This window comes from Kitasatospora sp. NPDC087271, from assembly GCF_044744605.1.
Lineage (GTDB): Bacteria > Actinomycetota > Actinomycetes > Streptomycetales > Streptomycetaceae > Kitasatospora.
This window is the reverse complement of record NZ_JBIUYQ010000034.1, coordinates 1-55,835: the sequence shown is the minus strand read 5'-3', so window position 1 is coordinate 55,835 and position 55,835 is coordinate 1. Positions and strand designations below refer to the sequence as shown.

The following is a 55,835-nucleotide window of genomic DNA, read 5'->3' as shown; positions in this document are numbered from 1 at the left end:
TGGTCGTTCGCCACCCGGGGCAGCGTGATGCCCACGCTGGCGTACGCGGCCTGGGTCAGGCCCGAGCAGTCGAACCGCCCGTTCTGCGAGGGCAGCCCCTCCCCGCCCCACAGGTACGGCGTCCCGAGCTTGCTCTGCGCGAAGTAGATCGCCCCGGCCGACTGCCCGGACACCTCCACCGGCGCCGTGGGCACCGAGAAGCTGCGGGCCATCGCCTGAATGTTCCTCACATAGCCCTGGGTCTCCTTGTACGGCGGCACCCCGTTGTACTTGGTCACCGCGTACGGGCCGGCGTTGTAGGCGGCCAGCAGGTTGGCCTGCCGGTCGCCCGGGACCTTGGCGACGTCCTTCGCGAGCGCGCAGTCGAAGGTGGCCGCCGAGGCGATCGCGTCCAGCGGGTCCCAGACGTCCTTCTTGCCGTCCCCATTGGCGTCCGTGCCGTACGCCGCCCAGGTATCGGGCATGAACTGCGCCATTCCCTGTGCCCCGACGCCCGATTGGGCCTTCGGATCGAAACCGCTTTCCTGGTAGAGCTGTGCCGCGAGCATCGGCGGCGAGATCTCCGGGCAGAGCGCGCCCCACTGCTGGATCGGCGCCTGGAACGCCGCCGGGACCGTCCCCGGCGAGAGTGCGGCGCGATTCGCCGACTGCTGCGGCGTCCCACTCGCCGCGAACGTCCCCACCGTCACCAAACCGAGCAACCCGAACGTCACAACTCCCGCAGCGGCGGCGGCCGTACCGGCCTTCCGGAGTACCATCAGCACCATCCCGACGAATCGTCAGTCGAAGTGTTCCGGAAGGCGTTGCTCACCGCAATCATCAGAGATACAAAGAGTGAGCGCTATCCTTCGTACGGTGGACATCCTCGCGTACGTGCCCGGTGCCTCACGACCAATCCGCGAGAAGTAGCCAAGTCGACATCAGATCTGGCCAAGAATAGGTACCGACCCTTCGCGCGGGCGGGGTCAGGGCCCTTGAATTTGCCTGATCGGGCGGTGAGATGGAAATGAACCTGAGCAGCGTGCACACGAACGCGATCGGCCACCTGGCCGAGGACCCTCCAAAGAAGCCGAATATCGACACCATCATCGGCGGGATCGCCCCGGACTGGGGCCCGTTCGCGACCCTCGGGTCGGAGGCCAGGGTGATGGTCGAGGTCATCATGGCCGTCGCCATCCTCATCTGCCTCGGCATCGCCGTCTGGGGGGCGGCCAAACAGCGGATCGGTGCGACCGCGATGCGCGACAGCTTCGGTGCCGAACAGGGCAAGGGGCTGATCGTCGCCGGCCTGACCGGCGTGTTCATCATTGGATCACTCGGCACTCTGTTCACCATTGTCTACGGCATGGCGATCTGACGATCGGACAGCAGTAGCCAGGCCCGCCCGCCCCGGGGCCAGGTCCCCGTCCGGACCGCCCCGAGCCCACCCCCGTTCCCACCCTCCGTCCGCGCCCGCCCCCGGCGGAGGGCCCCCGGAGCCCCCCGGCTCCCCGCACCAGGAGGGCCGCCGTGCCGTTGTCCGACGACCAGCCGCACACCCGTACGCGGCTGCCGGTCGGCGAACAGCCCTCCTCCCAGCCGACCCCGCGTCAGGCCCGATCGCTCCGCACCCTGCTGACCGTCCTCGTCGTCGCCACCCTGCTCGTCGTGGCCATCGCCATCGCCAACCGCGACAAACCCGACCCCGGCAGCACCGGCCGCTCCGCCGACCACGCAGCCCCCACCGCGCCCGCCGGCGCCGGCCCCGCCCCCAGCGGCGACCAGCCCGTCGGCACCACCACCAACGGCATCGGATCCGGCTACCCGCACACCGACCAGGGCGCCCAGTCCGCCGCCGCCAACTACGCGGTGGCGATCGGCTCCGCCGACATGTTCCGCGCCGACAGCCGCCACACCATCGTCGCCACCATCGCCGACCCGGGCGCGGTCTCCGGCCTGCAGAGCCGCCTGGACCAGGGGTTCTCTCCCGAGACGGCGGCCAGGTTCGGGGTCGATGCCCAGGGACAGCCGCCCAAGGGGATGGCGTTCGTCAGCCGGACCGTCCCGGTCGGGACCAAGAGCAGCAGTTACACCGCGGAGAGCGTCAAGGTCGACGTCTGGTGCACCGGGTTGTTCGGACTGGCCGGCGAGCGTTCCACCAGGCCGGTGTCCGAGGAGTGGTTCACCCTGACACTCAGCCTGCGGTGGACCGGGACGGACTGGAAACTCACCGACTTCAGCCGAGCAGCCGGTCCGGCGCCGGTTCCGCCGGACCAGCAGGCCGCAACCGCCGAGGAGATCACTGGTGCCGTCGAGCAGTTCGGAGGCTTCCGTTATGCCCGCTGACGGTTGTTCCGGTTTCGTGCGGCGGGGCATGGGCCGCTTGGCCGGCGGGGCGCTGTTCGGCGTCCTCACGGTGGTCCTGACGGCCCACCGCGCCATGGCTGAGCCGTCGCCGACCCCGACCTCAGGGGCGACCAATACGAGTTGCCCGGGTGTTCCCCTGCCCGGCAACGACGTCTACTGCGCTCCGGGCGGATCCGGCTCGCTCCCGGGCAGTGGGACCGTCGGGAGTGTGACCGATCCGTTGGGGTCGTTGGCCAAGGGGTGTGCTCAGGCGGCGGCTTGGGTGGTGCGGAAGCTGTCGAGCGCGATCGACGGGACGACGCAGGTGGACTTCACCAATGCGTCGTTCCTGCAGCAGTACGCGGTGGTGTTCGCCGTGTCGGCGGTGATCACGCTGGTGCTGTGGCTGCTGGCGGTGACGAAGCGGGCGGTGCGGGGGGCGCCGTTGGCGACGGCGTTCACGGAGGCGATCGGCTTCCTGTGGCTGACCGTCGTGGCGTCCGCGTTCACGCCGCTGATCCTCTACACCGTGGTGAGCGTGACGGACGGGCTGACCAAGGCGATCGCGGTGGGGACGAAGTCGGACACCGGGTCGTACCTGGGCGCGTTCGCCGACACCCTGGAGAAGGGTGACATGGGCGGCGGCCCGCTGATCCTGATCATCGTGTCGCTGGTGGCGGTGCTGGCGGCGGCGGTGCTCTGGATCGAGCTGCTGATCCGGGCGGCGATGCTGTACGTGGGCGCGCTGCTGGGTACGGCGGTGTACGCGGGGTTGGTGGACAAGCAGCTGTGGAAGCACGTGCGCCGGTGGGCGGGGGTGATGGTGGCGGTGGACCTGGCGAAGCCGATCATCGTGGTCATCCTGGGCCTGGCGGGTGCGGTGGCGACGGGTGCCGGGGCCAGCGACGACTTCGCGCGGGTGCTGTCGGGGCTGGCGATCCTGTTCCTGTCGATCTTCGCGAGTGCCGCGGTGTACCGCTTCGTGCCGGGCTTCGGCGACGAGATCATGAACATGCGCCATGCCCGGGCGAGCGCGGTGTCGGCCGGATCGGCGATGATCAACGGCACCGCGAACCTGATGAAGCAGGGCATCACCACCCACGGTGACCGCGGGCCGGTCGGTGCGGGTGGCGGCGGCGGGGGTGCGGGCGGCGGTTCCGTCGCGCCGGGCATCGCCGCGCACGCCGGGCGGACGCCGGCGCCACCACCGCAGGCCGGGCCGCCGCAGACCTCGGTTCCGATCCGCGACAGCAACTCAGCGAAGGGAGGGTGACGGGTAAGTGAGCAGTGAACCGCTCGGCCAGTACGGAGCCCAGTACGCCCAGCCGTACGTGCACCAGCGCCGCACCTACCTGATCGGCAAGGCCCGCCCGAACGCGCCGATCGGCCGCAACCGGGAGTCCGGCGAGATCGTCCTGATCATCTTCGGGGCGTTCCTCGGCATGCTCTGGGGCCTGCTGATGCCGATCCTGCCGCTGCGGATCGGCGGCCTGATCGGCCTGCCGATGGTGGCCATCGCGGCGGTGTACGTGCCGTACCGCAGGCGGACGTTCTACAAGTGGGCGGAGATCAACCGCACCTACCGCCGGACGGTGCGGAGCGGCCGGTCGGTGTGGCGCTCGGACGTGATGGACGCCGGGACCCGGATGGACGGCCGCGAGGTGGAGGTCGGCCCGCCGCCCGGGGTGGGGCGGCTGCGCTGGCTGACCGCGCCGTTCGGGCCGGACGAGGTCGGGGTGCTGATGCACCTGGAGCGGCGGACGGTGACGGCCGCGATCGAGATCGAGGGCCCGGGTGTCGGCCTGCGCGACTCGGAGGACCAGGAGGCGCTGGTCGACCGGTTCGGCACGCTGCTGAAGCACGTCGCCAACGGGGACGGCTTCGTGACCCGGTTGCAGATCCTGGCCCGGACGCTGCCGGCCGACCCGGACGCGCACGCCAAGGACGTCGAGCGGCGCGGGGACCACGACGCGCCGCGCTGGCTGCAGGACTCGTACGACCAGTTGCAGTCGATGGTGTCGACCTCCTCGGAGCAGCACCGGGCGTACCTGGTCGCGTGCATGCACTACACCCGCGACCTGGCGGCCGAGGCGCACGCGATGGGCCGTACGGCGACCGGCCGGCGGGCCCGGGACGACGAGGGGCTGGCTGCGGTGATGGCGCGCGAGCTGACCGACATCTGCGCCCGGCTGGCGGAGGCGGACATCCGGGTGCGCCAGCCGCTGGGGCAGGCCCGGCTCTCCTCGCTGCTGCACTCGATGTACGACCCGGACCACCCGATCGACCACATCCAGGCGATGTCCCGGCGCAACGCCTGGCCGGCCGAACTGGACGCGACCAACCCGCAGTACCTGGAGGCGAAGACCCGCGAGTCGGCGACCCGGGAGCCGTGGTGCCACGCCACCGCGTGGATCAAGGAGTGGCCGCTGACCCCGGTGGGGGTCAACTTCCTGGCGCCGCTGCTGGTGCACACCCCGGACGTGATCCGGACGGTCGCGGTGACGATGGACCTGGAGCCCACCGACGTCGCGATCGAGCGGATGCTGACCGAGAAGACCAACGACGAGGCGGAGGCCAGCCGCGCGGCCAAGATGAACCGGACGGTCGACCCGCGCGACCTGGCCCACACCGGCCGGGTGGACCAGCGCGGCGACGACCTGGCCTCCGGCGCGGCCGGCGTGAACCTGGTCGGCTACATCACGGTGTCCTCGCGCAACCCCGACGCGCTGGCCCGGGACAAGCGCACCATCCGGGCCTCGGCCGGCAAGAGCTACCTCAAGCTGGAGTGGTGCGACCGCGAGCACCACCGGGCCTTCGTCAACACCCTGCCGTTCGCGACCGGCATCCGCCGCTGACACCCGGTCCGCACCGCTCCACCACCGCCCGTCGACCAGACCAGGAGGCCGTACATGGCGCTCGGCAACCTCTCCGAGGCGTTCACCAGCCTGATGTTCGGCAAGGTGGAGACCACCCGGCTGCCGGTGCGCACCTCCACCGGCCAGGCGCAGGCGGTCTACCTGCCCACCGCCGCGCCGGGGCTGGGCGACTCGGGCGTGATCATCGGCCGTGAGGTGTACAGCGGCAAGGGGTACGTCTACGACCCCTTCCAGCTGTACGGACAGCAGCTGCCGGCCCCGCACTGGCTGGTGCTCGGCGAGTCCGGCAACGGCAAGTCGGCGCTGGAGAAGACGTACGTGCTGCGGCAGTTGAGGTTCCGCGACCGGCAGGTCGTGGTGCTCGACGCGCAGGGCGAGGACGGCGTCGGCGAGTGGAACCTGATCGCCAACGCGCTGGGCATAAAGTCGATCCGGCTCGACCCGATGGCCGCCCGGGACGGCGGGGTGAAGCTCAACCCGCTGGACCCGGCGATCACCCAGACCGGCCAGCTGTCGCTGCTGCGCACCATCGTCGAGGTGGCGATGGGGCGGGGCCTGGAGGAGCGGGCCGGGTTCGCGCTGAAGGCCGCGCACGCCCATGTGGTGGCGACGGTGAAGGACCGCCAGCCGGTGCTCGACGACATCATCGACACCCTGCGCAGCCCCGAGCTGTCCTCGGTGGAGTCGCTGGGCGTGGCGGTGGACGAGGTGCAGTCCTGGGGCCTGGACGTGGCGCTGGTGCTGGACCGGCTGGTCGACGGCGACCTGCGCGGCATGTTCGACGGGTCGACCACCGACGGCATCGACCTGGACGCGCCGCTGATCGTCTTCGACCTCTCGCACATCGACCGGAACTCGATCGCGATGCCGATCCTGATGGCGATCGTCGGCGTGTGGCTGGAGCACACCTGGATCCGGCCGGACCGGAAGAAGCGCATCTTCCTGGTCGAGGAGGCCTGGCACATCATCAACAGCCCGTTCGTGGCGCAGCTGTTCCAGCGGCTGCTGAAGTTCGGCCGCCGGCTCGGGCTCTCCTTCGTCGCGGTGGTGCACCACCTGTCGGACGTGGTGGACGGCGCGGCGGCCAAGGAGGCGTCGGCGATCCTGAAGATGGCCTCCACCCGGACGATCTACATGCAGAAGGCGGAGGAGGCGCGGGCCACCGGCCGGGTGCTGGGCCTGCCGCGCTGGGCGGTGGAGATCATCCCCACCCTGTCGCCGGGCATCGCGGTCTGGGACGTCAACGGCAACGTCCAGGTGGTCAAGCACATCATCACCGAGGCCGAGCGGCCGCTGGTGTACACCGACCGCGCGATGACCGAGGACGCGGTGGCCGAACGGGACCGGGCCGAGCGGCAGTTGGCGGCCGAACCGGGAGTCTGAGCGGCCGACGGGGGTCCCGGCGGCTCTGCCGGGCGGCGCCGGGAGGCTCTGCAGGGCGGCGCCGGGAGGCTCGGACGGGGGCAGCGGCCCTGGTCGGACGGCGACGGTTCGTCAGGAGGTAATCCTCTCGTTACGTCCGAGGTCCTGACAGCTACGCGCGTTGACTCTAGGCTTCACAGGCGCAACACATCGCCCAGACGCCCGGTCCAGTCCACAGCGGGCGCTCCTCCAAGGTGCAGGGGACCCTCATGCTCACCGTCAGATCCCGACGCGCGGCGCTCGCCGTCGTCGCCGCCGCAGGTCTGTTCGGCACGGTGGCCGTGCCGACGGCCGCGCAGGCCGCCGACGCCAACGCCAAGCGCCACAAGACCGTCAACCTCCAGCTGCTGGCGATCAACGACTTCCACGGCAACCTGGAACCCCCGGCCGGCTCGTCCGGCACCATCCGGGAGATCGACCCGGCCACCGGCAAGGAGGTCTCGACCCCGGCCGGTGGCATCGAGTACCTGGCCACCGAGCTGCGCAAGGCGCGGATCCCGGCCGACGACTCGATCACCGTCGCGGCCGGCGACATCATCGGCGCCAGCCCGCTCACCTCGGCGCTCTTCCACGACGAGCCGACCATCGAGGCGATGGACAAGCTCGGCCTGGACGTCACCTCGGTCGGCAACCACGAGTTCGACGAGGGCGCGCAGGAGCTGCGACGCATGCAGGACGGCGGCTGCCACCCGGTCGACGGCTGCTACGAGCCCGGCCGCACGTTCAAGGGCGCCAACTTCAACTACCTGTCGGCCAACGTCACCGACGAGAAGACCGGCAAGCCGCTGCTGGCCCCCTACTGGGTGACCAAGTCCCAGGGCGTGAAGGTCGGCTTCATCGGCGTCACCCTGGAGGGCACGCCGAACATCGTGACCGCCGAGGGCGTCAAGGGCCTGAAGTTCGCCAACGAGGTCACCACGATCAACAAGTACGCCGCCGAGCTCAAGGCCAAGGGCGTCAACTCGATCGTCGCGCTGATCCACGAGGGCGGCTACCCGGCCAGCAGCGTCTACAACTACGACTGCGGCCCGGCCGGCCAGGGCATCTCCGGTCCGATCGTCGACATCTCCAAGAAGCTCGACCCGTCGATCGGTGCCATCGTCACCGGCCACACCCACAACGCGTACGCCTGCACCATCCCCGACCCCAACGGCGTCCCGCGCTCGGTCACCAGCGCCGCCTCCTTCGGCCGGCTGTACACCGAGATCGACATGAAGCTGGACAAGACCACCGGCGAGATCGTGCGCCCGACGGTCAAGGCCGAGAACCACGTGGTGCGCCGCACCGTCGAGAAGGCGCCCGACATGACGGCGCTGGTCGACCACTACTCCAAGCTGGCCGCCCCGATCGCCAACCGGCCGATCGGCTACATCGCCTCGGACATCAACGGCCGCGGCAACAGCGACCTGGAGAAGCCGCTCGGCGACCTGATCGCCGACGCGCAGGTGGAGGGGCTCGCCCCGGCCGCCTTGGGCGGGGCGCAGATCGCCTTCATGAACCCCGGCGGCATCCGCGCCGACCTGGTCTACAAGGCCTCCGGCGCCGAGGGCGACGGCGTGGTGACCTACGGCGAGGCGTTCACCGTCCAGCCGTTCACCAACATGATGCAGGTCAAGACACTGACCGGCGCCCAGCTGGTGCAACTGCTCCAGCAGCAGGTCAGCGGCTCCAACGAGGCCGCGCCGAAGATCCTCCAGGCGTCCTCGGGCCTGCGCTACACCCTGGACATGCGCAAGACCGGCGCGGACCGGGTGGTCGTCGACTCGATCCGGCTGAACGGCGCTCCGATCGACCCGGCCGCCAAGTACCGGGTCGCGGCCAACGAGTTCCTGGCCGGCGGCGGCGACGGCTTCCCGGCCTTCGCGGCCGGCACCGACAAGCTCGTCGGCGCCTCCGACCTGGACGTCTTCGCGGCCTACCTGGGTGCCCACAGCTCGGCGGCCTCGCCGCTGAAGGCCCCGGCGCAGGACCGGATCAAGGTCATCGGCCCGGGCGTCGACATCGACTGACCGTGAGCCGGTACGGGACGGGCGGGGCGCTGTCGGGGCGCCCCGCCCGTCCTGCGTTGTCCGCCCGTCCCGCTCTATTCGGGAGTGGGGCCGCCGGGCAGCCGGACGGTCGCCAGCGCGCCCGGTCCGCCGTCCCCGGCCGGGCCCAGCGACACCTCGCCGCCCGCCTCCCGGACGCTCTGCGCGACGATCGACAGGCCCAGGCCGGAGCCGGGCAGCTGCCGCGAGGACGGCGAACGCCAGAACCGGTCGAACACGTACTGCAGTTCCTCCGGCGGAATGCCGGGGCCGTGGTCGCGGACGGTCAACACGCCCTGCTGGAGCCGGACTTCGATGGTGCCGCCGGGCGGGCTGTACTTGACCGCGTTGTCCAGCAGGTTGATCACCGCGCGTTCGAGCCCGGGGGCGTCGCCGTGCACGAACCAGGGGTCGGTCGCGGTCTCGAAGACCAGCCCCGGGCCGCGCAGTTTCGCCCGCTCGACCGCCCGTCCGGCGATCTCGTGCAGGGCCACCACGGTGGGGTTGTGGACCGGCTTGGGGGAGTCCGGGCGGGACAGCTGGAGCAGGTCCCCGATCAGGACGGTGAGCTCCTGCATCTGCGCCTTCATGTTGCCCAGCAGCTTGGTCTTGGTCGCGGCGGGCAGCGGGCGGCCCGTGTCGTTGCTGCGGATCAGCAGGTCGACGTTGGTGCGCAGCGAGGTGAGCGGGGTGCGCAGCTCGTGCCCGGCGTCGGCGATCAGACGGGTCTGCCGCTCGCGGGAGTTGGCGAGGGCGGTGCTCATCGAGTTGAAGGAGGTGGAGAGCCGGGCGATCTCGTCGTGGCCCTGGACCGGGATGGTGGTGCCGACCTCCTCGGTCCTGGCGATGTGCTCGACGGCGTCGGTGAGTTGGTCGACCGGCTTCAGGGCGGACCGGGCGACCAGTCGGCCAGCCACGGCGGCGAGCAGGATGCCGCCGACGGAGACGGAGCCGAGCAGGATGGCCAGGCCCTGGAGGGAGTCCTCGACGGGCTTGGTCGGCGCGGCGACCATGACCAGGACCGGCGGGTAGCCGGGGTTGATGTTCGGGTACCAGGCCAGCCGGACCATCGCGGGCTCACCGTTGGTGTACTGGCCGTCCCGGACGACCGACTGGCCCTTCTTCAGGCCGAGGACCTTGGCGTCACCGGGTTCGATGACGATGGCCCGCTTCGCGCCGATCGGCAGGCAGACGAGGGACAGGTCGGAGGAGACGTTCTGGGTGTCCCGCAGCGGGGGGCTGCCCATGTCGGTCGGCGGCCGGCTGGTGCGGGGGGTGGCCAGGGACTTGGCCAGGGCGTCCTGCGGGGTGTCGCCACAGGGGTAGTTCGCGCCGCGCAGCGGTTCCGGTTCGGCGCTGAGCAGGTCGGTGCGGACCTGGTTGTAGAGCTGCTTCTCCACGATGAACCAGCACGCCAGCGCGGACAGCGCGATGGCCACCGCCACCGCCGCCGCGCTCAGGATGGTGAGGCGGCTGCGCAGGGAGCGGGATCGCAGCCAGTGGACGAGGCGCTGCCGGCGGCCGGGGGTGCGGGGCGGGATCAGGGGCGGCGGCGGAACGGTGGCCCCGGTCGCGGTGCGCTCGCCCTGCTCGGTCACGTGGTGGTGCCGGCGGCCGGGCGCAGGGCGTAGCCGACGCCGCGTACGGTCTGGATGAGGCGGGGCATGCCGCCCTGCTCGGTCTTGCGGCGCAGGTACATCACGTAGACGTCCAGGGAGTTGGAGGAGGGTTCGAAGTCGAAGCCCCAGACGGCCTTGAGGATCTGTTCGCGGGTGAGGACCTGGCGGGGGTGGGAGAGGAACATCTCCAGCAGCATGAACTCGGTGCGGGTGAGTTCGACGGGCTTGCCGGTGCGGGTGACCTCGCGGGTGGCGGTGTTCATCCGCAGGTCGCCGAAGGCCAGCACCTCGCTCTCGTCCTCGGCGGCGGCGCGGGCGGCGGCCTCGGTGGCGAGGGCGTTGCGGCGCAGCAGGGCGCGGACGCGGGCGAGCAGTTCGTCGAGCTCGAAGGGCTTGGCGAGGTAGTCGTCGGCGCCGACGTCCAGGCCGGTGACGCGGTCGCCGACGGCGTCGCGGGCGGTGAGCATCAGGACGGGGACGGTGTCGCCGCGGGAGCGCATCCGGCGGACGGCGGTGAGGCCGTCCATCCGGGGCATCATGATGTCCAGCAGGACGAGGTCGGGCCGGTTGCGTTCGACGGATTCCAGGGCCTCGTAGCCGTCGGTGGCGGTGGCGACCTCGTAGCCCTCGAAGGCGAGGCTGCTCTCCAGGGCGTCCCGGAGGGCGGGTTCGTCGTCGACCACGAGGAGCCGGGCGGAGGGGTGGCCGGCCTCGGCGGGGGTGCGGTCGTCGGCGGACGGGGTCATGGGCTGCTGCCCTTTCTCGTCGGGTGGAGGGCCTGCTGGGAGTACCGGGGGTAATTGTCCGTCTTACAGGTTCTGGCCGGCCTCCAGTTTCGGCAGAACCTGCTTGATGTCGTTGATCGGGATGGCGAAGCCGAGCCCGACGCTGCCGGCGCTGCTGCCGCCGCCGCCGGCGGTGGAGCTGGCGCCGCTGGGGGCGTACATCGCCGAGTTGATGCCGATGACCTGGCCGTTGGCGTTGATGAGCGGGCCGCCGGAGTTGCCGGGGTTGAGGGCGGCGTCGGTCTGGAAGGCCTTGTAGGTGGTGGTGCTGCCGCTGTTCTGCTGCGGGAGGTTGCCGCGCGTTCCGGGCAGGTTGGGCAGGCCGGGCAGGCTGGGGAAGCCGAAGCCGCCGTTGCTGCTGGTGGTGCCCTCGTCGAGCTGGACGGTGACGTCGCGGTTCTCGGCGCTGATGATGCCGGAGGTGACGGTGCCGGTGAGGCCGTCGGGGTTGCCGATGGCGACGACGGGGTCGCCGACGGCCACGCCGGAGGAGTCGCCGAGGGTGGCGGGGGTGAGGTTCTTGCCGCCGCCGGCGGTGATCACGGCGACGTCGAGGGACTTGTCGGTGCCGGTGACGGTGGCCGCGGCGGTGGAGCCGTCCTTGAAGGTGACGGTGATCTGGCCGCCGTCGGCGGCGGTGTCGATCACGTGGTAGTTGGTGAGGATCCGTCCGCTGGTGTCGAGGATGACGCCGGTGCCGGTGGCGGTGCCGTTGCCGTTCTTGACGGTGATCTGGACGACGCTCGGCGAGACGGCGGCGGCGATGGCCGGCACGTCGGCGCCGCCGTCGGAGCGGGCGGAGACGGGGCTGGCGACGGTGCTGGTGCGGGTGGCGGAGCCGTGCTGCTCGGCGGCGACGAACCCGCCGGTGACGCCGCCGATGACGGCGGCGACCGCGGCGACGGCGGTGACCAGGGCGAGCCGCCCGCGCAGTAGGCCGCGCCGGGCGCGGTTGCCGTGGCCGCCGTGGCCTCCGGGCCGGCCGGCGGTGGGCGGCTCGGGGGGCATGGGCGGGGGCGGGGAGTCGAAGCCGCCGGCCGAGTGGTCCTCGCGGTACCCGTAGGCGGTCGTGGCGGCGCTGCTGCCGAGGACGGTGCCCTCGACCACGCGGGGCTCGTACGGGCCGTACTGCTCGTCGTGGTGCTGCTGCTGTTCGCTCATGCAGACCAAAGTCCGCCTGGTGGATGAGGATGGCATGAGAACCGGCTCAGAAGGGTCCGAGAAGCCCGTTGGGTTCTCATAAAGCCTGGTCAGGCGGTGTGCGGCGGCGGGTGGAGCGGAGTTCGCTACTCCGCTTCCCCGGTCGGGACCGCCGCGGCGCCGTCACAGCCGCAGGAGCGGCGGATCACCAGGCGGGACGGGAACTTGCGGACCCGCTCGGTGTCCGATCCGGGCACCATCAGCGAGTCGTCGAGCACCAGGTCCACGGCGGCCCGGGCCATCGCGTCGCGGTCGGAGGCGACGGTGGTCAGCGGCGGGTCGGCGAGCGCGGCCTCGGGGACGTCGTCGAAGCCGGCCACCGCGAGGTCCTCCGGGACCTTCAGGCCGACCTCGCGGGCGGCCCGCAGCACGCCGATCGCCTGGTCGTCGGTGGAGCAGAAGATCGCCCGCGGCCGGTCCGGCGAGCGCAGTACCCCGAGCGCGACCTCGTACGCGCCGTAGCGGTGGAACGGCGCGTCGATCAGGTGGGGCTCGGTGGGCAGGCCGTGTGCGTCCATGGCGCGCTGCCAGCCCTCGACGTGGTCGATGACCGGGTCGCCGGGGGCGGGGGACTCGACCGGGCCGCCGAAGCAGGCCACGTACGGGTGCCCGTGCACCTCCAGCAGGTGGCGGACGACGGCCTCGGCGCCGCCCACGTCGTCGGTGACCACCGCGACGTCGTCGATCGCCTCGGGGCGGCGGTGCAGCAGCACGACCTTGGCGCCCTCCATCGCGGCGAACTCCTCGGCGGCGCGCTGCGAGGGGCCCTGGCTGACCAGGATCAGGCCGGAGACGCGCATGCCGAGGAAGGCCCGGACGTAGTGCACCTCGCGGTCGTCCACGTAGTCGGAGTTGCCGATCAGCACGAGCTTGCCGCGCTCGGAGGCGGCCCGTTCCACGGCGTGCGCCATCTCGGCGAAGAAGGGCTGGCGGGCGTCCGGGACGACCATGCCGATCAGGTTGGTCCGGCGGGAGGCCATCGCCTGGGCGACGCTGTTCGGCCGGTAGCCGAGCTGCTCGATCGCGGCGAGGACCTTCTCCCGGGTCGCGGGCGCGACCGGGCGCGGCCCGTTGTTGATGACGTAGCTGACGACCGCGGTCGAGGTACCAGCCAGCCGGGCTACATCGTCGCGCGTCACTTTGGCCACGGGGGGAGTCTACGCGTGTGGCGTGCGCGTCGGCAGTGGGACCTGGGGCTTTCCGGCAGGGCTTTCGGCAGGTACCGGGGGAGCGAACCGGACAAGCCGGGCGGGGTCGGCCCGCCCGGCCGCCGGTCAGGCCTCCAGCGGCGCCGAGGGGCGCTGGGCGAGCTCCGGGCGCTCGCCCTTCTCCGGCTTCTCCGGGACGACGAAGCGGTAGCCGACGTTGCGCACGGTGCCGATCAGCTGCTCGTGCTCGACGCCGAGCTTGGCGCGCAGCCGTCGGACGTGCACGTCCACCGTCCGGGTACCGCCGAAGTAGTCGTAGCCCCAGACCTCCTGCAGCAGCTGGGCCCGGGTGAAGACCCGGCCGGGGTGCTGGGCGAGGTACTTGATCAGCTCGAACTCCTTGAAGGTGAGGTCGAGCGCCCGGCCCTTGAGCTTGGCGGAGTAGGTGGCCTCGTCGACCGAGAGGTCGCCGTTGCGGATCTCCATCGGGCTGTCGTCGGTGCTGATGTGGAGCCGGCCGAGTGCGAGCCGCAGCCGGGCCTCGACCTCGGCCGGGCCGGCGGTGTCCAGCAGGACGTCGTCGATGCCCCACTCGGCGGTGACGGCGGCGAGGCCGCCCTCGGTCACCACCAGGATCAGCGGGCAGCCGATGCCGGTGGAGCGCAGCAGCTGGCAGAGGCTGCGGATCTGCGGCAGGTCGCGCCGGCCGTCGACCAGGATGACGTCCGCACTTGGGGTGTCCACCAGGGCGGATCCCTCGGCGGGGGCCACCCGGACGTTGTGCAGCAGCAGGCCGAGGGCCGGCAGCACCTCCGCGGAGGGTTGCAGAGCGTTGGTGAGGAGGAGGAGAGAACTCATACCCGGTAGTCCCCTTTCCGGGTCGTCGCGGTCGCGTTACGGCTGCCGCCACAGCCGGATGGCGCACGTGCTGAGGGCGGGGGGAGGAGGACGGACGCCCGAGGAGCGCCGGAGGACCGGCCGGTGCGCAGGACGCGACGGCGCACGCGCCGAGGGTCCCGCAACCCCTGGCGCACCGTTTCTGCCCTGTTCATCCCGCGAATCCTCCGGTTTGTTCCGGTCCCGGGCGGCGGCCCGGGTGCCGGGTGGACACCCCGGCCGGCCGGGGCACGTCGTCGTGCCGCGTGGGGCGGGGCGGTTCCCGCGACGCGCCGGGAGTGGGCCGACGAATCGCAAGAATGTCCGTACTGGCGTCCTGAAAGCACAAAAGGACCCGGGGGCGACTCTGCCCGGATCCCTCTTGGACGTCGAGAATAGCCGACGGCCCTCCGCGCCGGGAGGGCTCGAATCCGGCGGTTCGCCCAATCCGGGCGCGCGCCGGGTGAGCCTGGACACAGCTTCGAGCCGTCCTCCGGGCCCCCTCGGCCAGGGCGATTGCCCCTCGTGGCGGCGGACACGCCATCATGGGACGCACATCGGCGGCGCCGTGCGAGTCCATCTTTCGGGTGGTCGGGCGGCCCGGTGGCGAGCCGGACCGGGGCACCGGGGCCGGGCGAGGACGACGAGAAGGGGTGGCCCGATGGGTGCGACCACGGAGCCCGCGAGCGGCGCCCGGGTGCGCGGGACGATCCGCTACTGGGCGGCCGCGAAGTCCGAGGCCGGGCTGGCCGAGGAGCCGTACGAGGCGGTGACCCTGGCGGAGGCGCTGGCACAGGCCAGGCGGCGGCACGCGGACCGGCCGAAGCTCGTCCAGTTGCTCGGGCACTGCTCCTACCTGGTCGACGGCTCCCAGGTCGGCGGCCGGGACCACACGGCCGTGCCCCTCACCGAGGGCGGCACGGTCGAGGTGCTGCCCCCGTTCGCGGGAGGCTGAGCGGCGTGACGGACATGAACAACGCGAACCAGGGCGGCTACGGCGAGTGGCCGCAGCAACCCCCGCCGCCCCAGCCGCCCTACCGGCATCCGCAGCAGCAGCCCCACCCCCCGTACCCGCAGCCGCCGTACCCGCAGGCCCAGGCGCCGCAGCCGGGGCAGCAGCCGCCGTACGGCTACCCGGGGTACGGGCAGCCGCCGATGGATGACGCGGCGACCACGCTGCTGCCGCCCGTGCCGCCGATGGACGACGCCACGGCGACCACGCTGCTGCCGCCCGTGCCGCCGATGGACGACGCGGCCACCACGCTGCTGCCGCCCGTGCCGCCGATGGACGACGCGGCCGCGACGACGCTGCTGCCGCCGGTGGTCGTGTCCGGCGCGATGCCGACCGCCCCGCCGGCTTGGACGCCCACCCCGCCGCCGCCGGCGGCACGGCATGCCGCGCCGCCGCAGGCCCGGCACGCCGCTCCGGCGCCGGTCCCGCGGCAGGCGGCCCCGCCGACGGCGCCCCCGCTGCAGGGGCAGGGAGCGCCCGCCCTCGACTCGCCGACCATGACGCTCAAGCGCCCGGTCGCCCCCGCCGACCCGGCGGGCGCCCCGGCCGCGCCGCCGTACGCGGCCGTCCCGGCGCGGCCCGCGCCGGTGGCGCCGCCCGCCGGCCCGCGCGGCCGGACCGGTTCGCCGATCATCGATCCGGGCCTTCAGCCGGCGCTGATCACCGCCGGCGTGGCCGCGCTGCTGGCCGGCGGCGCCGCGCTCGGGCAGGTGGCGCTGGCACTGGTGGTGGCGCTGCTCCAGGTGCTGACGGCGGCCGGCTGGTTCCGGCTGAACGGGATGTGGCCGGCCCGCCAGGGCATCGCGCTCGCCGCGCTGGCCGGGCTGACCGCGGACGCGGCGGTGCTGCTGGCGGACTCCGAGGGCAGCGTGGCGGCGGTGGTCGGCACGCTGGGCGGGTTCTTCCTGCTGGTCCTGGTGCTGCAGACGTTCCGTCCCTCGGACCCGAAGGAGCGGTTCTACGCGCTGACGGTGCTCGGCTCGGCCACGGTGGTGACGGCGCTGTGCACCTCGCTGCTGGTGGCCGACTGGGTGCCGGCCGGGGTGGGCGCGGTCGCGCTGGCCACCGTGCTGGCGGCGGCGCCGCTGCCCGGCCCGAAGCTGCTGGGCCCGGTGCTGGGCCTGGCGGCGGCGGTGCTGCTGGGTCTGCTGGTGGGCGCGCCGCCGGCGCTGGGGGTGCTGGCGGGGCTGGGTGCGCTGGTCGGCCGACGGGTCGCGGCGTACGACTTCCCGTCCCGGTTCGTGCACATGACGGCGGGCGTGGCGCTGCCGCTGGCGGTGGCCTCGCCGCTGATCTGGATCGCCACGGACCTGCTGGCCGGCTGACACCCGGCCGACGACGGCGAGTCCCGCTCCGGAACCATGCTCCGGGGCGGGACGTCGTACGGTCGGGCCGGAACGGCCTTGGCCGGGGCCGCGATGGAACGCCGGGCAGGGAACGCCGGGCGAGGAACACCGAACGAGGACAGCGAACGACGACGGCGACCGGCGACGACGGGGAGTGCGATGCGTGGATGGCTGAAGGCGACGATCGGCCTGGTGGTGCTCTCCGGCCTGCTGGTCGGTGCCGACCGGATCGCGGTCGGGGTGGCCGAGGACCAGGCCGCCGACCGGATGGTGAGCAGCGGCCGGATGAGCCAGCGGCCGGACATCTCGATCGAGGGCTTCCCGTTCCTCACCCAGGCGCTGTCGATGAAGCTGGACGACGTCCGGATCTCCTCCGACGGCCTGACCGTCGGTGACGGCGGCCGGCAGGTGGCGCTGCGCTCCTTCAAGGCCCGGCTGTCCGGCGTCACGGTGAGCGACAGCCTGAGGAGCGCCACGGTGGACAGCGGCACCGGCAGCGGCCTGATCTCGTACGCGGACCTCGCGCAGCTGCTGCCGCCGGCCTCCCAGCTGATGTCGGGGGCGGGCAAGCTGCCGGTGGGCGGCAACACCCGGCTGGCCCTGTCGTACGGCGGGCCGGGCAAGATCAAGGCCGCGCTGGGGCCGGTCGCGGTCGGCGAGGGCTCGGTGCACAGCAGCGGGAGCACCGTCACCGCGGACGGCTTCCAGCTCAGCGCGCTGGCCGGGATGTTCGCCGGGGTCACCGACCAGCGGCTGAAGCCGATGAGCTTCACCCTCGACTCGCTCCCGGCCGGGCTGAAACTGGCCGACAAGGACGGGGCGACGCCGCTGCCGGAGGGCCTGCAGCTGACCTTCGAGGGCAAGGGCGTCAACCTGCTGGGCTGACCGACCGGTCACTTCCGCTCCCGTGCCGTTCCCTCCCTCCGTTCCTCCGTTCCCTCCCTCCGTTCCTTCCATTTCTTCCGTCTCCTGCGTTCCGCTCCGCGAGACGCGCCGTCCGGCGCGTCTCGCGGAGCGGTGTCGTTTCCGCCCGTTGTGGGCCGCCCGGGGCCGCCGGCCTCGGGCGGGACGGCGGCCCCGCAGGCCATGAAAGGGTCAAATCTCGGCATTCGGGCTATTCAGTCTCGACATTCGGTACGCTGATGACAGCGGGCCTCCGGTGTCCCTAGCATCGTCGACATGAAGCGACAGACGGATCTCACGAAGCGGCGGGCGGTCGACCTGTGCCGCGTGGCCGCCTGTCTGTGTCGAATGCGCTAACTCGGCGTTTTGGCTGGGCAGTTGAAGCCCGCCGCCGATTTTCCCGGTGACCTTGCCCGGCCACCCCGGCCGGCCGTCGCCGCCGCACCCCGCAGCTCCCCGCCGGTCGGCCCGGACCGCCACTCCCGTCCCAGTATTCGGACAGGAATTCGGACCGCAGTCGCCCGGGCGCCCAGCAGCACCTCCCGAGCAGAACCTTCCGCACACCGCCCTCGGATGGAGAACACCACCATGAGCCGCAGCGACGTCCTGGTCGACGCCGACTGGGTCCAGGCCCACCTGGACGACCCGAAGGTCGTCATCGTCGAGGTCGACGAGGACACCTCCGCGTACGACAAGAACCACATCCGCAACGCCGTCCGGATCGACTGGAAGCAGGACCTCCAGGACCCGGTCCGCCGCGACTTCATCGACCAGGCCGGCTTCGACGCGCTGCTCAGCGCCAAGGGCATCGCCAACGACGACACCGTCGTGCTCTACGGCGGCAACAACAACTGGTTCGCCTCGTACGCCTACTGGTACTTCAAGCTGTACGGCCACGGTGACGTCCGCCTGCTGGACGGCGGCCGCAAGAAGTGGGAGCTGGACTCCCGCGACCTGGTCGCCGAGGTGCCGGCCCGCGAGGCCACCGAGTACCGGGCGCAGGCCGCCGATTCCTCGATCCGCGCCTTCCGCGACGACGTGCTCGCGGCCATCGGCCAGCTCAACCTGGTCGACGTCCGTTCGCCCGACGAGTTCTCCGGCAAGCTGCTCGCCCCGGCGCACCTCCCGCAGGAGCAGTCGCAGCGCCCCGGCCACGTGCCGAGCGCCCGCAACATCCCGTGGGCCAAGAACGCCAACGACGACGGCACCTTCAAGAGCGACGACGAGCTCAAGGCGCTGTACGAGGCCGAGGGCATCGACCTGGCGAAGGACACCATCGCCTACTGCCGCATCGGCGAGCGCTCCGCGCTCACCTGGTTCGTCCTGCACGAGCTGCTCGGCCAGGAGAACGTCAAGAACTACGACGGTTCGTGGACCGAGTACGGCAGCCTCGTCGGCGTGCCGATCGAGCTCGGCAGCAACTGAGCCCGCGGCTCGACCGTCGTCAGAAGGGAAGACAAGACATGTGCGGTGCGAAGGCCGGCGGCCCGGACCTGGCAGGAGTTGACGTGGCGAACGAGACGATCATCCAGGGTTCGGTGACCCGCGACGGTGAGCCGGTCAACGGCTACGTCCGGCTGCTCGACGAGGGGGGCGAGTTCACGGCCGAGGTGCCCACCTCGGCGACCGGCCAGTTCCGGTTCTTCGCCCGCCCGGGCAAGTGGACCCTGCGCGCGCTGGTGCCGGGCCAGACCGTGGACCGTCAGGTGGTGGCCTCCCAGGGCACCGCCGTCGAGGTCGCGATCGCGGTCTGATCGGTACCCGATCCGCCCGTTCCACCTGAGCCACCCGAACCACCCGATCCGCCTGGTCCACGGGCGGAGTGCACCGAGGGCCCTGCCGCGGCAGGGCCCTCGGTCGTACCGTGGAGACGTGCAGACAAGGCGGCGGCGGCATTACTACTTCGCCCTGATGGGCGTCTGCCTGGGCCTGTTCGTGCTGGCCTGGGGCGTGGTGAGGTTCTTCTCCGTGCCCGCCGCCATCGGCATGTGCGTGGTCGCGATGGTGATCCCGCCGGCCGCCGCCGTGTTCGCCAACAAGCGGGACCCGGACGACGACTGGTGGAACGACCCGCGCTGGGACGACCCGAAGTGGGACGAGCCCGGCCACGACCGGGACCGCCCCGACCACGAGGAGCACCCGTAGCCGTCAGTAGACGAGTGCCTGGACGTTGTCCGCCATGATCTCGCTGACGAAGACCTGCGCGCCCGCGATCCGGACGCCCTCGACGGTGTCCTGCTGCACGATCCCCCGGCGGGCCGCACACTGGGTGCACAGCGTCACCGAGCCGCTCGCGAGGATCGCCTCCAGCAGGTCCGGAAGCGGTGCCGCGTGCGGCAGTTCGAACTCCGCCGCCCGCCCCGGCAGGGCGAACCAGGAGGACTCCCCGGTCAGCCAGAGCGAGACCTCGATCCCGCTGGCGACGGCCACCGCCGCGACGGTGAACGCCTGCGAACACCGCTCCGGCGCATCGGCCCCGGCGGTGACCTTGATGACGAGTTTCTTCGACATGGCGCCACCTTAGAGGGCTCGCGGCCCCCGCTCGCCGTCATCCCGGGATCCCTTGGGGAAACCTTGGACGGCGGAGGAGAATCGGCGCGAACGATGACGTGGTGGGGCTCACCGCGACCGGCCGATGACCGGCGGATAGAGTGAGCGGCAGCAAAATCCACCACACTGTCGCCGCCTGGGAGCCACCCGTGTCCGGTCTGGAAATCTTCTTCGACGGTCTGCTGGCCCTCATGGCCGTGCTGATCACCTGGTTCGCCATCTTCTCGGTGATGAAGCTCTACCAGGGCCAGCGCTGATCCTGCCGTACGGTTGAGGCAGCCCACACCGACGACGACAGCGACCAGGAACATGATCGAGATCCCCTCCGACCTCCACAAGGACGTCGTCCCGCTCGCCTTCCTCCTCGGCACCTGGGAGGGCGCGGGCGTCTATGCCCCGTTGCCAGATGAAGAGGGCCCTGGCGCCGAGAAGTGCAACTTCGGCCAGGAGATCGTGATCCGGCACGACGGCCGGCCCTTCCTGGAGTTCCGCTCCCGCACCTGGGTGCTGGACAACGAGGGCGAGAAGGTCCGCCCGCTGGAGAACGAGCACGCGTTCTGGCGCATCACCAGCAACCACGACGGCACCAGCGGCGTCCGCGGGATCGAGATCTCGTCCGTCCGCGACGACGGCACCGTGGAGATCTGGTACGGCGAGCTGGCCGACGGCAAGCCGCAGATCGACGTCTCCACGGACGCGGTCGCCCGGATCGAGGGCTCGCCGGAGTACTCGGGCGGCAAGCGGCTGTACGGCTTCGTCAACGAGGAACTGCTCTGGGTCGGCGAGAAGGCCGCCCCGAACGTGCCGCTGCGCCCGTACATGTCGGCCCAGCTGAAGAAGGTGCTCAGCCCGGCCCAGCTGATCAAGGACATCAACGACCTGCCGGACGACGGCATCGCGTTCTTCAAGTGAGCCCGGCGCTCCGCTGAGCGGTACGGCTTTCGCGTGAGGTAGGGACCGGCCGCCGGCCGGTCCCTACACTTGCCTCAGGACCCCCGACCTTGGCAGGGACAGCACCGTGGCGGACACCGGCACCACCGACTGGCAGCTCTCCGGCGACTGGAAGGCCGACCTGCGCGAACGCGGCTACCGGCTGACCCCGCAGCGGCAGCTCGTACTCGAAGCCGTCGACCGCCTCGACCACGCCACCCCCGACGAGATCCTCTGCCACGTCCGGCAGACCGCCAGCGGCGTCAACATCTCCACCGTCTACCGGACCCTGGAACTGCTGGAGGAACTCGGCCTGGTCTCGCACGCCCACCTCGGCCACGGCGCCCCGACCTACCACCTGGCCGGCCGCCACCACCACCTGCACCTGGTCTGCCGGGACTGCGACAAGGTCTCCGAGACCGGCACCGAGATCGCCGAGCCGCTGATCCGCAGCCTGCGCGAACAGCACGGCTTCGACACCGACCTCAAGCACTTCGCCATCTTCGGCCGCTGCGCCGACTGCACCGCCAAGCTCGCGGACGGCCGGTCGTAAGCTGGCCGGTATGAAGAGCCCGCTGTTGAGCCTGCCCGGAGCCGTCCCCGCCGAAGGCGCCGACGAGGGCGTCGCCGCCCACTACGGCGACATCTTCCGCGAACAACGCAACCTCGCGCAGGGCACGGGCTTCGTGGACCTCTCGCACCGCGGCGTGCTCACCGTCACCGGCCGGGACCGCCTGGCCTGGCTGCACCTGCTGCTCACCCAGCACGTCAGCGCGCTGGCGCCGCAGGAGGCCACCGAGGCGCTGGTGCTCTCCCCGAACGGGCACGTCGAGCACGCGCTCTACCTGGTCGACGACGGCACCACCACCTGGGCGCACGTCGAGCCGGGCACCCAGGAGGCGCTGCTGGGCTACCTGGAGAGCATGAAGTTCTTCTACCGGGTGGAGGTCGCCGACGCGACCGCCGAGTACGCCGTGGTGCACCTGCCGGCGGGCTCCACCGCCTCCGTCGAGGGCGCCGCGGCGGTGCGCGAACTCCCGTACGGGCGCGACCTGTTCGTGCCGCGCGCCGAGCTGGCGAAGCTGACCGCCGGGTACGGCCCGGCGGCGGGGGTCTGGGCGTACGAGGCGCTGCGGATCGAGGGCCACCGGCCGCGGCTGGGCTTCGAGACCGACCACCGGACCATCCCGCACGAGGTGGACTGGCTGCGCACCGCCGTCCACCTGCAGAAGGGCTGCTACCGCGGACAGGAGACCGTCGCCCGGGTGCACAACCTGGGCCGGCCGCCGCGCCGCCTGGTCTTCCTGCACCTGGACGGCACCGAGGAGACGCTGCCCCCGCACGGGACGCAGGTGCGGCTGGCCGCGGAGCCGGACGGGCGCCCGCTCGGCTTCGTCACCTCCTCGGCCCGCCACCACGAGCTGGGGCCGATCGCGCTGGCGATCGTCAAGCGGAACGTCCCGGTGGACGCGGTGCTGCTGGCCGGGACGGTGCCGGGCACCCAGGACGTGATCGTCCCGCAGTAGCCCGTGTGCGCCCGGCTGCGGTCAGACCTCCACGAGGACGGTGAACGGGCCGTCGTTCACCAGCGCCACCTGCATGTCGGCGCCGAACCGGCCCGTCTCCACCTTGGCGCCGAGCGCGCGCAGTCGGGCGACCACCTCGTCCACCAGGGGCTCGGCGACCGGGCCGGGGGCGGCGGCGTTCCAGGTCGGGCGGCGGCCCTTGCGGGCGTCGCCGTAGAGGGTGAACTGGCTGATCACCAGCAGCGGGGCCCCGAGGTCGGAGCAGGACTGCTCGACGCCCTCGTCGTCGGCGGGCAGCAGCCGCAGCGTCCACAGCTTGCGGGCCAGCTGGGCGGCCTTGGCCGGGGTGTCCTCGTGGGTGACGCCGACCAGGACGCAGAGCCCGGGCCCCTCGATCGCGCCGACGGTCTCTCCGGCCACGGTCACCCTGGCCTCGGTCACTCGCTGCACCACTGCTCGCATGCCGCCATTGTGCCGGAGGCCCGGGGCGTGCCCGGCGGGCACCCGGCGCCGTGCCCGGCGGCACCCGGGGCGTGCGGGAGGGGCGCGTGTGCAGGTGGTGCACGCTGGGTGGTGCGCGCCTGCGCGGGGTCGGGCGCCGCTCTTCCTGCGGAAAGGTCCGGTCATATCAGCCACCCCCGTTCGCCAGGGGGCCGTTCGGGTGCACGGGCGGTGCGCCCGCGCCGGGCGGGGTGGCACGCTGGTGGACCGTACGGAGGGCCCGGCGCGCCATATGGTCCGCCGCACCGGGCCGGGCTCGGCCGGGCGGTCGAGCCCGTAGGTCAGGCGTTCTGGCGGCATCGCCCCGGTGGGTGGTTCCGGCCGGGAACCGGAACCTTCGGGGGCGGCCGGGCGTGCCAACGGACGGGACGCGTGAGCCCGTCGGGGGACGGGCCGGACCGGCGGCAGGGACGCAGTGCCGCGAGCGGGCGGGATCGGACGACGGCAGGTGGGTTGGTTGATGGACGCGAGCAGCGCGGCGTGGGACCGGTCCGGGCACGTGGCGGAGGTCGCCGGGGGCGCCGGGGCCCTGGGCACGGCGATAGAGCCCGATCTGGAGCGGCTGGGCCTGGACCAGCTGCGGATCCTGCGCCGGGAGACCCTGGAGCAGGAGGCCGACCTCTCCTACCTGCGGCGGCTGCTGCACGGGCGGATGGACATCCTGCGCGCCGAACTCGACCGCCGGCCCGGCGGTCCGGTCCGGGCGGCCGGGCCGCCCGGGGCGGGCGGGCCCCCCGGCGACCTGCTGGACCGCCTCCCGGCCATCCTGACCGACGCGCCCTCCACCGTGCGGCGCTCGGCCCGGCACGTCACGCTCGGGCCGCCGCGCGGCCACGAGTCCCAGCTGGAGGCGGCCGAACTGATGGGGGACGTCCAGCTCGCCGACCTGGCCGCGCACCCGGCGGAGGAGCTGCTGGCCGCGCTGGAGCGGCTGCGCGCGCACGAGCGCGAGGTGTCCGGGCGGCGGCAGCGGCTGCTGCGGACGGCCGACGGTTGCAGCGCGGAGATCACCCGCAGGTACCGTGATGGGGAAGCACGGGTCGAGGACCTGCTCGCAGGGGGGCCGCTCTGACCGGGTGAGGTACCACGGGCGGGCGGGGCCCGGCTCGCCCCCGGTCCACCCTCACCCCCGGAAGGCTCCCGCCATGTCCCAGTCCGCCACCCCGCCCGTCGTCCTCGCCGAGGTCATACGCTCGGGCTTCACCGAAGGCCGCCACCACGGCTCCCTGGTGCTGCTCGCCGCCGACGGCTCGGTGGAGTTCGCGCTCGGCGACCCCGACGCGCCGGTCTTCCCCCGGTCGACCGCCAAGCCGTTCCAGGCGGTGGCCACGCTGCGGGCCGGGCTGGCGATCGAGGGCGAACTGCTGGCGCTGGCCGCCTCCAGCCACTCCGCGGAATCGTTTCACCTCGACGGTGTCCGGACCATCCTGAGCTCCGCCGGGCTCGACGAGTCCGCCCTGCGCACCCCGGCCGACCTCCCGCTCGACGAGACCGAGGCGGAACTGCTGCTCGGCTCCGGCGGCCGCCGCGCCCCCGTCCTGATGGACTGCTCCGGCAAGCACGCCGGCTGGCTGGCCGCCTGCGTCGCCAACGGCTGGGACACCGCGAGCTACCTCGACCCCGGGCACCCGATCCAGCGGCTGGCCCGCGAGGCCCTGGAGGAGGGCACCGGCGAGACCGCCACGCACGCCGGGGTGGACGGCTGCGGCGCGCCGCTGCTGGCCGTCACGCTGACCGGCCTGGCCCGCGGCTACCGCGGCCTGGTGCTGGCCGCCGAGGGCACGGCGCCCCGCCGGGTGGCCGACGCGATGCGCGCCCACCCGGAGTACGTGGCCGGCACCCGCCGGGCCGACACCTGGCTGATGCGGGCCGTTCCCGGCGCGCTGTCCAAGATGGGCGCCGAGGCCGTCCAGGTGGTGGCTCTGCCGGACGGGCGGGCGCTCGCCTTCAAGATCGACGACGGCGGCGAGCGGGCCCGCGGCCCGGTGCTGGCGGCCGCGCTGCGCCGGCTCGGGGTGACCGGCGCGGACGAGACCGTCGAGCGGATCGGGGCGGCCCCGCTGCTGGGCGGCGGTGCCCCGGTCGGGCAGGTGCGGGCGGCCTTCTAGCGGCCTCCACGGCCTCCCGCGGCCGCACCGGGGTGTGCCGGCGGCCTCCCCGGGGCCTGCCAGGGGCCTGCCGGCGGCCTTCCAGGGGATGCGGGGAGGCCGGAGGCGGCCGTCGGCGTGCGGGCGGAGCGGCGGCGGTGCACGGTGGACCGGGGGCCGTCGCACAGCTGAGGGAGTCCGCCATGACTGACCACGTGTACCGGGTGACCGAGATCGTCGGATCCTCGACCGAGAGCGTCGACGCCGCGATCCGCAACGGGGTGGAGCGGGCCTCCCGGACGCTGCGCAACCTCGACTGGTTCGAGGTGACGCAGGTCCGGGGCCACCTGGAGGACGGCGGGGTGAAGCACTACCAGGTCGGGCTGAAGCTCGGCTTCCGGCTGGAGGACTGAGCCCGCTTCCGCGGCCCGCCCGCAGCCCCGCCGCGCCGGCCCCGTGCCCGGTCAGCGTTCGGGCAGCACCAGCGGCACCCCGGTGCGCGGGTGCGCCAGCACCTCGACCGGGTGGCCGTACACCTCGCTGAGCAGCGGGGCGCGCAGCACCTCGGCGACCGGCCCGTCCGCGACCGTCGCCCCGGCGTTCAGCAGTACCACCCGGTCCGCGTAGGCCGCCGCCAGGGACAGGTCGTGCAGCACCACGACCACGCCGTCCCCGGCGGCGGCGCGCTCCCTGGCGACCCGCAGCACCAGCTCCTGGTGGCGCAGGTCGAGGGCGGCGGTCGGCTCGTCCAGGAGCAGCAGCGACGCGCGCTGGGCCAGCACCCGGGCCAGCGCCACCCGGGCCCGCTCGCCGCCGGACAGCGCGGTGAACGGGCGCCCGGCGAAGGCGGCGGACTCGGTGGCGGCCATCGCCTCGGCGACCACGGCCTCGTCCTCGGCGGAGGCCGCCGTGCCGGTCCAGGGGGCGCGGCCCATCCGGACCACCTCGTCGGCGGGGAACGGGAAGGACAGCGCGGCGGACTGCGGCAGCAACGCGCGGTGCAGGGCGAGCTCGGCGGCGCCGTAGCCGGCCAGCGGGCGGCCGCGCAGCCGGACCTCGCCGCCGTCCGGCCGGACGTCGCCGGCCAGGACGGACAGCAGGGTGGACTTGCCGGCGCCGTTCGGCCCGAGCAGCGCGACCACCTCTCCGGCGGCGACCCGCACCGACGCGCCGTCCAGCAGGGCGCGCCCGCCGACGGTCAGCCGGACGGTCTCGGCGGTCAGCAACTCGGTTCCGGGCAGGGGCCGTTCGGGCACCTGCCGGGGGGTTCGCAATCTCATGCCCAGCCTCCCTGCCTGGTCCTGGTCCGGCGCAGCAGCCAGAAGAAGAACGGACTGCCGATCAGTGCGGTGAGCACCCCGAGCGGCAGCTCGGCCGGCTCGGCGACGGTGCGGGCGGCGAGGTCGGCGGCCACCAGGACCAGCGCGCCGCCGAGCGCCGAGGCGGGCAGCAGGAAGCGGTGGCCCGGCCCGGCCAGCATCCGCAGCAGGTGCGGGACGACCAGCCCGACGAAGCCGATGATGCCGCTGACCGCGACGGCCGCGGCGGTGAGCAGCGCGACGACGGTGATCAGCACCAGCCGCATCCGCTCGACGTCCACCCCGAGGTGGCGGGCCGGGCGTTCGCCGAGGGCCAGCAGGTCCAGCTTGCGGGCGTACAGCGGGGCGACGGCCAGGCCGACGGCGGCGAACGGCAGGACGGCGAGCACCTTGCCCCAGGTGGCCTGGGAGAGCGAGCCGAGTTGCCAGAAGGTGACCTGGCTGATCGCGGCGGAGTCGGCGGTGAACAGGAAGATCCCGATCAGCGCGCCGCAGAAGGCGTTCACGGCGACCCCGGTGAGGATCAGCGTGACCACCTCGGTGCGGCCGCCGGAGCGGGCCATCAGGTACACCGCGAAGACGGTCAGCAGGCCGCTGGCGAAGGCGAAGGCGGTGATCGTCCAGCTGCCGAGGGCGTCCAGGCCGAGCACGATGCAGGCCACCGCGCCGACCGCGCCGCCCGAGGAGACGCCGATCACGGCGGGCTCGGCCAGCGGGTTGCCGAACACGCCCTGCATCAGCGCCCCGGCGCAGCCGAGCGAGCCGCCGACCAGCAGGGCGAGCACCACCCGGGGGAGCCGGACGTTCCACAGCACCGATTCGGGCACCCGGTCCAGGGCGTGCCCGCCGAGGCCGAGCCGGTGGGCGGCGGAGGCCAGGATGTCGCCGAGCGGGATGCGGTAGGCGCCGATGCCGGCGGCGAGCAGGGCGCAGAGCACCAGGGCGGCGGCGAGCCCGGCGGTGATCAGGGTGGTCCTGCTGACGGCGGGCGCGGTCTTCGCCCGTACGGCGGTGGTCACTTGGCGTCCGCCGGGTAGAGCTGGGCGGCGATCTCGTGGAGCACCTGGGGGGTGCGCGGGCCGTAGCTGAGCAGTTGGCCGTCCTCGATCGAGACGATCCGGCGGTCGAGGCCGGCCGGGGTCTGGGCGACGCCGGGCAGCTTGAGCAGGCCGTCGACGCCGCCGACCGAGTCCAGGCCCTTGCTCATCACGAGGATGGCGTCGGGCGCGGCCTTGACCAGGGCCTCGCTGGTGAGCGGGGTGAAGTCGCCGGTGAGGCCGGCGGCGGTGCCGGCGTCCTGGCCGCCGACCGCCTCGATCAGCGAGCCGGCACCGGAGGCGGGCCCGCCGAGCAGGTAGACGGAGGCGCTGCCGCGCAGGTAGAGGAAGGCGACCTTGGGGCGGCGGGCGGCGGCCGGGGCGGCGGCCCTGGCCTCGTCGATCCGCTGTTCGGTGCGCTCCTTCAACTGCCGTCCGGCGTCCGGGACTCCGAGGGAGGCGGCGACGGTGCCGATGCGCGGGCCGACGTCGGCGAGCCGCTTGGCGTCGTCCAGGACGAGCAGCGGGACGCCGGCCGCGCGGATCTGCGCGATGGCCTCGGCCGGGCCAGTGGAGCGGTCGGCGAGGACGACGGTGGGGTGCAGCGACAGCACGCCCTCGGCGGACACGTCGTGGGCCTGGGTGATCACCGGCAGGGCGGCGGCCTGCTGGAAGGTGGTGGAGACGTCCCGGGCGACCACCTTGGGGCCGAGGCCGAGGCTGAACACCAGCTCGGAGAGGCTGCCGTTGAGCGGGATGATCCGCTCGGCGCTGGTGACGGTGACCTGGCGGCCGTCGACGGAGGCGGTGGTGGCCGGGAGCTGCGGGACGGGTTCGACGGGCAGCGGTTCGACCGCGTCGGGGGCTCGGGAGGAGCTCTCCGCGGCCGCTCCGCCGGCGGTGCCGGACGGGCCGCAGGCGGTGAGGGCGAGCAGCAGGCCGAGGGCGAGCAGCAGGAGGGCGGGCCCGCGGGCCGCCCCGGTTCGGATCGTACTGCTGCTCAACACGCTTCCCTTCACTGGGAGTTGTCGCCGCTCTGGTCCTGGTGGAGGGGTTGCGGCGGGACTCTTGACTCATATATTAGGTTAGCCTTACCTGAGTTCCGCAAGGGGGTCGGCGCCACGCCCGACCCCTCCCTTGCCGCGTCCTTCACCGCCACTGACCGCACCCCGCCGAGGAGTGATCCGCCGTGCCCCTGTCCAGCCGGCTCCGCCGTCTGGCCGCCACCCTGGTGGCCGCCCTCGCCGCCCTGCTGGCGGTGGGCCTGTCGCCCGGCCCGGCGCACGCGGCGGAGGGCAAGGTCGCCGGCGGACGGCTGGACTGGGGCATCAAGCAGTCTTTCCTGACGTACATCACCGGGCCCATCGCCAAGGGGAGTTGGACGCTCAACGGCGGCGCGGCCACGGTCGGCGGCAGCACCTTCCGGTTCCACTCCGCGACCGGCGGCTACGACCCGGCGACCGGTGCGCTGACCGCCGCCTTCTCCGGCGGGGTCCGGTTCACCGGGCACCAGGAGAACGGCGCCAACGCGCTCGACCTGAGCCTCGGCCGGCTCACCGTCCGGGCCGTCCAGGGCGGCGCGGCCGGGCTGTACGCCGACGTCAGCAGCAAGTCCAAGGACACCGGGCAGGTCAGCAGCGCGAGCCAGGCCAAACTGGCCGAGCTCTCACTGGCCGGCGTCGACCTGCGCGGCGCGGCCGGCACCCTGACGCTCAGCAACGTGCCGGGCACCCTCACCGACGCCGGGGCCAAGGCCTTCGGCAACTTCTACCCCGCCGGGACGGCCCTGGACCCGCTCACCCTCTCGGTCAACCTGCCCGCCGCGCAGCCGACTTCGTCGACCCCGTCGCCGACCGCCGCGGCCACCCCCTCGGCGGCCGCCGTGCCGACGCCGTCGGCGACCGCCGAGACCCCGACCGCCGAGACCCCGACCGCCCCGCCCGTCGCCCAGGCCCCCGCCAGGACCGAGTTCGCGAACGGCGCCCTCGACTGGGGCGTGCGCCGCACCTTCCGCGACTACGTCACCGGCGCGATCGCCCAGGGCCGCTGGGAACTCGGCGCCGGCGCGGCGGACGGCGGCGCCTACTTCCGCTGGACCCCGGCCAAGGGCGGCTACGACCCCGCGAACGGCGACCTCACCGCCGCCTTCACCGGCACCGTGCGCTTCACCGGCCTGCGCAGCGGCGACACCTACGGCCTGGACCTCACCCTCGCCAACCCGGGCGTCACCGTGGCCGGAGGCCAGGGCCGACTGGTCGCGGACGTCTCCGGCCGGACCCCGGACGGCGCCACCCAGCAGCTCACCGGCGTCGAGCTGGCCGCCTTCGACCCGGCCGGCCTCAAGCCCGAGGGCGGCCTGCTGAAGGCCGTCGAGGTGCCGCTGAAGCTCACCGAGGGCGGCGCCAAGGCCTTCGGCGGCCTCTACCCGGCCGGCACCGAGATGGACCCGCTGAGCTTCGCCGTCGCGCTCGACCCGGCCGCCGCGCTGCCCCCGCTGCCCGACCTCGGCAGCGCCCCGGCCACCGCGCCGAGCGCCACCGCGACCCCCGCCACCGGCCCCTCCGCCGCGCCCGTCGCCGCCTCCTCCTCCCCGGGCGGCTTCCCGGTGGCGGCCGTGGCCGGCGGTGCCGTGCTGGTGGCCGCTCTCGCCGTGACCGGCAGCCTGCTCGTCCGGCGCCGCCGCGCGGCCGCCGCGCCGGGCGCGGGCGCCGACGGCGGCCCCGGTGCCGCGCCGGGCCCCGGCGACGCGGCCTGACACCCCGGAGCGTCCCCCCGCTCCCTCCCCCCGCCCCACCCGAACGGAGTACCCACCATGTCCCGCAACCGCACCCGGCTGGCCGCCCTCGCGGCCGCCACCGCCGGCCTCGGCCTGACCGCCCTCGGCGCCCCCGCACTGGCCTTCGGCGCGGGTGGTCCCGGCAGCGTCACGTACGACACCGGCTCGCTGGACTGGGGCGTGAAGGCCAGCTTCCGCAGCTACGTCAGCGGCCCGGCCTCCCAGGGCGGCGCCATCGAACTGACCGGCGGCGCCACCACCAACGCCGACGGCACCTTCCACTTCGGCCTGGCGAACGCCACGTACGACCTCGCCACCCACGCGCTGAGCTCCTCCTTCACCGGCGGGGTCCGCTTCACCGCCCACCACGGCGCGCTGGACGTCGCCCTCAGCGACCTCAAGGTCACCACCGCCGGGACGACCGGCACGCTCACCGCCGACACCGCCTCCAAGGAGTCGATGGGCGCCACCGAGGTCACCCGACGGGACGACGTGCCGCTGGTGACGTTCACCGTCGGGCGGGACACCACCACCGGGGTGCCGACGGCGGCGAAGCTGACCGAGCAGGGCGCCAAGGCCTTCGCGGGCTTCTACGCGGCCGGGGCGGACATGGACCCGCTGTCGCTGCTGCTGAAGCAGAGCCCGGCGACGCCGTCGCCGACCGCCACGGCGACCGCCACCGCTTCGCCGACGGCCCCGACCCCGACGTCGACGCCGTCCGCCACGGGCGCGCCGACCGCCTCGCCGTCCGCCACCGGCACGCCGACGGCCACGCCCTCCGCCACGCCGTCGGCCACCTCGACGCCGTCCGCGACGCAGTCGCCGAGCGCCACCGCCTCGCCGTCCACGAGCGCCACCCCGTCCGCGACCGGGACCCCGGCGCCCACCGGCGCCCCCGGCCGGCTGCCCGTGCTGAACGGCACCCTCGACTGGACGGTCAAGGAGAGCTTCCGCACGTACCTGGCCACCCCGATGGCGAGCGGCAAGGTCGAGTTCGGCGGCGGCGCGGCCGACTACCGCTTCGGCGGCGCCACCGGCGGCTACAACACCGCCGACCACTCGCTGACCGCCGCCTTCGACGGCTCGGTCCGCTTCCTCGGCCACCCCGGCAAGGACGGCTGGGCGCTCGACACCACGCTCTCCAAGCTGGGCCTGACGATCGACCAGGGCGGCGCCTTCCTGACCGCCGACGTGAACGGCAAGTCCCCCGACGGCAAGGCGACGTCGCTGAGCGGCGCGCGGATCGCCAAGCTGGACGTGCCCGCCTCCGCCCTGAAGCCGGTCAACGGCGTGGTGACGCTCTCCGGCGTCCCGGCCACGCTCACCGCCGAGGGTGTCCCGGTGTTCTCCAACTACCCGGCGGGCACGGCCCTGGACCCGGTCAGCGCCACCCTGGCGTTCGACAAGGACGCCAAGCTGCCGGCCACCCCGCCGACCGCCGGGTCCGGTGCCGGTGCCGGTGGCGCCAACCAGCCTGCCGGAGGCCATGGTTCGGGCACCGGCACGGTCGGCGGCGCCTCGCTGACCACCGGCGGCGGCCTGACCGGTGCGGGCAGCGCGGGCGGTGCGGGCGGCGTGCTGGCCGCCACCGGTTCGGAGACCCCGGTGGTCCCGCTGCTGGCCACCGCGGCCGGTCTGCTGCTGGTCGGCGGCAGCGCCACCGTGCTGGTGCGCAACCGGCGCGGCGCGCGCTCCTGACGCACCCCCGGGACGCGCGGCGGCCCCGGCGAGCAACCGCTCGCCGGGGCCGACCCGTTGGCGCACCCGGGCGGGTGCGCCTCGGGAGAAACGTTCAGGCGCTCAGGGGGTAGCGCGCGTCCAGGTCCCGGAAGACCGCGCCGTTGAGCACGAAGGCCCGCTTGCACTCCTCGACCACCCGGCGCCGCTCCACCTCGTCCATCGCCAGCCCGGCGGCGTCCAGCCGGGCCCGGTACTCGCGCTTGAAGGCGGCCGGGTTGTCGACCTCCTCGAAGACGTAGAACCGCACGCCGTCGCCCTTGCGCTCGAAGCCCCAGGTCTTCTCGGCGATGCCGCGGATGATCTGACCGCCGGACAGGTCGCCCAGGTAGCGGGTGTAGTGGTGCGCGATGTACCCGGCCGGCCACGTCTCGGCCAGCTCCTCCACCCGCGCGACGTACGCGGCGGTGGCGGGCAGCGGCGCCAGGCCGTCCTGCCAGTCCGGCCCGCGCAGGTGCGCCAGGTCGCGCTCGATGGCGGCGGTGCGCAGCAGCGCCCGGTCGATGAAGGGCCCGGCGAGCGGGTGCTCGGCCAGGTGTCCGGCGCGGTTCTCCAGGGCCCGGTAGACGTACCAGAGTTGGCCGGTGAGGTCGGCGTAGGCCTCGACCCCGAGCCGTCCGCCCAGCAGGTGGCTCATGAACGAGGACTGCTCCGCAGCCTCGTGCTCCTCGCTGCTGGCGGTGCGGAGCGCGGTGGAGAACGGGACGGGCTCGGGCGTGGGCATGCGGCCTCCAGGATCGGATTCGGCCCCGACTGTTTTGGTTAGCCTAACCTAACAAGCCGTCTTGCCGACAGGCTGTCGGCAAGACGGCCGCGCCCGGCCCCGGACACGGCGAAGGCCGGGGCCCGCGGACGAATCCGCGAACCCCGGCCTCCGGCTGCCCCGACCTACCTCGAACTGCTCAGAACTATCTGATCGAACGAGATCGGAACGACGGCTCAGTGACCGCCCTGCTCCGCCAGACGCTTGATCGAAGCGGTGACCTCGGCCTCGGCCTCGGCGCGGCCGACCCAGTTGGCGCCCTCGACGGACTTGCCCGGCTCCAGGTCCTTGTAGACCTCGAAGAAGTGCTGGATCTCCAGGCGGTCGAACTCCGACACGTGGTGGATGTCCCGCAGGTGCTCCCAGCGCGGGTCGGTGGCCGGAACGCACAGCAGCTTGTCGTCGCCGCCGGCCTCGTCGGTCATCTGGAACATGCCGATGGCACGGCACTTGATGAGGCAACCCGGGAAGGTCGGCTCGTCCAGGATCACCAGCGCGTCCAGCGGGTCGCCGTCCTCGCCGAGCGTGCCCTCCACGTAGCCGTAGTCGGCCGGGTAGCGGGTCGAGGTGAAGAGCATCCGGTCGAGCCGCAGCCGGCCGCTCTCGTGGTCGACCTCGTACTTGTTACGAGAGCCCTTCGGGATTTCGATAAGGACGTCGAATTCCAACGGTTCCTCCAAGGTAGGGACTGACAGAATCCAAGTGTCTCCTACGGGAGTGAGTGCTCAGGAAAGGGGCCGGTCGGTGGGAACAGGGGTCGGGGCGGCGCGCCGCCGCAGGGGGACGGCCGCGGGGCTGTTCGGAGCGGCCCTGCTGGTCGCCGGAACGGTCCTGACCTCGGGCGGAGCGTACGCGCAGCCCTCCCCGGGCCCCGGCGGCCACAGCACCGAGCACGGCGAGGGCGACGGCCGGGGCGACGGCCGGGACGGCCGCGACGGCGGGAAGGGCGGCCGGGGAAGGGGCGACGGCAAGCCCAGACCGGGCGACACCCCGGCCACCCGCCCGGGCGAACAGCCCACCGCCCCCGGCACCACCGGCGGCTCCACGCCCACCGGCACCGGCTCCACGGGCCCCACCGGCTCGGCCCCCGCCCCGGGCGGCGGCGCCCGCCCGGCCCCCGCCCCCGGCGCCGTCCTGGCCACCGTCGAGGCCGGCGGCCCCGCCGCCGCCCCCACCGCCCAGGGCCTCCAGCAGGCGCTCGCCGCCGCCGTCGCCGACAAGAGCCTCGGCACCGTCACCTTCGCCGTCGCGGACGCCGCCGACGGCCAACTCCTGTACGGCTCCGGCGAGAACACCCCGGCCACCCCCGCCTCCACCACCAAGCTGGCCACCGCGATCGCGGCCCTGTCGCTGATCCCCGGCGACACCCGGCTGACCACCCGGGTGGTCCGGGGCGCGGACCCCGGCACGATCACCCTGGTCGGCGGCGGCGACCCGACGCTCACCGCGCTGCCCGCCGACCAGGTCCAGATCGGCGGCCGGGCGGCCGACGCCGACACCGCCCCCGCCTCGCTCGACGCCCTGGCCCGGCAGACCGCCGCCGCCCTCAAGGCCGCCGGCACCACCACCGTCAAGCTCGACTACGACCTGTCGATGTACGCGGGCAACCCGCAGCACAAGAACCACGACGGGCAGAACATCGCCCTGGTCGTCCCGTTGATGGTCGACGAGGCCAAGGTGGACCCCAAGAGCCGTGACGATGCGCCGGCCCGGGTCGCCGACCCGGCCGGGAAGGCCGCCGAGGTCTTCGCCGCTCTGCTCAAGGCCCAGGGCGTCACCGTCGACGGCACGGCCAGGCCCGCCGCCGCCCCGGCCGCTTCCGCCGCCCCCGTCCTCGGCCGGGTGGACTCGCCGACCGTCGCCCGGCTGGTCGAGCGCATGCTCACCACCTCCGACAACCAGATCGGCGAGGCGATGGCCCGTCAGGCGGCCCTCGCCGCGGGCCAACCGGCCAGCTTCGAGGGCGCCGCCACCGCCGTCACCCGGGAGCTCGCCAAGCTCGGCGTGCCGATGGCGGGCGTGTCCCTGAACGACGGCAGCGGACTGCACCCGGGCAACGCCGTCCCGCCGGCCGTCCTCGTCCGGCTCCTCGCCCTGGCCGCCTCCGACCAGCACCCGACCCTGCGCCCGGTCCTCACCGGCCTGCCCATCGCTGGCTTCACCGGCACCCTCGGCAAGCGCTACGGCACCGGCTCGGGCGCCGCCGACGCGGCCGGCCTGATCCGTGCCAAGACCGGGACCCTCAGCGGCGTCAACACCCTCGCCGGCACCGTCGTCGACGCCGACGGCCGCCTCCTCGCCTTCGCCGTCATGACCCGCACCACCGCCCCCGCCGACACCGCGCGCGCCGCCATGGACCGCATCGCCGCCCGCCTCGCCGCCTGCGGCTGCCGCTGACCCGCCCCCGCCCGCCCGCGGCCCCCGCCCCGCCGGGGGCGGGGTGAGGGTGTTCGTGGCGGGTGGCTGCCGCTGGTGGGTGGGAGCACGTACGGTGAGGGCATGACGAGCGCGAGTGGCGGTGCTGGCATGGTCGACTGGAATCTCGCGGTCGCAACCGCGACCAGGTTGGTGCGGCCGGGGCCGGAGGTGAGCCGGGCGGAGGCGGCGGCCGTGGTCGCCGAACTGCGCCGGCACGCGCTGGAGGCCGAGGAGCACGTCCGGGCGTTCACGGGGATGCGGTCGAGCAGTCTGACGGCGGCCACCGCGACGCCGGTGCTGGTGGTGGACCGCCCGGGCTGGGTGCGGGCGAACGTGGCCGGCTTCCGCACGGTGGTCCAGCCGCTGGTGGAGAAGCTCCAGGCGCGCCGGGCGAGCAGCCCGACGGCGGGGGTGTTCGGCGCGGTGGGGGAGAAGGCCACCGGGATCGAGGTGGGCGCGCTGCTGGCGTTCCTGGCCGGGAAGGTGCTCGGCCAGTACGAGACCTTCGCCCCGGCGGAGCCTTCGCTGGAGGCCCCGGACAGCCCGGCAGCGCTGTTCGACAAGCCCCGGCTGGGGCCGGAGGGCCCGGGGCCGGGCCGGCTGCTGCTGGTGGCGCCGAACATCGTGCACGTCGAGCGGGAGCTGGACGTCGACCCGTCCGACTTCCGGCTCTGGGTCTGCCTGCACGAGGAGACGCACCGGACGCAGTTCACCGCGGTGCCGTGGCTGCGCGACCACATCCAGTCCGAGGTGCAGTCCTTCCTGGCGGAGACCGACGTGGACCCCGGCGCCCTGCTGGAGCGGCTGCGGGACGCGGCGGGTTCGCTCGGCGGCGGGCTGCCGGGTGCCGGGGGCCGGGACGGCATGCCGTCGGCGGGGCTGATGGAGGTCGTCCAGTCGCCGGCGCAGCGCGAGATCCTGGGCCGGCTGACGGCGGTGATGTCGCTGCTGGAGGGCCACGCGGACGTGGTGATGGACGGGGTCGGCCCGGCGGTGGTGCCGACCGTGGCGGAGATCCGGGAGAAGTTCCAGCAGCGCCGGGACCGCGGGGCGAACCGGCTCGACCTGCTGTTGCGCCGGCTGCTCGGGATGGACGCGAAGCTGCGCCAGTACCAGGACGGCGCGGTGTTCGTGCGCGGGGTGGTGGAGCAGGTCGGCATGGAGGGCTTCAACCGGGTCTGGACCTCCCCGAACACGCTGCCGACCAAGGAGGAGATCCACGATCCGGCCGCCTGGGTCGCCCGCGTCGCCCGCTGAGGCGGGCTCGGACGGGGCTCGGACGGGGTTCGGACCCCAAGCGCCGCGCGGTGGTCGGTGGTGGTCAAACCCGCTCGTACGAGTGGTCCAATCGGGCAGACGGAGGGTGAAGATACGTTTCTCCATTCACCCGAACGTGGGACGGTGGTCGTACCGGTGGCGCGGGTGGCGTAGCGGGGTGCTCCTTTCTGCCACCATCTGTGAGCGCCCGGTAACAGGGCGCTCATGAAGCTGCGCGGCCCCGCCGCGCGAGCCGCCGTCCTGTCCCCTCCGTCGAGGAGTCGTCCGCCGTGGGTCCACACCCCGCAGTCGCAGCGATACGCCTGGCCGTCCGCCGCACGCTCACCGACCTCGCCGCCGAGGCCGGTACCACCTTCACCGCGCCCGTGCGCGAGCCCCGCCAGCGCCCGGCCGGGGCGCCCCTGGTGGGCGCCGCCGTCGGCACCACCCTGATCGGCAACGCCGCCCGGCACCCGTCCGGACTGCCCCGGACCCCGGCCGCCCCCGGCTCGCCGCTGGTGCTGGTCGCCGTCAGCGGCGGCGCCGACTCGATGGCGCTGGCCATCGCCGCCGCCTTCGAAGCCCCCAAGATCGGCCTGCGGGTCGGCGCCGTCACCGTGGACCACGGCCTGCAGCCCGGCTCCGCCGACCGGGCCGCCCAGGTGGCCGAACGGCTGCGCTCGCTCGGCCTGGACCCGGTCGAGGCGATCCCGGTGCGCGTCGGCCGGTCCGGCGGCCCGGAGGCCGCCGCCCGGGACGCCCGCTACGCGGCCCTGGACGCGGCCGCCGAGCGGCTCGGCGCGCTCGCGGTGCTGCTCGGCCACACCCGGGACGACCAGGCCGAGACGGTGCTGCTGGGCCTGGCGCGCGGTTCGGGCTCCCGCTCGCTGGCCGGGATGCCGGCGCAGAAGGGCCGCTACCGCCGCCCGCTGCTGGAGCTGGACCGGGCGGCCACCCGGCAGGCCTGCTCCGCCCAGGCGATCCCGGTCTGGGACGACCCGCACAACTGTGATCCCGCCTACACCCGCTCCCGGGTCCGGCACGAGGTGCTGCCGGTGCTGGAGAAGCACCTGGGCGGCGGGGTGGTCGAGGCGCTGGCCCGCACCGCCCGGCTGTTCCGCGACGACGCGGACGCCCTCGACCAGTGGGCCTCCCTGGCCGAACGCGACCTCCGGACGGGTGAGGGCGCCCTGGACGCGGTGAAGCTCGCCGAGCTCCCGCCCGCGGTCCGCCGCCGGGTGCTGCGCCGGGCCGCGCTGCGGGCGGGCTGCCCGGCCGGGGACCTGTTCGCGCGGCACCTGGAGACGATCGACCTGCTGGTCACCGGATGGCGCGGCCAGGGGCCGCTGCACCTACCCGGGGGCGTCGAGGCCACCCGCAGGTGTGGCACGCTGGTCTTTCGGCGGCAGGGCGACTGACGGGCGGGCATGTCCCGGGGTAGTCGGCCGCCGGCCACACAGACCCCGAACGTTTGAGGACGTATCCCCGGTGGACCAGAACGACATGGGCGCTGACCTCGCGAAGGTGCTCATCAGCAAGGACGAGATCGACGCCAAGCTCCTGGAGCTGGCCGAGCGCATCGACCGGGACTACGCAGGCAAGGACCTGCTGATCGTCGGCGTCCTCAAGGGGGCTGTGATGGTCATGGCCGACCTCGCCCGGGCCCTGCACTCGCAGGTCACCATGGACTGGATGGCGGTGTCCTCCTACGGCATGGGCACCAAGTCCTCCGGCGTGGTCCGCATCCTGAAGGACCTGGACACCGACATCGCCGGCCGGGACGTCCTGATCGTCGAGGACATCATCGACTCCGGTCTGACCCTGTCCTGGCTGCTGGGCAACCTGAGCTCGCGCGGCCCGGCCTCGCTGGAGGTCTGCGCCCTGCTACGCAAGCCGGACGCGGCCAAGGTCGAGATCGACGTGAAGTACGTCGGTTTCGACATTCCGAACGAGTTCGTGGTCGGCTACGGCCTGGACTACGCGGAGAAGCTGCGTAACCTGCCCTTCATCGGGACGCTCGCCCCGCACGTCTACGGGGGCTGAGGGCTCCGTTCGGGCTACGGGTGGGAACAGGAGCCGGTTCCCGCCCGTTGGACCGGGGGGACCAAGAACGACGGCCGTGTCGCTGTGCTCCCGCCATGGGCGGGTGCGACTGCGGTACGGTCCATTAAAACCGCTCTTCACATGAGCACCGACCAGGATGCGCCGGCGGCACCCAGCCCGCGGCGCCGCTGAGTGGCAGGAGGGACGGGGCGGCAACGCCCCGCATGGATGGACGTCAAGCGATACTTCCGTGCGCCGATCATGTGGATCGTGCTGGCCGTCCTCGCCGTCATCGTTTTGATGCAGGTCGTTTCGGATTCGAACGGCTACAAGACGGTGGACACCGGTCAGGTCGTCGCGGCGATCGACGCGAAGCAGGTCAAGTCCGCGCAGATCACCACTGGTGACTCGAACACGATCAAGATCCAGCTGAAGGACGGCGCCACGCTGTCCAACGCCGGTACCGGCAAGACGCCGTCCGGCAGCAAGTTCCAGGCCTCGTACATCGGCGACCAGGGTGTTGCGATCGCCGACAAGCTCCAGGCCCAGATCAACGACAACGACCAGAGCACGCTCGCCGAGGGCTACACCATCAGCCCCGAGAAGCAGAGCACCTTCGTCAGCCTGCTGCTGTCGATGCTCCCGATCGTCATCATCGTCCTGGTCTTCCTGTTCCTGATGAATCAGATGCAGGGCGGCGGCTCCCGGGTCATGCAGTTCGGCAAGTCCAAGGCCAAGCTGCTCACCAAGGACACCCCGAAGACGACCTTCGCGGACGTCGCGGGCGCCGACGAGGCGGTCGAGGAGCTCCACGAGATCAAGGAGTTCCTCCAGGAGCCGGCCAAGTTCCAGGCCGTCGGCGCCAAGATCCCCAAGGGTGTGCTGCTCTACGGCCCGCCCGGTACCGGCAAGACCCTGCTGGCGCGTGCCGTCGCGGGCGAGGCCGGGGTGCCGTTCTACTCGATCTCCGGCTCGGACTTCGTCGAGATGTTCGTGGGTGTCGGCGCCAGCCGCGTCCGCGACCTCTTCGAGCAGGCCAAGGCGAACGCCCCGGCGATCGTCTTCGTCGACGAGATCGACGCCGTCGGCCGGCACCGCGGTGCGGGTCTGGGCGGCGGTCACGACGAGCGCGAGCAGACCCTCAACCAGCTGCTGGTCGAGATGGACGGCTTCGACGTCAAGGGTGGCGTGATCCTGATCGCGGCCACCAACCGCCCCGACATCCTGGACCCGGCGCTGCTGCGCCCGGGCCGCTTCGACCGCCAGATCGCGGTCGAGCGCCCCGACCTCCAGGGTCGGCTGGACATCCTCAAGGTGCACCAGAAGGGCAAGCCGATCGCGCCCGACGTCGACCTCTCGGCCGTCGCCAAGCGCACCCCCGGCTTCACCGGCGCGGACCTGTCGAACGTCCTCAACGAGGCCGCTCTGCTGACGGCCCGTTCGGACAAGAAGCTGATCGACAACGGCATCCTGGACGAGGCGATCGACCGCGTCGTGGCCGGTCCGCAGAAGCGCACTCGGATCATGTCCGAGAGGGAGAAGAAGATCACCGCGTACCACGAGGGCGGCCACGCCCTGGTGGCGGCGGCGTGCCCCAACAGCGACCCGGTGCACAAGATCACGATCCTCTCGCGCGGCCGGGCCCTCGGCTACACCATGGTGCTGCCGGACGAGGACAAGTACTCCACCACCCGCAACGAGATGCTCGACCAGCTGGCCTACATGCTGGGCGGGCGCGCGGCGGAGGAGCTGGTCTTCCACGACCCGACCACCGGTGCGTCGAACGACATCGAGAAGGCCACCGCCACCGCCCGGGCCATGGTGACCCAGTACGGCATGACCGAGCGGCTCGGTGCCATCAAGTTCGGCTCGGACAACGCGGAGCCGTTCCTGGGCCGTGAGATGGGCCACCAGCGCGACTACTCGGAAGAGGTCGCCGGGCTGGTGGACGAAGAGGTCAAGAAGCTCATCGAGAACGCGCACAACGAGGCCTGGGAGATCCTGGTCGAGAACCGCGACGTGCTCGACAACCTGGTTCTGGAGCTCCTGGAGAAGGAGACCCTGAACAAGGAGCAGATCGCGGAGATCTTCGCCACGATCGTGAAGCGCCCGGCCCGGCCGGCCTGGACGGGCTCGTCCCGTCGCACGCCGTCCACCCGGCCTCCGGTGCAGTCCCCGAAGGAGCTGGCGCTCACCAACGGCGCCGCCGCGATCGACACCGCCCCGGTGGACATCGTGAAGCTCCCGCCGCTGCCGACGTCGGAGCCGCCCGCCGAGGGCTGATCCCGCGCACCGTACGGAATGGATGCCGCGTCACCGGGGTTTGTACCCTGGAGACGCGGCATCCGTGCTGTTCAGCAAAGTCGTCCCAAGTAAGCGAGGCCCGCATGATCGACCCGGTGACGCTCGACGGTCCACCCACCGTCGGGACCTTCGACCAGAAGCGGGCCGAGAACGCCATCCGCGAGCTGTTGCTCGCCGTGGGTGAGGACCCGGACCGCGAGGGGCTGCTGGAGACCCCGGCCCGGGTCGCGCGCGCCTACAAGGAGATATTCGCGGGCCTCTGGCAGGAGCCCGAGGACGTCCTCACCACCACCTTCGACCTCGGGCACGACGAGATGGTGCTCGTGAAGGACATCGAGCTGACGTCCGTCTGCGAGCATCACCTGGTGCCGTTCCGCGGCGTGGCGCACGTCGGGTACATCCCGTCCGCCAGCGGCAAGATCACCGGCCTGTCCAAGCTGGCCCGGCTGGTCGACGTCTACGCCCGCCGCCCCCAGGTGCAGGAGCGGCTGACCAGCCAGGTGGCCGACGCGCTGATGCGGATCCTGGAGCCGCGCGGGGCGATCGTCGTGGTCGAGTGCGAGCACATGTGCATGTCGATGCGCGGCATCCGCAAGCCCGGCGCCAAGACCATCACCTCGTGCGTCCGCGGCCAGCTGCGCGACCCGGCCACCCGGGCCGAGGCGATGAGCCTCATCATCGGCCGATAGCGGAACGGCCGGCCGTTCCGCTCGGACCGGCCGGCCGTCGCCCGGCCACGTCGCCCGGCCACGTCGCCTGTCCGCGTCAGCCGAGCCGCTCGCCGATCCACTCCAGCGAGGACGGCAGCTCACGGGTCCAGCTGTCGAAGTTGTGGCCGCCGTCGTCCAGGTAGAGCGAGTCGACCTTGAACTGCGGGTTGGCCGCGGCGACCTGCTGGGCGTGGTCGACGAACTGGAGGGTCTGCGCGAAGTCGCCCTCCTTGCGGGAGGAGACCACCAGCAGCGAGAGGGCGGGGGCCGGGAGGTTCGTCAGCCGCCAGTCGAGGTCGCTCTGCTGGGCCAGGGCGGCGTCGCCGGCGAACAGGTCACCGCCGGTGAACTGGTCCGCCTTGACCTTGTACTCGCCGTGCAGGCCCACCCCGATGCCGTAGACGTTCGGGAAGCGCATCGCCAGCCGCAGCGCGCAGCTGCCCCCGGTCGAGTAGCCGAAGACGGACCAGGAGGCGGCCGAGCGGCCGGTCCGGTAGCTGGTCCGGAGCGCCTCCGGCAGGTCCTTGGTGAACCAGGTCTCGGCGCGCGGGCCGCCGGGGACGTCCACGCACTCGGTGTCGCGCGGCGGGGCGACGGTCGGGCGGGTCATGACCACGACGGTCGGCGGCATCTTGCCGGACTTCCGCAGCTCGGCCGCGGTGCGCAGGAGCGGCAGCTCCTTGATCAGGTTGAGCGAGGTGCCGGGGAAGCCGGAGATGGCGACCAGGACGGGGAAGCGGACCAGGGCGAACTTCGGGTCGAAGTACTCGGGCGGCAGGTAGACGAACAGCTGGTCGGACAGTCCGGTCTCCTTGCCGGTGACCCGGACCGATTCGACCTTGCCGACCTCCTCGGGCGGGCCCTTGGGCAGGTCGGCGACGGTCTCCAGACCGCCCTCGTCGGTCGGCTGGAGCTGCGTGTCCGAGGTCGGGGCGTCGCCCTTGTGGTTCTCGTTGCTGGTCAGCGCGAGCTTGGCACTGCCGGGGCTGAGCAGGTCGTCCCACGAGGTGTAGAACCCGAAGGAGTTGTTCACCGCCAGCGCCAGCACGGCCACGACCGCGACTTGAGTGACGGTCAGCAGGCCGATCCGGCCCAGGACGGGCAGCGGGCGCTGGCGCGCCAGTCGCGGCCAGAGCCACAGGGTGGTGACGAGAGCCGCAGCGCCGAGTGCGAGCAGCGAGTTCACCAGCGCTTCGCTGGTCAGTTCCATGCCGTCGGCCTTCCGGTGGGACACTGTCGGTGCACGCCTCATCGTCTGGCGGTCCGTCAGCTCCGGCCACCGCGGCTAGGCTGTCCGGATGCCCGGGCGAGCTGGGAGGGCGGGGGGAGCCGCAGGCAACCGGCGCCCTAGAATGCGGCGTCCACCGTACGTACGGCGTACCGGAGGACCCTGCCGCGCCACGCGGCGGCAGGCCCTCGGCTCCGTCCCCGGCTCCACCGCAGCGCGCCCACGGCACCGGTTTACCGACCGTTTCCGGGTTCTTGGTATGCGCATTGCCTGATGAAGGAAAAGGCATTGAAGGTCCATCACACGTGCTCCCCCGGAGTGACCGGACGGCGTCCCGCAGCCTCTACGCTGAGCTTCCATGAGCGTTCCCGTGTCCGTTGAGCCGAGCCCCGAGCAGCCGCGTCGTCGACGCGGCCTGCAGACGCTTCGCACCCAGGCGGCGGCTGTTCCGAGGGCCTGGCTGCCCGGCGCGGTCGGGTACGCCTGTCTGCTGATCGGCCTGGTCGACATCGCCAGCGCGGTGTTCCCCAAGCTCCGGCACTCCAAGATGCACACCTTCACCGGGCAGCTGCCCGGCGGTACCACCTCGCTGGCCGCGGTCGGGACGATGATGGTCGGCCTGCTGCTGGTGCTGCTCGCGCACGCGCTGCGCCGGCGCAAGCGGCGGGCCTGGCGGGCGGTGTGCGTGCTGCTGCCGGTCGGCGCCGCGCTGCACATCGTGCGCTGGCACCAGGTCGGCCCGGCGGTGGTCTCGCTGGCGGTCTTCGTGGTGATGCTGGTGCACCAGCGCGAGTTCTACGCCAAGGCCGACCCGCGCACCCGCTGGCGGGCGCTGGTCAACCTGATCGTGATGGGCGCCGTCAGCGTGCTGCTCGGCCTGCTGATCGTGAGCACCCGGACCAAGTACGAGATCGGCTACCCGGCCCTGCCCGAGCGCCTCCAGCACGTCGTGTACGGGCTGTTCGGCTTCGAGGGGCCGATCCGGTACAACAACGTCCGGATGTCCGACCTGGTCGCCTACCTGCTCGGCGGGCTGGGCCTGCTGACCGCCTTCACCACCGCCTACCTGGCGCTGCGCCCCGGCAAGCCCAAGCCGGAGCTGACCCCGGAGGACGAGGAGAAGGTCCGCGAGCTGCTCACCCGGCACGGCGAGCGCGACTCGCTCGGCTACTTCGCGCTGCGCCGCGACAAGAGCGTGCTGTTCTCGCCCACCGGCAAGGCCGCGATCTCCTACCGGGTGGTCTCCGGCGTGATGCTGGCCTCCGGCGACCCGGTCGGCGACGTCGAGGCCTGGCCGGGCGCGATCAAGGTGTTCATGGCCGAGGCCCGCGAGCACGCCTGGGTGCCGGCCGTGATGGGCTGCAGCGAGGTCGGCGGCGAGGTCTGGACCCGCGAGGCGGACCTCGACGCGCTGGAGCTGGGCGACGAGGCGATCGTCGACACCGCCACCTTCTCGCTCGCCGGCCGGGCCATGCGCAACGTCCGCCAGATGGTCAAGCGGATCGAGCGCAACGGCTACTCCTGCCAGGTGCGCCGGGTCAGCGACCTCACCCTGGAGGAGAAGCACCGGATCGCCGACGCCGCCGCCCGCTGGCGCGGCACCGACACCGAGCGCGGCTTCTCGATGGCCCTCGGGCGCTTCGGCGACCCGCTGGACGACGACTGCGTGGTGGTCACCGCCCACAAGGCCCCGGAGGAGGGGGAGGGCGGCGACGACCTGAAGGCCGTGCTGCACTTCGTGCCCTGGGGGCCGGACGGCATCTCGCTGGAGCTGATGCGCCGCGACCGCGCGGCCGACCCGGGCCTGAACGAGCTGCTGATCGTCGCCGCCCTCCAGGCCGTGCCCGCGATGGGCGTGCGCCGGGTGTCGCTCAACTTCGCGATGTTCCGCTCGGCGCTGGCCCGCGGCGAGCGGATCGGCGCCGGCCCGGTGCTGCGGGCCTGGCGCGGGCTGCTGGTGTTCCTCTCGCGCTGGTTCCAGATCGAGTCGCTGTACAAGTTCAACGCCAAGTTCCAGCCCGAGTGGGAACCGCGCTTCCTGGTCTTCCCGAACACCCGGGACCTGCCGCGGATCGGCTTCGCCGCGATGCAGGCCGAGGCCTTCATCACCCTCGGCATGCCGCGCTTCGGCCGCCGGCGCCAGCGGGAGGGCCTGATGCCCACCCCGGGCGCCCGCGGCGTCACCGAGGCCGCCTGAGGCACCGCCGCGACCAACGGGGCCCCCGCCGAGAATCCTCGGCGGGGGCCCCGTTCGATAATGGGCGCATGAGCAACTCGCCGTCCTTCTCGCTGCCGGCCGGACTGCCGCGGCTCGACCGCTGCGCCGTGATGGGTGTGGTCAACGTCACGCCCGACTCCTTCTCGGACGGCGGCCTCTGGCACGACCCCGCCAAGGCGATCGCGCACGGGCTCGCCCTGCGCGCCCGCGGCGCGGACCTGGTGGACGTCGGGGGCGAGTCCACCCGGCCCGGCTCGCAGCGGGTGCCCGAGGAGGAGGAGCTGCGCCGGGTGCTGCCGGTGGTGCGCGAGCTCGTCGCCGCCGGGGTCGTGGTGTCGGTCGACACCATGCGGGCCTCCGTCGCCGAGCAGGCCGTGGCGGCCGGTGCCGCGCTCGTCAACGACGTCTCCGGCGGGCTCGCCGACCCGGCGATGGCCCGGGTGGTCGCCGACACCGGCGCGCCGTTCGTGGTGATGCACTGGCGCGGCCAGTCCGCGGACATGGAGCGGCTGGCGGTCTACCGGGACGTGGTGACGGACGTCGTCGCCGAGCTGGCCGTCCGGGTGGACGCGCTGCTGGCGGCCGGGGTCAAGGAGGACCAGCTGATCCTCGACCCGGGCCTCGGCTTCGCCAAGACCCCCGAGCACAACTGGGCGCTGCTCGGCCGGCTGGACGCGCTCACCGCGCTCGGCCGTCCCGTCCTCGTCGCCGCATCGCGCAAGCGGTTCCTGGGTACGCTGCTGGCCGACCCGCAAACCGGGGCGCTGCGCCCGGCCCGGGAGCGCGACGACGCGACCGCCGCGGTGTCGGTGCTGTCGGCCCAGGCCGGCGCCTGGGCGGTGCGGGTGCACGACGTGTCCGGCACGGCGGACGCCGTCCGGGTGGTCGCGGCCTGGCAGCACGCGGCCCGGCAAGGGGTGAGGGAGGGTCTGTGACAGGTGACGGCAGGCTGAGCGGCGGAACGGCCGGCCAGGCCCGCGAGGCGGACCTGGAGGCGGTGCTCGCGGCGAACCAGGCGCTCTACCAGGCACTGGAGGAGGGGGACCTGGAGGCGGTCGAGGACGCCTGGCTGGGGGCCGCGGACGCGGACGACAAGGGCGGCGTGGTGTGCGTGCACCCCGGCTGGCCGGTGCTGCGCGGGCGGGCGCAGGTGACCCGCTCGTACATGCTGATCATGATGAACACGGAGTACATCCAGTTCTTCCTGACCGATGTCGAGGCCGAGGTCCACGGAGATGTGGCCCTTGTCACGTGCACCGAGAACATCCTCTCCGGCGGCGAGGCGGAGGAGGAGGGGGAACTCGGTCCGCTGGTCGGCGGAAAGGTCGTGTCGACGAATCTGTTCCGCCGTACCCCGGGCGGGTGGAAGCTCTGGTCGCACCACGGTTCACCCGTTCTGACCAGCGGCGACGACGAGGACGAGGACTGATTCGGGCGGCCTTCGGAAAACGCGGCCGGGAGGTCGCCCGGGAATTCCCGAGTGGTCACCGAACGTTCACGTCAATCGCCATTCCGGTGCGCGTGGCGACGGTTCGTGCCGGGTAGGACGGTCAGACGTTGTCAGCGCCCGCGGGTAGATTCGAAACGGAGTGGCGGGTGTGCTGCCCGCCTTCGCCCCGCTCGTCCATGCCATTCTCCGGGTGGGGCCCGTCCGACTGGGAGCAGTGATTCGTTTGCTGGACCGCGTCACCCTGCGGGGGCTGCGTGCCCGGGGCAACCACGGCGTCTTCGAGCGCGAGCGCATCGAGGGCCAGACCTTCGTGGTCGACCTCGTGCTGTACCTGGACACCCGCCCCGCCGCGTCCGGCGACGACCTCACCCGCACGGCGCACTACGGCCTCGTGGCCGAGGAGGTCACCGCGATCATCGCGGGGGAGCCGGTCGACCTGATCGAGACCCTGGCCCAGCGCATCGCCGACCAGTGCCTGAAGCACGAAGCGGTCGAGGAGGTCGAGGTGACCGTGCACAAGCCCGACGCCCCGATCACCGTGCCGTTCGACGACGTGACCGTGACCATTCACCGGGGCCGCGCATGACCGCCGCCGTGCGCCCCGTTCCAGTTGCAGAGGGATCTCGATGAGCACCAGCGACCCGACCGCCTCGCCGACCACGTTCGACCTGGAGAGCCGGGTGGACTCCGCCGACACCACACTGCACAGCCAGCGCTGCGCGGTGATCGCACTCGGCAGCAACCTGGGCAACCGCCTGGACACCCTCCAGGGCGCCGTCGACGCGCTCGCCGACACCCCCGGGCTCAAGATCAAGGCCGTCTCCGCGGTCTACGAGACCGAGGCCGTCGGCGGCCCGGACGAGCAGCCCAACTACTACAACGCGGTCGTCGTGCTGCGCACCTCGCTGCCGCCGCGCGACCTGCTGGAGCGCGGCAACGCGATCGAGGACGCCTTCGGGCGGGTCCGGACGGTGCACTGGGGTCCGCGGACCCTGGACGTCGACATCCTGGCCTACGAGGGCGTGCTCAGCGACGACCCGCAGCTGCTGCTGCCGCACCCGCGCTCGCACGAGCGGGCCTTCGTGCTCGCCCCCTGGCTGGACGCCCAGCCGGAGGCCGAGGTGCCCGGGCACGGGCAGGTCGGCGAACTGCTGGACGCGCTCGGCGGCCCGGGCGCGCAGGGCGTCCGGCGGCGGGACGACATCCGGCTGACGCTGCCGGAGTGACCGGCCCCGGCCCGGCGGCCCGGTGAGGGCGGCCGGGGAACTCGACCGGGGGGCCCGGCCGTACGAGTAGGTGTCCGCCGTTCGCGCGGGTGCCCGCCCGGTCGGGCCCGGTACGGTGGCCTGGCGCCGCCGTGCCGGGCCACCGGGCGGCGGCCGGCTCTGGTAACCCCGGGAAGGACCTCCTCCGAGTGAAGCTGCTTCGCCTACGCCTGCTGGTCGGCATCACCGCTGCTACCACGGCGCTGTCCTGGGCCGGTGCCAAGCTCTGGGCCTCCCTGGACACGCTGCCGGCCGTGCCGGTCGCGGCGCCGGTGGTGCTGGCGGCGGTGGCGGTGGTCCTGCTGGCGACCGCCCTCTCGCTGCGGTCCCGGCTGAAGGCGGTGCGCGAGCGGCAGCCCGGCGCGAAGGGCGTCGACCCGCTGCTGGCGGCCCGGGCGGTGGTGCTGGGGCAGGCCAGCGCGCTGGTCTCGGCGGTGGTCACCGGCGTCTACGCGGGCGCGGGGATCTTCCTGCTGGGCGAACTGGACGTGTCGGCGCGCAAGGACCAGGCCGTCACGGCCGGGCTCGCGGTGCTGGCGGGGGCCGCGGTGATCGCGGCGGCGCTCTGGTTGCAGCACGTGTGCAAGCTGCCGGAGAACCACGACGATCCGGGCGGCCCGGCGCCCTCGCCCCGCTGAACAGGTCTTTTTTCGTGATCTTGAGTGAAACGCCGGGCACGTGCGGTAAAACTTGCACACTGTCAAGGGCGGAAGAGGACCCTGGGCTGACACGGCCCCAATTCGCACGCTAGTTTCTTGGCATGTCTCGCGGACGCCACCGTCATTCCTCCGTCCTCGGCCGGATCTTCCCCCCCACCGCCGCCGGCGTGCTGCTCGTCGCCGCGCTGGCCGCTCTGCTCTTCAGTCAGGACGCCGTCCTGGTGCGTTCGGTGGGTGTCGCGGCGGTGGTCGCGACGCTCGGCTTCGCGCTGCTGCTGCGGCAGCGGGACAAGGCGGCCCGGGCGGCCGCCGAGATGGCCGCGGCGCAGCGGCTGCGGGCCGAGGAGCGCTTCGAGGAGCAGCTGGCGGAGGCCGAGTACGCGGCGGAGGTCGCCGAGGAGCGGGCCACCCGGTTCGGGCGGCGGCTGACGGCGGAGAAGTCGCGGCTGGCGAAGGCCGAGACCGAGATCGCCCGGCTGCTGCGGGAGCGGGCCGTGGCGGTGGCCGAACAGGCGCTCAAGGAGGCCGAGGCGACCCAGCGGGCGCTCGCCGCGAGCCGCCCCAAGTACCCGGCCAGCCCGGCCGCGTTCGTCCGTGCCGCGTCCGTGCTGCGGCTGCTGGAGCGGCGGGCGGCGGAGCAGGAGGCGCGGCGGGAGCGGACGGCGGGCTCGGAGGTCGCGCTGCGGGCGCGTACGGCGCCGGCCGCTGCGGCCCCGGCGCCCGCGCCCGCTGTGGTGGCGCCCTCGGTGCCGGCGCCGGTGGTCCCTGCGGTGCCCACTCCGGAGCAGGCTCCGGTGGCGCAGGCGCAGGCGCAGGCGCAGGTGCAGGCACAGGACCAGGCACAGGCCGCGGCCCCGGCCCCGGTGCGGCCCGCGCCGGTGCGCCCGGCGCTGACCGCCACGGTCGGGCAGCTCGGCGGGACGCCGTCCGCTCCGGTCGCGGCGCCCGCGCCGGTGGAGCGGCAGCGGCCGCGGTCGGCGCAGTCCGGGGCGGTGCGCGGGCCGGGCTTCAGCTTCTTCGGCCGGGGTACGGGCGCGGCCGTGCGGGCGGCGGCCCCGGCGCCGGCGGTGGGCAGCGTCGCCGAACTGGGCGAGCGCACGGACCTGGCCGACGTGGTGGGCGACGAGGCGGTGGCCGCGCAGGCGAAGGCCGAGGCGCAGGAGGCCCAGGAGGCCCGTGAGGTGCAGGAGGCCGTGGTCGGCTCGCAGGCGTCGCAGCCGGCGGCCGAGCCGGCGCCGGGTGCGCCCGCGGTGGTGGACCTGACCCCGGAGGACGAGACCGAGCTGATCCAGCTGCCGGAGCTGCGCGCCTCGCGCTAGGGGCTCTCTTTCGGATCACGCCGGGCGCGCGACGTGATCCGAAAGAGAGTCCCTGGGTCCTGAGCCCGGGCCGGGTGCGCGAAAGCGGCGCGGGACGTCGGTGTGACCGATGTCCCGCGCCGCTCTCGTTCCGGCGGTGTGCCGGGCCGGGAGGGGCCCGGCGGGGCGTCAGAGCTGGACGCCGAAGTCCTGGGCGATGCCCGCCAGGCCGGAGGCGTAGCCCTGGCCGACGGCGCGGAACTTCCACTCGCCGCCGTTGCGGTAGAGCTCGCCGAAGATCATGGCGGTCTCGGTGGCGGCGTCCTCGGAGAGGTCGTAGCGGGCGATCTCGGCGCCGCCGGCGGCGTTCACCACGCGGATGTACGCGTTGCGGACCTGGCCGAAGCTCTGGCCGCGGGCGACCCCGTCGTAGATGGTGACGGGGAAGGTGATCTTGACGGCCTCGGCCGGCAGGCCGGCCAGGTTGACGTTGATCGACTCGTCGTCGCCGGCGCCCTCACCGGTGCGGTTATCGCCGGTGTGCACGACGGTGTTGTCCGGGCTGCTGGTGTTGTTGAAGAAGACGAAGTGCCCGTTGGAGAGCACCTTGCCGTCCGCGTTCAGGACGATCGCGCTGGCGTCGAGGTCGAACTCGGTGCCGGTCGTGGTCCGGACGTCCCAGCCCAGGCCGACACTGACCGCGGACAGGCCCGGGGCCTCCTTGGTCAGCGAGACGTTGCCACCCTTGGAAAGGCTCACTGGCATGGCGATTGCAGTCCCTTCGTTCGCTTTTTCCGGGACAACGCAATACTCCGGTGGGTTGGTTCCGCGAAGTCCGTGAATTCTTCGTGGACGCCAATCCGCTGGCAAAGGCCTGACAATGCCCTGGTCAGATCCGGGGGAACCGGCCCTGCAGCGACCAGATGTTCGGATTGTCGGCCAGCTCGGGGTGCATATCGAAGAGGTCGGCGAGGGTGTCCTGGAGGAAGTCCCGGGCCTCGCGCCGCAGCTCGCCGTGGCGGACCACGGCGGGCGGCTCGTCCGGCAGCCAGGTCGCGGTGATCTCGACCCAGTTGAAGCGGCGGGCGAACCGCAGCAGCTCGGTGTTCTGGGTGAAGTCGAGGTCCGCGGTCTGCACCCGGGCGGCCCGGCCGCCGTCCGGGTCGCGGTCCAGCTCCTCGGCGATGTCGCACAGCGCCCAGGCGAAGTCGAGCACCGGCACCCACCCCCAGCCGGTGGACAGCTCGGCGCCCTCGGCGTCCAGGTAGACGTCGCCGCAGAACAGGTCGTACCGCAGGGACCGCACCGGGGCGGAGCGGTAGTCCGTCTGCGGGGGGTCGGGGAAGCGGTTGGAGAGGGAGTAGCCGAGCTCGATCACGTACGCCATTGTCCGGGCTGCGGGCGGTGGAGCGGAACCGGGCCGCCGGCCGTCGCGGATAACCGGGTGACCGGGCGGTGCGGGCGCGGGATGATGGACGCATGCCCGAGCCCATCCGCGTACGGGGGTCGGTGGTCGTCCCCGACGCCGAGCTCGTCTGGCGCTTCTCGCGTTCCTCCGGCCCCGGTGGCCAGCACGTCAACACCTCCGACAGCAAGGCCGAGCTGCGCTACGACCTGGCGGCGTCCAAGGCGCTGCCCGAGGTGTGGCGCGAGCGCGCGCTGGAGCGGCTGGCCGGGCGGCTGGTGGACGGCCGGGTGCTGGTGATCCAGGCCTCGGAGTTCCGCTCGCAGTGGCGCAACCGGGAGGCGGCCGCGGCCCGGCTGTCGGCGGTGCTGACCGAGGCGTGCGCTCCGCCGCCGAAGTCCCGCCGGGCGACCAGGCCGAGCCGGGGGATGGTCGAGCGCCGGCTGTCCAACAAGCGGCGCCGCTCCGAGCTGAAGCAGGGGCGGCAGTCGCCGCGGGGCGGCGAGTAGCCGGGGCGGCTCAGCCGAGGGCGCGGTAGCCGCCGCGGAAGTAGAGCAGCGGCCGGCCGGCCGGGCTGGGTACCGCGGCCTCCAGGACGCGGCCGAGCAGCAGGGTGTGGTCGCCCGCCGGTATCCGCTGTTCGGTGCGGCACTCGACGGTGGCGAGCGCGCCGTCGATCAGCGGGGCGCCGGAGCGGGGGCCGCGGTGGTGCGGGGTGTCCGCGAACAGCAGCCGGTCGCTGAGCCGGCCCTTCATGGCGAAGCGGGAGCCGAGCGCCTTCTGCCCCTCGGTGAGCAGCGAGACCGCCCAGGTGTCGGTGCGGGAGAGCACCTCGTCCATCCGGGAGTCCTCGCGGACCGAGATCAGGACCAGCGGCGGCTCCAGCGACACGGACAGGAAGGACGTGGCGGTCATGCCGACGTCCTCGCCGTCCTCCGGGTCGTGGACGGTCACCAGGCTCACGCCGGAGGCGAGCTGGGAGAGTGCCGCCCGGAACTCGTCGGGCGTGGCGTGGGAGGCAGCTTCGGGCTGCGGGGACGAGTACACGTACCGCACGGTAGTCGGCGTCCGCCGGAATCGGCATCGGGCCGAGGTCGTAGGACCAGCGGCGCACGGGGCGGGGCTGCGGCCGGGTTCGGGACTCACCCTCAGGAGTGAAGCAAGGGGCCTGCCGGGCGGCAGCGGGCTTCAGCGCGAGGCCGGTGCGGTCGACCAAGGGAAATATTCCGATAGCGCTTTATGTCCCGCTATGGGGCGGATGAGCTGATTAAGGGTGCATTAGTGTCGTGTGATTTAAGTCACAAGTGATGGCCTATTGCTGACCGAGCGTGCCGAACGCTGTGCTCCCTGTGATTCAGTTCTTCTGGCAATCGGACGATAACCAATCAAGAACTATCCGAAGCAGCCGGGGAGCCCCCGCATGGAAGCCGAGTCGGAGCCGTACGTCCGTCTCGCGACCCTCCGCACCTTGCACCGGGTCGTGGCGGACCTCAACGCTGCCCGCAGCCTGGCGGGCACGCTGCAGGCCGTCGTCGAGGGTGCGGTGCACGGGCTCGGCTTCGACGCCGCCGCGGTCAGCCTGGTCCGCCCGGACGGGGACCTCGTGGTGGCGGCCGTCTGGGAGCTGGAGGAGAGCACCATGGGCGGCCCCTCCGTCCTGCTCGGCCAGGTCGGCTCCCGGGAGTCCTGGGACCGACTGCTCGGCGTCAGCGACCACTGGGGCACCCTGCGCTTCCTGCCGTACGACCGCGGCTGGGCCGTCGCCAGCGACATCCCGCGCTGGATCGGGGACGGCCCGCTGCCCGTCTACGCCAACGACTGGCACCCCGCCGACGGGCTGCTCGCCCCGATGTACAGCGCCGGCGGCGACCTGCTCGGCGTCCTCTCGGTGGACCGCCCGCGCAGCGGCAAGCGGCCCGGGGCGTGGACCCGCGAGGCGCTGGAGATGTTCTCGCTGCAGGCCTCCATCGCGATCGGCAACGCCCGGCTGCGGGCCGAGATGCAGCGCGCACTGGCCCGCCTGGAGAAGGAGCAGCAGGCCCTGCGGGCCAGCGAGGAGAGCTTCCGCCAGGCCTTCGAGTACGCGCCCAGCGGGATGGCCATCACCGAACTGCACGGCGCCGGGCGCGGCCAGCTGACCAGGGTCAACGACGCGCTCTGTCGCCTGCTCGGCCGCCCCCGCGCGGTGCTGCGCCAGCAGAGCTTCGCCGACCTCGTGCACCCGGAGGACCGGGCGCTGCTGGAGCGCACCAGCGCCGAGAGCGGCCGGGCGGAACTGCGGCTGTCCCGGCGGGACGGCGGCTACCAGTGGGTGTGCCTGCGCAACTCGATCGTGGCGGACGCGGCCGAGGGCCCGAGCTTCCTGCTCACCCACGTCGAGGACATCGAGGACCGCAAGCGGCACGAGTTCCAGCTCGCCCACCGGGCCAGCCACGACGCGCTCACCGGCCTGCCGAACGGCGCCGAACTGAAGGCCCGGCTGGGCCGCCGGCTCTGCGCCGAGCCGCAGACCGTCGGGGCCCCGGCCGGGCCGGGCGAGCCGGCCTACCCGGCGCCGTACGGCTACCCGGCCGACTCCTACAGCGCGCACGCCGCGTACGACCGGCTGGAGGGCGCGGACCCGTACGGCGGGCCGGTGCACGGCTACGGGATGCCCGAGGGCGGCCCGCCGTACGGCCTCGCCCCGGGCTACGGGGAGCACGTGCACGCGGTGGTCCCGGCCGACCAGGGCCCGGGCGGCGAGGCGTGGTCCGCACCGTTCCGCTCCGGCGTCGCGGCGTCGCCGGACAAGGGGCTCGCGGTGCTCTTCTGCGACCTGGACGGCTTCAAGTCGATCAACGACCGGTTCGGCCACAACGCGGGCGACGCGGTGCTGGTCGAGGTCGCCCGGCGGCTGAGCCAGGCCGTCCGGGACGGCGACACGGTGGCCCGGCTCGGCGGCGACGAGTTCGTCGTGCTGGCCGACGGGATCGGCCGCGAGGAGGCCAAGGACCTGGCCCACCGGCTGCGGGGCGCCATCATCCCGCCGATGCGGATCGACGGCCGGGCGATGCGGGTGGGGGTGAGCCTCGGGGTCGGCTGGGCGGGCTGCGGGATGAGCATCGAGGAGGTGCTGCACACCGCGGACGAGCGGATGTACGACGAGAAGCGGGCCCGGGGCGGCGCGGTGCGCGGCGCGCGGGGCGAGCGTTCGCACCGACGGGCGGGCTGAACCCCGCCGGTCCTGGTTACCCACGGGTTGTCAAGGGCTCTTTTCCGGCTGTCACAAAGGACAGGTAGGGTTCCCGGGTACGACAGCGTCCATGATCTGCGCCGGCGGCCCCGCATCCCGGCGGCGCGAACCGGATGGGGGAGTTGACCACCGTGACGACCGCCGGCAACAACGGAGCGCCCGAGGGCGGTGCCCCGCAGGACGACGACCCGTTCGGCTACCTCTACCGCCCGGCGGAGGGTGCCTCCGGGCAGCCGGCCGAGCCACAGCAGGGCGTGCCCCGGACGCCGTACAGCCGTCCGATGGAGGTCGGCCGGGCCCAGTACGGGCAGCAGCCCTACCAGCCGCGGCCGCAGCAGCCCCAGTACGGCCAGCAGGCGGGGCCGCAGCAGGGCTACCCCGGCGGCCAGCAGCCGTACCCGCCGCAGCAACAGCAGCCCGAGTACGGCACCGCGCCCACCCAGCAGACCCGTTACGCCGAGCACTCCCGGCCGCAGCCGGGGGAGGACCGGTCGAGCAGCGGCCGGAGCAAGGGCGCGGTGATCGGCGCGGTCGCGGTGGTCGCGGCCATAGCGATCGGCGCGGGGATCGCGCTCTCCACGGGCGACCCGGACGGCGACAGGACCGCCAAGGGCGGCGCCCAGACCACCGCCGCGGCTCCCCCCAGCACCCCGGCGACCGGCAGTTCGTCCCCGACCGCCTCGGCCTCGGCGAGCACCACCGCCCCGGCCGGCCCGTTGACCGTGGACGCGGGCCAGCTCCAGGCCCAGAACGCGCCGTCCGGCAACGGCGTCAAGGGCACCAAGTCCGCCGACGGCAGCTACCTGACGCTCCAGCCGGGCGGCTCGGTGACCTGGAGCGGCGAGGTCGCCGCGGCCGGCACCTACAAGCTGAACGTGCACTACAACAACACCGGCGGGGACCTGAAGGGCGCCGCCTCGGTGAACGGCAAGGACTGGCCGAGCGGGCTGCTCTTCAAGAACTACGCGTCCGGCAAGGACCCGGCGTCCTCCTGGTTCAACACCTGGATACTCCCGCAGCTCCAGGCCGGGGCGAACACCATCACCTTCACCGTGCCCTCCGGTTCGATCCTGATCGACCAGATCACCCTCGAACCGAATGCGACCGGCTGATCGGCAGAGCGGCAGAGCGGCTGAGCCGGAACGCGAGACGGCCGCCCGACCCCGTGGGGGAAGGGCGGCCGTCGGCGTTCCGGCGGGCCGTCAGGAGGGCTTCACCACGTCGAAGCGCTCGCCGCCGAGGACCCAGCGGCCGCGGCGCATGACGGCGACCAGGTCGTAGCCCTCGGAGTCGAGCACGACCAGGTCGGCCTGCTTGCCGGCCTCCAGCGAGCCGATCGAGTCGGCGAGGCCCAGCAGGCGGGCCGGGGTGGCGGACAGCGACTCGACGGTCTGGTTCAGCGTCAGGCCGTTGACGGTGAGCGAGCGCTTGAACGCGACGTCCAGGGTGAGCGTGGAGCCCGCGATGGCGCCGCCCTCGACCAGCCGGGCGACGCCGTCCTTGACCTCGACCTGGAGCGGGCCGAGCGGGTAGAGGCCGTCGCCCATGCCGGCCGCGCCCATCGCGTCGGTGATCAGGGCGAC

General features: G+C 73.2%; 55 protein-coding genes (1 of these 55 running past the window's edge). 37 read left to right on the top strand and 18 right to left on the bottom strand.

What is annotated here, in order from left to right; genetic code table 11:
- On the bottom strand, window positions 1-767 hold the 5' portion of the coding sequence (locus ACIO9K_RS34495) for an NlpC/P60 family protein (protein WP_400335671.1). Its footprint begins 469 nt before the window's first position; 767 of the gene's 1,236 nt are visible here — the first part of the coding sequence; the start codon lies at window positions 765-767; its stop codon lies off the left edge, out of view.
- A 239-nt stretch (window positions 768-1,006) separates the two neighbouring features.
- On the opposite strand from ACIO9K_RS34495, the gene ACIO9K_RS34490 reads away from it, so the two are divergent.
- From ACIO9K_RS34490 to ACIO9K_RS34465, 6 genes are all read left to right on the top strand, one after another.
- Complete coding sequence (locus ACIO9K_RS34490; protein WP_350885142.1) at window positions 1,007-1,357, top strand: hypothetical protein; 351 nt, start codon at window positions 1,007-1,009, stop codon at window positions 1,355-1,357.
- A gap of 152 nt (window positions 1,358-1,509) precedes the next feature.
- Complete coding sequence (locus ACIO9K_RS34485; protein ID WP_400335669.1) at window positions 1,510-2,325, top strand: hypothetical protein; 816 nt, start codon at window positions 1,510-1,512, stop codon at window positions 2,323-2,325.
- Entirely contained in the window at window positions 2,315-3,598 is a 1,284-nt protein-coding gene (locus ACIO9K_RS34480) for a hypothetical protein (RefSeq protein WP_400335667.1), read from the top strand. The genes ACIO9K_RS34485 and ACIO9K_RS34480 overlap by 11 nt, the downstream gene beginning before the upstream one ends.
- Window positions 3,599-3,605: 7 nt before the next feature.
- The gene (locus ACIO9K_RS34475; RefSeq protein ID WP_350885148.1) at window positions 3,606-5,180 is read left to right on the top strand and encodes an SCO6880 family protein; all 1,575 of its coding nucleotides are present in this window, start codon (window positions 3,606-3,608) and stop codon (window positions 5,178-5,180) included.
- 54 nt (window positions 5,181-5,234) lie between these two features.
- Window positions 5,235-6,584, top strand: a complete 1,350-nt coding sequence (locus ACIO9K_RS34470) for an ATP-binding protein (RefSeq protein WP_350885150.1) — start codon at window positions 5,235-5,237, stop codon at window positions 6,582-6,584.
- Between the two features lie 248 nt (window positions 6,585-6,832).
- Window positions 6,833-8,632 carry a bifunctional metallophosphatase/5'-nucleotidase gene (locus ACIO9K_RS34465; protein ID WP_400335666.1) on the top strand — a complete coding sequence of 600 codons (1,800 nt, stop codon included), beginning with the start codon at window positions 6,833-6,835 and terminating at the stop codon, window positions 8,630-8,632.
- A gap of 74 nt (window positions 8,633-8,706) precedes the next feature.
- Here the strand turns inward: ACIO9K_RS34465 and ACIO9K_RS34460 are convergent, their stop codons facing one another.
- The 5 genes from ACIO9K_RS34460 to ACIO9K_RS34440 form a co-directional block, all read right to left on the bottom strand.
- Window positions 8,707-10,248, bottom strand: coding sequence for a HAMP domain-containing sensor histidine kinase (locus ACIO9K_RS34460; RefSeq protein ID WP_363625001.1), 1,542 nt, complete (start codon window positions 10,246-10,248; stop codon window positions 8,707-8,709).
- Window positions 10,245-11,015, bottom strand: coding sequence for a response regulator transcription factor (locus ACIO9K_RS34455; RefSeq protein WP_400335664.1), 771 nt, complete (start codon window positions 11,013-11,015; stop codon window positions 10,245-10,247). Before ACIO9K_RS34455 ends, ACIO9K_RS34460 begins: the two co-directional genes overlap by 4 nt.
- 63 nt (window positions 11,016-11,078) lie before the next feature.
- Entirely contained in the window at window positions 11,079-12,215 is a 1,137-nt protein-coding gene (locus ACIO9K_RS34450) for a trypsin-like peptidase domain-containing protein (RefSeq protein WP_363625005.1), read from the bottom strand.
- A gap of 125 nt (window positions 12,216-12,340) precedes the next feature.
- Window positions 12,341-13,402 carry a LacI family DNA-binding transcriptional regulator gene (locus ACIO9K_RS34445; RefSeq protein ID WP_363625007.1) on the bottom strand — a complete coding sequence of 354 codons (1,062 nt, stop codon included), beginning with the start codon at window positions 13,400-13,402 and terminating at the stop codon, window positions 12,341-12,343.
- Between the two features lie 126 nt (window positions 13,403-13,528).
- Complete coding sequence (locus ACIO9K_RS34440; protein WP_350885162.1) at window positions 13,529-14,260, bottom strand: response regulator transcription factor; 732 nt, start codon at window positions 14,258-14,260, stop codon at window positions 13,529-13,531.
- A gap of 679 nt (window positions 14,261-14,939) precedes the next feature.
- Here ACIO9K_RS34440 and ACIO9K_RS34435 point away from each other — a divergent pair.
- The 7 genes from ACIO9K_RS34435 (at window position 14,940) to ACIO9K_RS34405 (ending at window position 19,684) form a co-directional block, all read left to right on the top strand.
- Window positions 14,940-15,233 carry a MoaD/ThiS family protein gene (locus ACIO9K_RS34435; RefSeq protein WP_363586557.1) on the top strand — a complete coding sequence of 98 codons (294 nt, stop codon included), beginning with the start codon at window positions 14,940-14,942 and terminating at the stop codon, window positions 15,231-15,233.
- 5 nt (window positions 15,234-15,238) lie between these two features.
- Window positions 15,239-16,615 carry a hypothetical protein gene (locus ACIO9K_RS34430; RefSeq protein WP_400335663.1) on the top strand — a complete coding sequence of 459 codons (1,377 nt, stop codon included), beginning with the start codon at window positions 15,239-15,241 and terminating at the stop codon, window positions 16,613-16,615.
- A 180-nt stretch (window positions 16,616-16,795) separates the two neighbouring features.
- Complete coding sequence (locus tag ACIO9K_RS34425; RefSeq protein WP_363586559.1) at window positions 16,796-17,521, top strand: DUF2993 domain-containing protein; 726 nt, start codon at window positions 16,796-16,798, stop codon at window positions 17,519-17,521.
- A gap of 294 nt (window positions 17,522-17,815) precedes the next feature.
- Window positions 17,816-17,896 (top strand): Ms5788A family Cys-rich leader peptide, encoded by an 81-nt coding sequence (locus tag ACIO9K_RS34420; RefSeq protein WP_350517234.1) that lies wholly within the window; start codon window positions 17,816-17,818, stop codon window positions 17,894-17,896.
- Between the two features lie 231 nt (window positions 17,897-18,127).
- Window positions 18,128-18,964 carry a sulfurtransferase gene (locus ACIO9K_RS34415; protein ID WP_063351213.1) on the top strand — a complete coding sequence of 279 codons (837 nt, stop codon included), beginning with the start codon at window positions 18,128-18,130 and terminating at the stop codon, window positions 18,962-18,964.
- Between the two features lie 38 nt (window positions 18,965-19,002).
- Complete coding sequence (locus ACIO9K_RS34410) at window positions 19,003-19,293, top strand: DUF1416 domain-containing protein (RefSeq protein ID WP_030059605.1); 291 nt, start codon at window positions 19,003-19,005, stop codon at window positions 19,291-19,293.
- A gap of 118 nt (window positions 19,294-19,411) precedes the next feature.
- Window positions 19,412-19,684: a DUF3099 domain-containing protein gene (locus ACIO9K_RS34405; RefSeq protein WP_350885170.1), complete on the top strand. Its 273-nt coding sequence runs from the start codon at window positions 19,412-19,414 to the stop codon at window positions 19,682-19,684.
- 3 nt (window positions 19,685-19,687) lie between these two features.
- Here the strand turns inward: ACIO9K_RS34405 and ACIO9K_RS34400 are convergent, their stop codons facing one another.
- Window positions 19,688-20,050, bottom strand: a complete 363-nt coding sequence (locus ACIO9K_RS34400; protein ID WP_063348267.1) for a DsrE family protein — start codon at window positions 20,048-20,050, stop codon at window positions 19,688-19,690.
- Between the two features lie 348 nt (window positions 20,051-20,398).
- Here ACIO9K_RS34400 and ACIO9K_RS34395 point away from each other — a divergent pair, with 348 nt between their 5' ends.
- The 3 genes from ACIO9K_RS34395 (at window position 20,399) to ACIO9K_RS34385 (ending at window position 22,545) form a co-directional block, all read left to right on the top strand.
- Window positions 20,399-21,001 (top strand): FABP family protein, encoded by a 603-nt coding sequence (locus ACIO9K_RS34395; RefSeq protein ID WP_063348266.1) that lies wholly within the window; start codon window positions 20,399-20,401, stop codon window positions 20,999-21,001.
- Window positions 21,002-21,107: 106 nt separating this feature from the next.
- A complete protein-coding gene (locus tag ACIO9K_RS34390; RefSeq protein WP_363586561.1) occupies window positions 21,108-21,572 on the top strand; it encodes a transcriptional repressor in 465 nt (154 codons plus the stop codon).
- Window positions 21,573-21,582: 10 nt separating this feature from the next.
- Entirely contained in the window at window positions 21,583-22,545 is a 963-nt protein-coding gene (locus ACIO9K_RS34385) for a YgfZ/GcvT domain-containing protein (RefSeq protein WP_400335660.1), read from the top strand.
- 21 nt (window positions 22,546-22,566) lie between these two features.
- Here the strand turns inward: ACIO9K_RS34385 and dtd are convergent, their stop codons facing one another.
- Window positions 22,567-23,007 carry a D-aminoacyl-tRNA deacylase gene (dtd, locus tag ACIO9K_RS34380; RefSeq protein WP_363586563.1) on the bottom strand — a complete coding sequence of 147 codons (441 nt, stop codon included), beginning with the start codon at window positions 23,005-23,007 and terminating at the stop codon, window positions 22,567-22,569.
- A 499-nt stretch (window positions 23,008-23,506) separates the two neighbouring features.
- Between dtd and ACIO9K_RS34375 the strand changes: the two genes are divergently transcribed.
- The 3 genes from ACIO9K_RS34375 to ACIO9K_RS34365 all read left to right on the top strand — a co-directional run bounded on the left by ACIO9K_RS34375 (window position 23,507) and on the right by ACIO9K_RS34365 (window position 25,546).
- Complete coding sequence (locus ACIO9K_RS34375) at window positions 23,507-24,118, top strand: ABC transporter substrate-binding protein (protein ID WP_363625013.1); 612 nt, start codon at window positions 23,507-23,509, stop codon at window positions 24,116-24,118.
- Window positions 24,119-24,191: 73 nt separating this feature from the next.
- A complete protein-coding gene (locus tag ACIO9K_RS34370) occupies window positions 24,192-25,154 on the top strand; it encodes an asparaginase (protein WP_363586565.1) in 963 nt (320 codons plus the stop codon).
- A gap of 182 nt (window positions 25,155-25,336) precedes the next feature.
- Window positions 25,337-25,546: a dodecin gene (locus ACIO9K_RS34365; protein ID WP_063348261.1), complete on the top strand. Its 210-nt coding sequence runs from the start codon at window positions 25,337-25,339 to the stop codon at window positions 25,544-25,546.
- 51 nt (window positions 25,547-25,597) lie between these two features.
- Here the strand turns inward: ACIO9K_RS34365 and ACIO9K_RS34360 are convergent, their stop codons facing one another.
- Genes ACIO9K_RS34360 through ACIO9K_RS34350 form a run of 3 tightly spaced genes read right to left on the bottom strand, consistent with a single transcriptional unit; the run spans window position 25,598 to window position 28,496 of the window.
- A complete protein-coding gene (locus ACIO9K_RS34360; protein WP_400335656.1) occupies window positions 25,598-26,413 on the bottom strand; it encodes a heme ABC transporter ATP-binding protein in 816 nt (271 codons plus the stop codon).
- Entirely contained in the window at window positions 26,410-27,471 is a 1,062-nt protein-coding gene (locus ACIO9K_RS34355; RefSeq protein ID WP_363625016.1) for an iron ABC transporter permease, read from the bottom strand. Before ACIO9K_RS34355 ends, ACIO9K_RS34360 begins: the two co-directional genes overlap by 4 nt.
- Window positions 27,468-28,496 (bottom strand): hemin ABC transporter substrate-binding protein, encoded by a 1,029-nt coding sequence (locus ACIO9K_RS34350; RefSeq protein ID WP_400335654.1) that lies wholly within the window; start codon window positions 28,494-28,496, stop codon window positions 27,468-27,470. The genes ACIO9K_RS34355 and ACIO9K_RS34350 overlap by 4 nt, the downstream gene beginning before the upstream one ends.
- 182 nt (window positions 28,497-28,678) lie before the next feature.
- Here ACIO9K_RS34350 and ACIO9K_RS34345 point away from each other — a divergent pair, with 182 nt between their 5' ends.
- Both ACIO9K_RS34345 and ACIO9K_RS34340 read left to right on the top strand, forming a co-directional pair.
- On the top strand, window positions 28,679-30,244 hold the full coding sequence (locus tag ACIO9K_RS34345; protein WP_400335652.1) for an HtaA domain-containing protein: 1,566 nt from the start codon (window positions 28,679-28,681) through the stop codon (window positions 30,242-30,244).
- A 57-nt stretch (window positions 30,245-30,301) separates the two neighbouring features.
- Window positions 30,302-31,963, top strand: a complete 1,662-nt coding sequence (locus tag ACIO9K_RS34340) for an HtaA domain-containing protein (protein WP_400335650.1) — start codon at window positions 30,302-30,304, stop codon at window positions 31,961-31,963.
- Between the two features lie 94 nt (window positions 31,964-32,057).
- On the opposite strand, the gene ACIO9K_RS34335 is transcribed toward ACIO9K_RS34340, so the two are convergent.
- Window positions 32,058-32,726 carry a biliverdin-producing heme oxygenase gene (locus ACIO9K_RS34335; RefSeq protein WP_363625022.1) on the bottom strand — a complete coding sequence of 223 codons (669 nt, stop codon included), beginning with the start codon at window positions 32,724-32,726 and terminating at the stop codon, window positions 32,058-32,060.
- Window positions 32,727-32,941: 215 nt separating this feature from the next.
- Window positions 32,942-33,433, bottom strand: a complete 492-nt coding sequence (locus tag ACIO9K_RS34330; protein WP_063348256.1) for an inorganic diphosphatase — start codon at window positions 33,431-33,433, stop codon at window positions 32,942-32,944.
- Between the two features lie 76 nt (window positions 33,434-33,509).
- Between ACIO9K_RS34330 and dacB the strand changes: the two genes are divergently transcribed.
- From dacB to folE, 6 genes are all read left to right on the top strand, one after another.
- A complete protein-coding gene (gene dacB, locus ACIO9K_RS34325) occupies window positions 33,510-35,162 on the top strand; it encodes a D-alanyl-D-alanine carboxypeptidase/D-alanyl-D-alanine-endopeptidase (protein ID WP_363625024.1) in 1,653 nt (550 codons plus the stop codon).
- Between the two features lie 102 nt (window positions 35,163-35,264).
- Entirely contained in the window at window positions 35,265-36,440 is a 1,176-nt protein-coding gene (locus ACIO9K_RS34320; RefSeq protein WP_363625026.1) for a zinc-dependent metalloprotease, read from the top strand.
- 290 nt (window positions 36,441-36,730) lie between these two features.
- Window positions 36,731-37,858 carry a tRNA lysidine(34) synthetase TilS gene (gene tilS, locus ACIO9K_RS34315; protein WP_363586575.1) on the top strand — a complete coding sequence of 376 codons (1,128 nt, stop codon included), beginning with the start codon at window positions 36,731-36,733 and terminating at the stop codon, window positions 37,856-37,858.
- A 70-nt stretch (window positions 37,859-37,928) separates the two neighbouring features.
- Entirely contained in the window at window positions 37,929-38,483 is a 555-nt protein-coding gene (hpt, locus tag ACIO9K_RS34310) for a hypoxanthine phosphoribosyltransferase (RefSeq protein ID WP_063348252.1), read from the top strand.
- Between the two features lie 228 nt (window positions 38,484-38,711).
- Window positions 38,712-40,766 carry an ATP-dependent zinc metalloprotease FtsH gene (ftsH, locus tag ACIO9K_RS34305; protein WP_363586576.1) on the top strand — a complete coding sequence of 685 codons (2,055 nt, stop codon included), beginning with the start codon at window positions 38,712-38,714 and terminating at the stop codon, window positions 40,764-40,766.
- 104 nt (window positions 40,767-40,870) lie between these two features.
- Window positions 40,871-41,476 (top strand): GTP cyclohydrolase I FolE, encoded by a 606-nt coding sequence (gene folE, locus ACIO9K_RS34300; protein WP_063348250.1) that lies wholly within the window; start codon window positions 40,871-40,873, stop codon window positions 41,474-41,476.
- 76 nt (window positions 41,477-41,552) lie between these two features.
- On the opposite strand, the gene ACIO9K_RS34295 is transcribed toward folE, so the two are convergent.
- A complete protein-coding gene (locus tag ACIO9K_RS34295; RefSeq protein ID WP_400335646.1) occupies window positions 41,553-42,707 on the bottom strand; it encodes an alpha/beta hydrolase in 1,155 nt (384 codons plus the stop codon).
- 376 nt (window positions 42,708-43,083) lie between these two features.
- Between ACIO9K_RS34295 and ACIO9K_RS34290 the strand changes: the two genes are divergently transcribed.
- The 7 genes from ACIO9K_RS34290 (at window position 43,084) to ACIO9K_RS34260 (ending at window position 49,636) form a co-directional block, all read left to right on the top strand.
- Window positions 43,084-44,922 carry a phosphatidylglycerol lysyltransferase domain-containing protein gene (locus ACIO9K_RS34290; RefSeq protein WP_363625029.1) on the top strand — a complete coding sequence of 613 codons (1,839 nt, stop codon included), beginning with the start codon at window positions 43,084-43,086 and terminating at the stop codon, window positions 44,920-44,922.
- Between the two features lie 68 nt (window positions 44,923-44,990).
- A complete protein-coding gene (gene folP / locus ACIO9K_RS34285; protein WP_350885208.1) occupies window positions 44,991-45,878 on the top strand; it encodes a dihydropteroate synthase in 888 nt (295 codons plus the stop codon).
- Window positions 45,875-46,372, top strand: a complete 498-nt coding sequence (locus ACIO9K_RS34280) for a nuclear transport factor 2 family protein (RefSeq protein ID WP_063348246.1) — start codon at window positions 45,875-45,877, stop codon at window positions 46,370-46,372. The genes folP and ACIO9K_RS34280 overlap by 4 nt, the downstream gene beginning before the upstream one ends.
- Before the next feature lie 247 nt (window positions 46,373-46,619).
- Window positions 46,620-46,979, top strand: coding sequence for a dihydroneopterin aldolase (folB, locus tag ACIO9K_RS34275; RefSeq protein WP_063351209.1), 360 nt, complete (start codon window positions 46,620-46,622; stop codon window positions 46,977-46,979).
- A 40-nt stretch (window positions 46,980-47,019) separates the two neighbouring features.
- Window positions 47,020-47,619: a 2-amino-4-hydroxy-6-hydroxymethyldihydropteridine diphosphokinase gene (gene folK / locus ACIO9K_RS34270; RefSeq protein ID WP_363586580.1), complete on the top strand. Its 600-nt coding sequence runs from the start codon at window positions 47,020-47,022 to the stop codon at window positions 47,617-47,619.
- Window positions 47,620-47,807: 188 nt separating this feature from the next.
- Window positions 47,808-48,296 carry a DUF3180 domain-containing protein gene (locus tag ACIO9K_RS34265; RefSeq protein ID WP_363586581.1) on the top strand — a complete coding sequence of 163 codons (489 nt, stop codon included), beginning with the start codon at window positions 47,808-47,810 and terminating at the stop codon, window positions 48,294-48,296.
- A 122-nt stretch (window positions 48,297-48,418) separates the two neighbouring features.
- Window positions 48,419-49,636: a hypothetical protein gene (locus tag ACIO9K_RS34260; protein ID WP_400335642.1), complete on the top strand. Its 1,218-nt coding sequence runs from the start codon at window positions 48,419-48,421 to the stop codon at window positions 49,634-49,636.
- A 168-nt stretch (window positions 49,637-49,804) separates the two neighbouring features.
- Here ACIO9K_RS34260 and ACIO9K_RS34255 read toward each other — a convergent pair whose 3' ends face one another.
- Together ACIO9K_RS34255 and ACIO9K_RS34250 are read right to left on the bottom strand one after the other, a co-directional pair.
- On the bottom strand, window positions 49,805-50,380 hold the full coding sequence (locus tag ACIO9K_RS34255; protein WP_350885215.1) for a TerD family protein: 576 nt from the start codon (window positions 50,378-50,380) through the stop codon (window positions 49,805-49,807).
- 124 nt (window positions 50,381-50,504) lie between these two features.
- Window positions 50,505-51,002 (bottom strand): hypothetical protein, encoded by a 498-nt coding sequence (locus ACIO9K_RS34250; RefSeq protein WP_400335640.1) that lies wholly within the window; start codon window positions 51,000-51,002, stop codon window positions 50,505-50,507.
- A gap of 92 nt (window positions 51,003-51,094) precedes the next feature.
- On the opposite strand from ACIO9K_RS34250, the gene arfB reads away from it, so the two are divergent.
- Complete coding sequence (arfB, locus tag ACIO9K_RS34245) at window positions 51,095-51,529, top strand: alternative ribosome rescue aminoacyl-tRNA hydrolase ArfB (RefSeq protein WP_363625031.1); 435 nt, start codon at window positions 51,095-51,097, stop codon at window positions 51,527-51,529.
- A gap of 10 nt (window positions 51,530-51,539) precedes the next feature.
- Here arfB and ACIO9K_RS34240 read toward each other — a convergent pair whose 3' ends face one another.
- Window positions 51,540-52,067: a flavin reductase family protein gene (locus tag ACIO9K_RS34240; RefSeq protein ID WP_350885220.1), complete on the bottom strand. Its 528-nt coding sequence runs from the start codon at window positions 52,065-52,067 to the stop codon at window positions 51,540-51,542.
- A 373-nt stretch (window positions 52,068-52,440) separates the two neighbouring features.
- On the opposite strand from ACIO9K_RS34240, the gene ACIO9K_RS34235 reads away from it, so the two are divergent.
- Both ACIO9K_RS34235 and ACIO9K_RS34230 read left to right on the top strand, forming a co-directional pair.
- Window positions 52,441-54,231 (top strand): diguanylate cyclase domain-containing protein, encoded by a 1,791-nt coding sequence (locus tag ACIO9K_RS34235; RefSeq protein ID WP_363625035.1) that lies wholly within the window; start codon window positions 52,441-52,443, stop codon window positions 54,229-54,231.
- A 143-nt stretch (window positions 54,232-54,374) separates the two neighbouring features.
- Window positions 54,375-55,364: a hypothetical protein gene (locus ACIO9K_RS34230; protein ID WP_363625037.1), complete on the top strand. Its 990-nt coding sequence runs from the start codon at window positions 54,375-54,377 to the stop codon at window positions 55,362-55,364.
- Between the two features lie 90 nt (window positions 55,365-55,454).
- Here ACIO9K_RS34230 and ACIO9K_RS34225 read toward each other — a convergent pair.
- On the bottom strand, window positions 55,455-55,835 hold a 381-nt coding region (locus ACIO9K_RS34225), incomplete at its 5' end, for an amidohydrolase family protein (protein ID WP_363625038.1).

Bases quoted from the DNA above. Each gene is read 5' to 3' on its own strand.
- ACIO9K_RS34490 (WP_350885142.1), top strand. From the start codon at position 1,007: ATGAACCTGAGCAGCGTGCACACGAACGCGATCGGCCACCTGGCCGAG.
- ACIO9K_RS34480 (WP_400335667.1), top strand. From the start codon at position 2,315: ATGCCCGCTGACGGTTGTTCCGGTTTCGTGCGGCGGGGCATGGGCCGC.
- ACIO9K_RS34470 (WP_350885150.1), top strand. From the start codon at position 5,235: ATGGCGCTCGGCAACCTCTCCGAGGCGTTCACCAGCCTGATGTTCGGC.
- ACIO9K_RS34465 (WP_400335666.1), top strand. From the start codon at position 6,833: ATGCTCACCGTCAGATCCCGACGCGCGGCGCTCGCCGTCGTCGCCGCC.
- ACIO9K_RS34455 (WP_400335664.1), bottom strand. From the start codon at position 11,015: ATGACCCCGTCCGCCGACGACCGCACCCCCGCCGAGGCCGGCCACCCC.
- ACIO9K_RS34450 (WP_363625005.1), bottom strand. From the start codon at position 12,215: ATGAGCGAACAGCAGCAGCACCACGACGAGCAGTACGGCCCGTACGAG.
- ACIO9K_RS34440 (WP_350885162.1), bottom strand. From the start codon at position 14,260: ATGAGTTCTCTCCTCCTCCTCACCAACGCTCTGCAACCCTCCGCGGAG.
- ACIO9K_RS34435 (WP_363586557.1), top strand. From the start codon at position 14,940: ATGGGTGCGACCACGGAGCCCGCGAGCGGCGCCCGGGTGCGCGGGACG.
- ACIO9K_RS34425 (WP_363586559.1), top strand. From the start codon at position 16,796: ATGCGTGGATGGCTGAAGGCGACGATCGGCCTGGTGGTGCTCTCCGGC.
- ACIO9K_RS34420 (WP_350517234.1), top strand. From the start codon at position 17,816: ATGAAGCGACAGACGGATCTCACGAAGCGGCGGGCGGTCGACCTGTGC.
- ACIO9K_RS34415 (WP_063351213.1), top strand. From the start codon at position 18,128: ATGAGCCGCAGCGACGTCCTGGTCGACGCCGACTGGGTCCAGGCCCAC.
- ACIO9K_RS34410 (WP_030059605.1), top strand. From the start codon at position 19,003: ATGTGCGGTGCGAAGGCCGGCGGCCCGGACCTGGCAGGAGTTGACGTG.
- ACIO9K_RS34400 (WP_063348267.1), bottom strand. From the start codon at position 20,050: ATGTCGAAGAAACTCGTCATCAAGGTCACCGCCGGGGCCGATGCGCCG.
- ACIO9K_RS34395 (WP_063348266.1), top strand. From the start codon at position 20,399: ATGATCGAGATCCCCTCCGACCTCCACAAGGACGTCGTCCCGCTCGCC.
- ACIO9K_RS34385 (WP_400335660.1), top strand. From the start codon at position 21,583: ATGAAGAGCCCGCTGTTGAGCCTGCCCGGAGCCGTCCCCGCCGAAGGC.
- dtd (WP_363586563.1), bottom strand. From the start codon at position 23,007: ATGCGAGCAGTGGTGCAGCGAGTGACCGAGGCCAGGGTGACCGTGGCC.
- ACIO9K_RS34375 (WP_363625013.1), top strand. From the start codon at position 23,507: ATGGACGCGAGCAGCGCGGCGTGGGACCGGTCCGGGCACGTGGCGGAG.
- ACIO9K_RS34370 (WP_363586565.1), top strand. From the start codon at position 24,192: ATGTCCCAGTCCGCCACCCCGCCCGTCGTCCTCGCCGAGGTCATACGC.
- ACIO9K_RS34365 (WP_063348261.1), top strand. From the start codon at position 25,337: ATGACTGACCACGTGTACCGGGTGACCGAGATCGTCGGATCCTCGACC.
- ACIO9K_RS34360 (WP_400335656.1), bottom strand. From the start codon at position 26,413: ATGAGATTGCGAACCCCCCGGCAGGTGCCCGAACGGCCCCTGCCCGGA.
- ACIO9K_RS34340 (WP_400335650.1), top strand. From the start codon at position 30,302: ATGTCCCGCAACCGCACCCGGCTGGCCGCCCTCGCGGCCGCCACCGCC.
- ACIO9K_RS34335 (WP_363625022.1), bottom strand. From the start codon at position 32,726: ATGCCCACGCCCGAGCCCGTCCCGTTCTCCACCGCGCTCCGCACCGCC.
- ACIO9K_RS34320 (WP_363625026.1), top strand. From the start codon at position 35,265: ATGACGAGCGCGAGTGGCGGTGCTGGCATGGTCGACTGGAATCTCGCG.
- ftsH (WP_363586576.1), top strand. From the start codon at position 38,712: ATGGACGTCAAGCGATACTTCCGTGCGCCGATCATGTGGATCGTGCTG.
- folE (WP_063348250.1), top strand. From the start codon at position 40,871: ATGATCGACCCGGTGACGCTCGACGGTCCACCCACCGTCGGGACCTTC.
- ACIO9K_RS34295 (WP_400335646.1), bottom strand. From the start codon at position 42,707: ATGGAACTGACCAGCGAAGCGCTGGTGAACTCGCTGCTCGCACTCGGC.
- ACIO9K_RS34290 (WP_363625029.1), top strand. From the start codon at position 43,084: ATGAGCGTTCCCGTGTCCGTTGAGCCGAGCCCCGAGCAGCCGCGTCGT.
- folP (WP_350885208.1), top strand. From the start codon at position 44,991: ATGAGCAACTCGCCGTCCTTCTCGCTGCCGGCCGGACTGCCGCGGCTC.
- folK (WP_363586580.1), top strand. From the start codon at position 47,020: ATGAGCACCAGCGACCCGACCGCCTCGCCGACCACGTTCGACCTGGAG.
- ACIO9K_RS34260 (WP_400335642.1), top strand. From the start codon at position 48,419: ATGTCTCGCGGACGCCACCGTCATTCCTCCGTCCTCGGCCGGATCTTC.
- ACIO9K_RS34255 (WP_350885215.1), bottom strand. From the start codon at position 50,380: ATGCCAGTGAGCCTTTCCAAGGGTGGCAACGTCTCGCTGACCAAGGAG.
- ACIO9K_RS34250 (WP_400335640.1), bottom strand. From the start codon at position 51,002: ATGGCGTACGTGATCGAGCTCGGCTACTCCCTCTCCAACCGCTTCCCC.
- arfB (WP_363625031.1), top strand. From the start codon at position 51,095: ATGCCCGAGCCCATCCGCGTACGGGGGTCGGTGGTCGTCCCCGACGCC.
- ACIO9K_RS34235 (WP_363625035.1), top strand. From the start codon at position 52,441: ATGGAAGCCGAGTCGGAGCCGTACGTCCGTCTCGCGACCCTCCGCACC.